Below are 57671 nucleotides of genomic sequence, written 5' to 3' on the forward strand. Positions count from 1 at the left end.
ACAGCCGTTTTTCAAGCGCAATGCGGTGCTCTCGGCCGTGCCCGCCGCGCTGGTCGTCATCATCATCGGCGTGACGCTGAATACGCTGGCCGGCCTGCTCGACCCCAGCTACATGCTGGCTGGCACCCACCTAGTGCAGCTGCCCGTGCCCAAAAGCGCCGATGAATTTGTCGGCCTGTTTACCCTGCCCGACTTCACGCAGCTGGCCAATCTGAAAATCTACACCGCCGCCTTCTCCATTGCGTTGGTAGCCAGTCTGGAAGCCTTGCTGGCCGTGGAGGCCACCGACGAGCTGGATCCGCTGAAGCGCAAAACGCCCACCAACCGCGAGCTGAAAGCCCAGGGCGTAGGCAACGTGGTGAGCGGCCTGCTGGGCGGCCTGCCCCTGACCTCGGTTATCGTGCGCAGCTCGGTGAGCATCAATGCCGGGGGGCGCACCAAGCTGGCGGCCCTGGTGCACGGCAGCCTGCTGCTGCTGAGCGTGATTCTGTTTCCGAGCCTGCTCAACATGATTCCCTGGGCTGCCCTGGCCGCCATCCTGCTCGTGACGGGCTACAAGCTGGCCCGCATCAGCATCTTCCGGCAGCATTTTCAGGCCGGCATCACCGAGTTCCTGCCCTTTATCGTCACGATTGCCGCCATTCTGGTGACCGATCTGCTCATCGGCATCGGCATCGGAGCCGCGGTGGGGTTGTTCTTTGTGCTGCGCGAAACCTACAAGAATGCTCACTTTTTCCAGAGCTACACGGTGCAGGGCGAGGAGCACCTGCGCATCAGCCTGGGCGAGCATGTCTCGTTTCTGAACAAGGCCAGCATCATGACCGTGCTCAAGGACATTCCAGTAAACACCACCGTCGAAATTGACGGCACCAACTCGGCCTATATTGACCGCGACGTGCTGGGCGCCATCGAGAACTTCCGCGAAACGGCCCGTCAGCGCAACATCCAGCTGATTTTCCTGCGCAAAGGCGACGACTACGCCCAGAATATTGCCAGCCAGCCCCACGTGAGCAGCAAGGAGGCCGACTTCGAGGCCTACTATAAGCTCTTCGAAAACAACCGCAACTGGGTGGCCGAGAAGCTGCGCCGCAACCCCCGCTTTTTCGAGGCCACGGCCCAGCAAACGCCCAAATTCCTGTTCATCGGCTGCTCCGACAACCATGTGTCGGTGAGTGAGATGACGGGCACGGCTCCCGGCGAGGTATTCGTGCACCGCAACGTGGCCAACCTGGTGGTAAGCACCGATCTGAACCTGGCCTCGGTGCTGCAATACGCCGTCGAGCAGCTGCACATCAAGCACATCATCGTGTGCGGGCACTACGGCTGCCGCGGCGTGAAAGCGGCCATGCAGAACGAGGACGAGGGCGTGGTGGGCAACTGGCTAAGCACGGTGCGCGAGGTGATGCACAAACACAACCACGAGCTGGGCGCCCTGGAAACCGAGGACGAGCAGTACCGCCGCCTCGTGGAGCTCAATGTTATTGAGCAGGTCTACAACCTGCACCAGACCGAAACGGTGCAGAATGCCACTGAGCCCCTGCACCTGCACGGCTGGGTCTACGACATCCACGGCGGCGTTATTCAGGACCTGGAAGTGGACGTACGCCGCGACTTTGCCGAGTACGACACCATTTTCCGCTACCAGGTAGCTCCCGAAGGCCTGCGCCGCCTGGCCGGCAATCTGCACCAGGCTCCGTCCATCTACTCAGTGAACACCGGCGCGGGCCGCGGCCCCATCATCGCCATTCCGCCCTTCGACGGCGACGCGGCCCTGGGCGTGCCGTAGCCCCGAGCCACCCCCGCTAGCCCCACCCCGATTCCCATCCCACCCTAAGTTCCTTTTTCAGTCTTGTTGTCGCGTCAGTCCGGTCCTTAAGCGGGCCGGCTGGCTCGCCAACGCCACTCTACCTACTTACGCGAGGATGAAACTATTACTGGTAGAAGATGACCTGATGGCTGCGGCCCTGCTCAAGCGCAGCCTCGAACAGCACGACATCGAGGTAGCCGTAGCCTTGAGCGCCGCCTCCGCCCAGCCAATGCTGGAAGCCACCCGCTACACGGCCGTGCTGCTGAAAGCCGATTTGCCCGACGTCAGCGGCTTCGAGCTGTGCCGCCACATCCGGCAGCACTACGATAAGCTCTCGGTGCTCATGTTTACCGACAACAACTCGACCGAGCAGAAGCTGCTGGGCTTCGATGCCGGCGCCGACGATTACTTGGTGCAGCCCTTTGAGTTTGGCGAGCTGCTGGCCCGCCTGCGCGCCCTGCACCGCCGCTATCCGGCCGCTGAGCCCCAGGAGAAAGTGTTGAAAGTGGCCGACCTACAGCTGTTTGGCAGCAGCAAAATTGTGAAGCGCGGCAACAAGCGCATCGACCTCACGGGCCGGGAGCTGGCCCTGCTGGAGTACTTTATGCACAACCAGGGCCGGGCCCTTACCCGCCACGAAATCGTGCACAAAGTCTGGGACTTGGCCTTCGACACCGGCACCAATGTGGTGGACGTGTATGTGAACTACCTGCGCAAGAAGATTGACCGGGAGTTTGAGCCCAAGCTGATTCATACCCTCAACGGCATCGGCTACATTCTGGAAGACCGGGCGGCCTGATGTTATTCTTACCGTAGGATAGTTAGTGAAAGTGGCCCGGGGCTTCAGCCCGCCGCTTTGCTTAGCTGCTTCGCCCGGGTCTGCAAGCCCGGCTGCCGCAGCGAAGTGAAGCCGCGGCCTGAAGCCCTTTTTGTTGCTTTGATTCGGGCCGTAGCACCGGTGCATCCGGCATCGGCGGTTGTAGGAGCCACGCACTACAAAATCAGCTTAATGACTTATTAACAAGCATTTACAAGCGCTTAATATACCTTCTGGGCGCCGTTGGAAATCGTAGTGGCGAGTAAGTCTGGCGTGCCTGCTTCGTGCAGGGGAATATCTTGCCCTTTCGGCCTGCATCCACACGCGCCGACGGACCACCTACGACACTGATTTACGATGAATCCCGATATGAGCGCGCAGGGTCTGTACCGCCCCGAGTTTGAGCACGACGCCTGTGGTACGGGCTTTATTACGTATCTGAACGGGCAGAAGTCGCACCAGATTATTGCCGATGCCCTGACCATGCTGGAAAACATGGAGCACCGCGGCGCCTGTGGCTGCGACTCCGACTCCGGCGACGGGGCCGGCATTTTGCTGCAGCTGCCCCACTGGTTTTTGCTGGAAGAATGTACCGCCCTGAACATTCGCCTGCCCGAGCCCGGCAGCTACGGCGTGGGCATGGTGTTTCTGCCTAAAAAGCACTCGACCAAAGACGCCTGCCGCCAGCTTATTCAGGATGCCGCCGCCCGGCTGGGCATGGCCGTGCTGGGCTTCCGGCCCGTGCCGGTCAACCCGGCTGGTATCGGCCCCACAGCCCTGGCTGCCGAGCCCGATATGGAGCAGGTATTCATTGGCCGCCCAGCTGGTGTTGCCACGCCCGAAGACTTCGAGCGGAAGCTTTACGTGTTGCGCCGCTACATCACCAAGCTGGTGCTGGAAGCCAACCTCAAAGCCGGCGGCGACTTTTACTTCGCGTCTTTGTCGTGCAAAACCATCGTCTACAAGGGCCAGCTCACGACGTATCAGGTGCGCGGCTACTTCCCCGACTTGTCGGATGCGCGGGTAACCTCGGCCTTTGGCATGGTGCACTCGCGCTTTTCCACCAATACGTTTCCGTCGTGGAAACTGGCCCAGCCTTTCCGCCTGCTGGCGCATAATGGCGAAATCAACACCCTGCGGGGCAATCTGAACTGGTTTTACGCCGGCATGCGCAGCTACGCCTCGCCCTATTTCTCGCCAGAGGAAATGGACATGCTGCTGCCCGTCATCGACGAAGGGCAGTCGGACTCGGCCTGCCTCGACAACATCGTGGAAATCCTGCTGCACTCAGGCCGCTCGTTGCCCCACGTGATGATGATGCTGGTGCCCGAAGCCTGGGACGGCAACACCCAGATGGACCCGTGGAAAAAGGCGTTCTACGAGTTTCACGCCACGTTTATGGCCCCCTGGGACGGGCCGGCGGCCCTTATTTTCACCGACGGCCAGAAAATTGGGGCCATGCTGGACCGCAACGGCCTGCGCCCGTTGCGCTACGTGGTAACCGACGACGGCCGCGTGATGGTGGCTTCCGAAGCCGGCGTGCTGGGCATTCCCGAATCCACAGTTATTCAGAAAGGCCGCCTGCAGCCGGGCAAGATGCTGCTGATTGACACCGTGGCCGGCCAGATTATTACCGACCAGGGCATCAAGGCCCAGGCCGCCGCCCAGCAGCCCTACGGCGAGTGGCTGAACGACTACCAGATCCGGCTGGAAGAGCTGCCCGAGCCGCGCCAGGTGTTTACTGACCTGGCCGCCGATTCGGTGTTCAAGTACCACCAGGTGTTTGGCTACACCCGCGAGGATATCGACACGATTATCACGCCTATGGCCCTGGAAGGCAAGGAGCCCATCGGCTCGATGGGCGTGGACGTGCCCCTGGCCGTGCTTTCCGACCAGCCCCAGCACCTGAGCAGCTATTTCAAGCAGTTCTTTGCCCAGGTCACCAACCCGCCGATTGACCCGATTCGAGAGCGGCTGGTGATGAGTCTGGCCACCTTTATCGGCAACAACGGCAACATCCTCGACGAGGACAAGATGCACTGCCACTGCGTGGCCCTGCGGCAGCCCATTCTGACCAACCACGAGCTGGAGAAGCTGCGCAGCATCGATACGGGCATGTTCAACGCCAAGACGCTGCTCTCCTACTTCAAGGCCGACGGCAAGCCCGGCTCCCTGCAGGATGGTATTGCCCGGCTGTGCCGCTACGCCGAAGACGCGGTAAAGGACGGCTTCGAAGTGCTGATCTTGTCGGACCGGGGCCTGGACTCCAAGCACGCCCCAATTCCGTCGCTCCTGGCCGTATCGGCGGTGCACCACCACCTGATCCGCAAGGGCTACCGGGGCTCAGTGGGCCTCGTGGTAGAAGCCGGCGACGTGTGGGAAGTGCACCATTTTGCCTGTTTGCTGTCGTTTGGGGCCACGGCCATCAACCCGTATCTGGCGCTGGCCACCATCCAGACCATGCAGCAGGAAGGCGACTTCAGCACGAGCCAGGACGCGCCCCAGCTGGTGAAGAACTACGTGAAGGCCGTGTGCGACGGGCTGCTGAAAATCTTCTCCAAAATGGGCATCAGCACACTGCAGAGCTACCACGGCGCGCAGGTATTCGAGATTCTGGGGCTAAACCAGGAGGTAGTAGACAGCTACTTCACCGGCGCCGTAACCCGTATTGGCGGGCTGGGCCTCGACGAAATTGCCCGCGAAACGCTTTACAAGCACTTTCAGGGTTTCAAAAGCACCACGCCCGAAGAGCAGCAGCTCCTGCCCGACGGCGGCATCTACCAGTGGCGGCGGCGGGGCGAGGCGCACATGTTCAACCCCGAAACCGTGCATCTGCTGCAGCTGGCCACCCGCACCGGCAACTACGAAACCTACCGCCGCTACGCCAAGTTGGTGAATGAGCAGCCCGAGCGGATGTTCACGTTGCGCGGCCTGCTGGATTTTGCCCGCCATCGGCCTGCTATTTCTATTGAGGAAGTGGAGCCGGCCGAAAATATCATGAAGCGCTTTGCCACCGGCGCCATGTCGTTTGGCTCGATTTCGCATGAGGCCCACAGCACCCTGGCCATTGCCATGAACCGCATCGGGGGCAAAAGCAATACGGGCGAAGGCGGCGAGGACCCGATGCGCTACGAGCGGCTACCCAACGGTGACTCGATGCGCTCGGCCATCAAGCAGATTGCCTCGGCCCGCTTCGGCGTCACGGCCCACTACCTGACCAACGCCGACGAGCTGCAAATCAAGATGGCCCAGGGCGCCAAGCCGGGCGAAGGCGGGCAGTTGCCGGGTCACAAGGTGGACGCCTGGATTGCCAAAACGCGCCACGCCACGCCCGGCGTGGGCCTGATTTCGCCCCCGCCCCACCACGACATCTACTCCATCGAGGATCTGGCCCAACTCATCTTCGACCTCAAAAACGCCAACCGCGCCGCTCGTATCAACGTGAAGCTGGTGAGCAAAGCCGGTGTGGGCACTATTGCGGCGGGCGTCGCCAAGGCCCACGCCGACGTGATTCTGATTGCCGGCTACGACGGCGGCACGGGCGCCTCGCCTATCAGCTCCATCAAGCACGCCGGTCTGCCCTGGGAACTGGGCCTGGCCGAAGCCCACCAGACATTATTGCGCAACCAGCTCCGCAGCCGGGTAGTGCTGCAGGCCGACGGGCAGATGAAAACCGGCCGCGACTTGGCCGTAGCGGCACTTTTGGGCGCCGAGGAATGGGGCGTAGCCACGGCGGCCCTGGTAGCGGGTGGCTGCGTAATGATGCGCAAATGCCACCTGAACACCTGCCCCGTGGGCGTGGCTACCCAGGACCCGGAGCTGCGCAAGCTCTTCAGCGGGCAGCCCGAGCACATCGTGAACCTGTTCCGCTTTCTGGCCGAGGAGCTGCGTGAAATCATGGCCGAGCTGGGCTTCCGCACCATCCACGAAATGGTGGGCCGCACGCAGTTTCTGAAAGTGCGCGAAGGAATAACCCACTGGAAAGCCCGTAAGCTCGACCTGAACGGCATTCTGTATCCCGGTGCGAATCCGTCGGGCGGTACCTTGCACCACAGCGAAGCTCAGGACCACGGCCTCGACAACATCCTGGACTGGCAGCTGCTGGCCCACGCCGAGCCCGCCCTGAAAGAGCGGATTCCCGTTTTTGCGGAATTCGCAGTGCACAACACCGACCGCACCATTGGCACGCTGCTGTCAAACGAAATAGCCAAGCGCTACCACGCCGCGGGGCTGCCCGAAAACACAGTGAACTTCCGCTTCCACGGCTCGGCGGGGCAAAGCTTCGGGGCCTTCAGCGTGAAAGGCCTGTCGTTTGCCCTCGAAGGGGAAGCCAACGACTACGTCGGCAAAGGCCTTTCGGGGGCGCAGCTCGCCATTTTCCCGGCCGTTGATGGCAAATTCGTGCCCGAGCACAACATTATCATCGGCAACGTGGCCCTCTACGGCGCTACGTCCGGCGAGCTGTTTGTGCGCGGGCAGGCTGGGGAGCGGTTTGCGGTGCGCAACTCCGGGGCCACGGCCGTGGTGGAGGGCGTGGGCGACCATGGCTGTGAGTACATGACCGGCGGCCGGGCCCTGGTGCTGGGTGCCACAGGCCGCAACTTCGCGGCCGGCATGAGCGGGGGCATTGCCTGGGTATACGACCCGCACGGCAGCTTCCCCGACAACTGCAACCAGGAAATGGTGGAGCTCGACCCGCTCGACGCCGACGACGAAGCCCAGATTCAGGCCCTGCTGCGCAAGCACCAGCAGCTTACCGGCAGCCAATTGGCGGCCTACCTGCTCGGCAACTGGCCGGAGGAAGCCGGCCGTTTCGTCAAGGTTTTTCCCTCCGAATACAAAAAAGTGCTGCAGCAGGCCCACTACGCCACCGCCAGCTAACACGCTTATCCAATTAGAAAAGTACGTCATGTTGAGCGCAGCCGGAGTGCCCCTTGGGCGAAGCTGAGCGTCGGTTGCTGCAACAACTGACCACGGGCGCTCCGCTGCTCTCACATGACTGACACGATATAACAGCATATGGGACATGTCACCGGTTTCAAGGAATTTAGCCGCGAATTGCCGCCCAAAGCGGCCCCGCAGGAGCGGATTCAGCACAATAACGAGTTTGTGGGCACCTACTCCGAGCCCCAGCTCAACGAGCAGGCGGCCCGCTGCATGGACTGCGGCATTCCATTCTGCCACGCCGGCTGTCCGCTGGGCAACATCATTCCCGAGTTCAACGACGCGGTGCACCAGCAGAACTGGCTCGAAGCCTACCAGATTCTGTCGTCGACCAACAACTTCCCCGAGTTTACCGGCCGCATCTGCCCCGCCCCCTGCGAGTCGGCCTGCGTGCTGAGCATCCACTCGGCCCCAGTGGCCATTGAGGAAATTGAGAAGCACATCATCGAAATTGCCTTCGCCAAAGGCTACGTGCAGCCCACGGCCCCGGTGCTTAAGTCGGGCAAGACGGTGGCCGTAGTCGGCTCGGGGCCGGCGGGCTTGGCGGCGGCGGCCCAGCTCACCAAAGCGGGCCACAGCGTCACGGTGTTTGAGCGCGACGACAAGCCCGGCGGCCTGCTGCGCTACGGCATTCCCGATTTCAAGCTCGACAAGTGGGTTATTGACCGGCGGATTCAGCTGCTGGAAGATGACGGCGTAATATTCCGCTGCAATACCGAAATCGGCCGGGACCTGCCCGCCGAGGAGCTGACCCGCACCTTCGACGCGGTGGTGCTGGCCGGCGGGGCCACCATCCCGCGCGACCTGACTATTCCGGGCCGGGAGCTGCCGGGCATTCACTTCGCCATGGACTACCTTACCCAGCACAACCGCCGCGTGAGCAGCCTACCCCTTGAAGCGGCCCCGCTCTGGGCCGAAGGACGGGATGTGGTGGTCATTGGCAGCGGCGATACGGGCTCCGACTGCGTGGGCACGGCCAACCGCCAGCAGGCCCGCTCGGTTACGCAGTTTGCCCTGATGCACCAGCCCGGCACCGAACGGCCCGCCCACACGCCCTGGCCCCAGGAGCCGGCCATTTTCCGGACCAGCACCTCCCACGAGGAAGGCTGCCAGCGCTACTGGGGCATCAATACCAAAGCCTTTCTGGGCGACGAGAACGGGCAGCTGCGGGCTTTGCTGGTGACGGACATCACCTGGGAAACCGACGTGCTGGGCCGCCGCCTGCAGTTCACCGAAATCGAGGGCTCGGCGCGCGAAATTCCCTGCACGATGGTCTTGCTGGCGTTGGGCTTTGCCGCCCCGCAGTACGAGGGCATGCTCCAGCAGCTGGGCGTGGCGCTGGACGACCGGGGCAACGTGCGGGCCCAGGAAGGCGCGTATTCGACTAACCTCCCCAAGGTTTTCGTAGCCGGCGACATGCGCCGGGGTCAGTCGTTGGTAGTCTGGGCTATTTCGGAAGGCCGCGAAGTAGCGCGTGAGGTAGACGCGCTGCTGACGGGCAAAACCGCGCTGCCCAGCAAGGACGCCGTGGGAATGTTTGCCTGAGACGTAGCTGGCCCTGACCCGGCTATTTGCGGAACATGGCTATGCGGCTGGCATCAATGGCGCGGGGCTTGGTGGCCGGGGCCGAAAACACGGCATTGTCGGCCGTAGAGCGGGTAACCAAGCATCCCGACCCAATGATGTTGTTGCTCCCGACAACCAGGTTTTCATTGATGACCGTGCCCATGCCAATGAACGTGCCGTAGCCAATGGTAGCGCCGCCGCCGATGGTGCAGGCCGAAATAGTGGAGTGGCTACCAATGTAGTTGTGATGCCCAACTATTACCCCCAGCAGCATAGCATTGTCGCCAATGGTCACGTATGGGTGGATAAAGCAGATGGGGTCGATGAACACATGCTCGCCCACCACGAGGTCGGGCCAGGTCTGGGCTTTGGAGGAAATGTAGCTAGCAAAGGAATAGCTCCGCGCTTTGGCCGCTTCGTACACGCGCCGCCGCCCCTTGACCTGGCCGATGGCAATGTGTAGCACGTAGTCGGCCGGGGCGTAGTGGTCCTCCAGACTCTCAAAGCTGACGACCGGCAATCCCATAAATAACCCGTTATCCGCCGGCAGATAGGCCGCATCGACGCAAAAGGCTACTACTTCGTCGGGGCTGTCGTGGGTGAAGAGGTAATGCGTCATTTGGGCCTGCTTACCAATTCCGTAAATAACAATCTGCATAGGAAGAAGCGACGAAAAGCGTAAGGCCAAGAGGCCTTTTTATGCTCCTGGGGTGAAAAAACACGTGTATGCCTATAGAATAGCTTAACAAAAACCTACCAGCAGCATTTTCCTGTCGTTTGATAACAAGTCATTAAAGGTACGGCTATTCCAGAGGTTATTGCCGATTCAAATAGGTATAGCGCTAAAATATCTTTCGATACTACCAGGTTTTCAGCGCTGTAGTATCTCACTCCAAGCTTACTGGCTGCCTTTGCTATACTACAGTTGAAGCCCTATCAGCAAGCAACTTACTTCGCTTAGCCGCACTAGATCCACCAGAAAACCGCCTACGGCCAGATTCTCCGTTGAACATGCCGGCTGGTATCGTTTCTTTACGCCATGCTTCACCCCGCTCCCGCGTCCAGCTATTTCCGCAATGCCCTGTGCACTATTTCCTACCACGGTGCTGGGTACGTACAGCTGGCCTGGACCGAGGCAGCAACTAATGAAAACGAGCTGCAGGCGCTATATGCCCACGCGCTGCAGGCCCTGAAGCACCACCGCACCGGCCGCCTGCTCACCGACCACCGCCGCCGCCAGCCCCTGCCTCTGGGCGCCCAGCAGTGGATAGCCCAGCACTGGGTTCCGCAGGCCGTGCGCGAAGCTGGCTACAGCCACTGCGCCATCGTGGAGAACCAGACACCCCTAGGCCGGCTGGCCGCCCGTGCCATCGGCGACGAAATAGCCGCGCCCCTGAAGTTCCGCTTTTTCAGTGAGATGCCGGAGGCCGTGGCCTGGCTAACCAAAGCGTAAGGAAGGCTACGCAAACGCCCGTCTTGTTTGTATCTTTGCGGCCCGTTAGGCTTTTGCACGGAGCAGAAGGCCACCACGGTCAGTGACGTTTAGCACGGGTTTCCAGGGCTAAACGGGCGTCTACGCCAACGATTTCAGAGGTTTAGCTGTTAAGCCTCTGGCCGTGGGCCGCTCATTTTATTGCTTTGTTCATGACCAATTCCATTTCTACCGATATCTGCATTATCGGAGCGGGCCCAGTGGGCTTATTCGCGGTGTTTGAGGCTGGCTTGCTGAAGTTGCGCTGCCACGTGGTCGACGCCCTGCCCCAGGTGGGCGGGCAGTTGTCCGAGATTTATCCCAAGAAGCCGATTTACGACATTCCCGGCTTTCCCGACATTCTGGCCGGCGACCTGGTCCAGAACCTGATGCGCCAGATCGAGCCTTTCCACCCCACCTTCACGCTCGGCGAGCGGGTGGAGCGCCTGGCCAAGCTCGACGACGGCTCCTTTCAGCTCTTTACCACCGACGGCACCGAAATCTTCTGCAAGGCCATTGCCATTGCCGGCGGCCTGGGTTCATTCGAGCCCCGCAAGCCTGCCATTGAGAGCCTGGAAAGCTACGAAGGCGGCCGCGGCGTATACTATATGGTGCGCGACCCCGAAACCTTCCGCGACCAGCGCATCGTCATTGCCGGCGGCGGCGACTCGGCCCTCGACTGGACCGTGTTCTTGGCCGATGTGGCTAAGGAAGTAACCCTGGTACACCGCGGCACCACCTTCCGCGGGGCTGCCGACTCGGCCGAGAAAGTAAAGAACCTGCACGAAGCCGGCCGTGCCCGCCTGGTGCTGTCGTCGAACGTGACGCACGTGCACGGCCAGGATGGCTTGGAGGCCGTGACCATAACCGGCAACGACGGCACAGCCGAAACCCTGCCCGTCGACTCGTTCATTCCCCTTTTCGGCCTCACTCCCAAGCTCGGCCCGATTGGCGACTGGGGTCTGGAGCTGGAAGACGACGCGGTGAAGGTGAACACGCTCGATTATTCGACTTCGGTGCCCGGCATTTTCGCCATCGGCGACATCAATACGTATCCGGGCAAGCTCAAGCTTATTCTCTGCGGCTTCCACGAGGCCGCGCTGATGGCACAGGGCGCGTTCAAATACATCAACCCCGATAAGAAGTACGTGTTGAAATACACGACCGTAAACGGGGTGCCCACTCTGTAGTTTTTGGTTTTTGGTTTTTGGCTTTTGGACAGACGCTCTGCGCCAGAAGCCAAAAGCTAAAAACAAGAAACCATAAACCAAGAATATGACCGACGAAGTACGCGTATATGTAGAGGAAGCGCCCAGCCAGCGGCGTGAGGTGGTAGCCCCCACCGACATGGCCCTGAGCCTGATGGAAGTGCTCAAGGCCAGCGGCTACGATATTCAGGCTACCTGCGGCGGTATGGCCCTCTGCGGCACCTGCCACGTGGAAGTACTGGCCGGCCCCGCCCTCGACGAGCCCAGCGACGACGAGCTGGCCATGCTCGAAAGCCTGCCCATCATGACCCAGGGTAGCCGCCTGTCCTGCCAGATCCGCATCACCAACCGCCTCGATGGCCTGGTCGTGCGCCTCATGCCCCAGAATACGTAGGGCAGCCGATTGACTAATAAAAAAGGAGAACCGGGCTGGTTCTCCTTTTTTATTAGTCAATCGGCTGCGGCCGGTGGCTTAGCGGCGGCGCTTTTTGGAGCTGCTCTTTTTCCTGGTGGTACTGCTTTTCTTCTTGGTGGTGTGCTTGCGGGCCGAGCTGCTGGAGCGGCGGTGCGACGAAGAGCTGTGCCGGTGCGTGGCGCGCGGGCGGGCGGCGGGCTTGGCGGCCGGCGCGGCGGCTTCTTCGGGCTTGGCTTCTTCCGGGCCAATAAAGTTGCGGGCTGAAGCCTCGTTGGTGGCCGTGGTAGCCTGGCTGGCGGCTTCTTCCTGCGCGGCAGCTTTCAGGGCGGCGGCCTGCTTGCGGCGCACGGGCATCAGAAAGTCGCGCTCGGCCCGCTCCCGGGACGAGAGCTTTTCCTCGCCGGGCAGCGGCGCCGTAACGGGCAAGGCTACCTGGCCCCTGTGGTCGGTCGAAACGGCTTTTTTTCCTCCTTGAGCGAAGGCCGACACACTGCAAACCAGTAGGCCAGCCAGAACAGATAAGGTACGCATAGGCATTATTGCAAAAGACTAGGAAATGGCAAAATTACTATTGCCGTTTCCTAATAACAAACCACTAAGGAGTTTAGACCGAGTCAAAGCCCTTTTCAGCTACCCCAGGCAGGGTTTGGTCCTGAAAAATGCAATTTCTTTCTACCTCCTTCCAAGTGGCTCGACCTGCACCCGGGCCCCGGCCGCGTGGCTGGTAAACTCGGGCGCGTACAGGCATTGAATCTGGCTGAGCCCGCCGGAGAAATTTCCGCTTTGGGCCGCGCGCAGGCGGTATTCGAAGGTGTGCGTGCCCTTGGGGAAGCTGCTCAGAAAGAAGCTCGTGGCCGCGTCGCGGGGGCTTTCGTAGTAGCCCAGCCCGCCCTGGTAGCGGTAGCCGCTGGTTTGGCCGATTAGTTCCAGCCCCGCCGCCCTTTGGTCCTTTAGGTGCACGTACTCCAGGTCGCGGTCGGAGCGCAGCACGAGGCGCACTACCAGTACGTCGCCAACCCGCAGCGGCGTGCTGGAAGTAAGCGGCTCGAGCACCGGGCCGCCCGCCGTGCGCTGCTCCCGAAACAGCTGCCGCTCCAGGCTCAGGGGCGTGGCAGCGGGCGTCACCTTATCCAGCTGCTCGAAGTACTGCCAGTACAAGGCTCCCCAGGCCACGCCGGCATCCGGCTTCTGTACCGTCACGGTGCCCTGGGCAGCCTTAACATCAGCCGCCGGCCAGGTGGTTTTGAAATAGCCGGTGCCGGCCTGCTGGGAAGTGGGCTTCACCGTTTCCGGGCCCACTTGTATCCGGAGCGGAGCGGCGGGCTGCAGCCAGTCGGAGCCGCGCAGCAGCAGGGCGTAGCAGGCATCGGCCGTGGCGCGGGTGCTTTCCCAGCTTTGCGTCTGCTTGCGCTTGAGCAGCCACAGCTTCATTTCATCCACGGCTTTCTGGTCGTTGCTGATTTCGTCGTAGGCCTCAATGAGCGTGGCCTGGGTTTCGGTGGGTGCCTCGCGCCAATAGTAGCCGCCGCGCACTTCTTTCCAGTACATGCCCAGTTCGGGCGAGTGCAGGGCATTTTCGGAAAGCCCGCGCATAATATCCTTGACCACCGCTGGCTGGCTTTTGCCGCGGTGCAGCGCCAGGGCCGTCAGGGCCTGGAGGTAGCGCGTCTGGCCGGCCCAGTGAGTGGCGACCTGCTGCTGGTAATACGCCAAGGCTGGCTGGGCCGCTTTGACTACGGTCGGCTGGGGCCAGAAGCTGCGCGCGTACAGGGCCTGAATGTGCAGATCTTGGAGGTGGTTTTGCTTCAGGTCCACGTTCTTCTGCCGGCGCAGCTCCGTGTAGTCTTGCTGCAGCTGCTCGTCGAGGTAGCGCAGAGCGTTGTCCAGCAGGGGCCGAGCCAGCGCGTCCTGCTGAGCATCGAAGGCCCCCAGCTGGCGCAGCTTGCCAAACCCGGCCACGATCAGCTGAGTGATGTAGCGGTCATCGGGCATCTTCTCAAACCACGGGAAGGCGCCGGTGGGCTGCTGCATACGGGCCAGCTTGGTCAGAGCCTGGGTTGTTTCGCGCTGCAGCCGGGCCCCGTCGAATAGCTCCGTGAGACGGCGCATCCGCTCGGTTTCGGTTTGGGCCTCACGCACCCAAGGCGTTTCCTGGAGCAGCAGCGTTTTCAGCTCCTGGTTTTGCTCCAGCTTGCTGGCAAGGGCTGCTTGGTTGCCGGCCTGGGCGGCGCGCTTCCACTCGGCCAGCACGGGCTGCAACTTCGGGTTCTGGCTCAGAATACGGGCGGCAATCAGGTTGGCATAGAGGCGGCCGAATACCTGCTCGGAGGTTTCGTAGTGCGGCTCCAGCAGGTAGGGCAAGGCCTGTACAGCGTACCAGGCCGGGTTGGCCGTCATTTCCAGCGTCAGGGAATAGTTGCGGCGGGTAGCCGACGTGGTGCTGGCCAGCTTCGGCAGCACGAATTCGCGGGTGGCCGGGCCCACGATGGGCAGCGGCAGACTTTCGGTAATGAGCACCCGGTTGGTCAGCACCGGCAGGGTATTTTCCTCGCCGTCGGAGAAGGTGGCGGGCGGCTCGTTTCTGGCTTGGCGCTTTTCGCCTTTCGTCTTTTTTCCGGCTTTCTGCTCCCCACCGGCTACCTGCCCCTGCGCTACCACGCGGTAGGTTATGGCTTCCAGCGGCACTTGTCCCTCGGCCGTCTCCGGAATCGTCAGCTCCCACTCCACCGCGCTGCTTTGGTTGGCGGCCAGGGCAAAGTTCTGCTGGGCGGCGCCTTTCAGCAGGCGGCTTTCCAGGGGCTGCTGGGTGCGGGCATCAAGCAAAAACAGCTGGGCTGTGCCGTTCAGGGGCTGGGCGGTGAGGTTACTGAGCTTGGCGGAGAAGCGCAGCTGGTCGCCTTCCCGGAAAAAGCGCGGGGCGTTGGGCGTCACCTGCAGCGGTTTCTGGGTGAGCAGCTCACGGCGCAGCAGCCCCGTGTGCAGCTGCTGGTCGTGGGCCAGGGCCAGCAGCTGCCAGCGCGTCACGGCCTCGGGCATCTGAAACTCCAGCACCATTTCACCCTGGGCATTGGTACGCAGCGCCGGCAGCCAGAGGGCCGTTTCGCGGAAGTCCTTACGCGCCTGCACGCCTGATAAGTCGGGGCGCGGCTGGCTGTCGTTCATTCCGGCTTGCTGCTCCTCTGCCACCCCGCCAAGTGCCGCGGCATTGCCTTGCACGCTCATAGCTTTGGCCATCCGGCTTGCGCGGGCTCCAGCGGGAGCCGGCGCGGCCATGGCATCACTAACTACCATGGCCTCGTACAGCATGCCGCCCCCATTTCGGTCGAAAGCACCCCAGGTATTTAGCGCTGGATACACTAAGGCGGCGGGCTCCGGACTCAGCTTGGTCAGGAACAGCACACGCGAGTTCAGCTGCGCAAATTCACCCTGCCAGGCAAAGCGGATGGGATAATAGTTGTCCTGAAACACCAGGGGGGCGAAAGAGTGCGGCTGAAATACGTCCAGCGACTGGTCGTAGAGCGTGGCCAGCAGCTCACCGTCGGCGGGCTTGCCATCTGCCTGCCGAATCGTAACGCGCCAGGTTTCCTTCTGGCCCGGCTGCAGTTTGTCGCGGAAAGTGGCAATACCCAGGCTCAGGGGCGCGGGCGGCAGCACCACGCGCACCACAGCCGTGTGGCGGTAGAGGCGGTTGTCGCGCACCTGGGTGATATGAATGTAGAGCGGCCGGCCCTGCAGGCTCGGGTCGGCGGGTACCAGCACGCGGCGCTGCTCGTTGGCGGCCAGCGTCAGCCATTCCTTGCGCAGCAGCTGGCCCCCACCCTCCACTTCGAGCAGCACGCGGGTATCAGCGTTGCGGCTGCCCAGCAGCAGCGTGGCCGTCTGGCCGGCCGCTACCGTATCCTGCAGGCTCACGACCCAATCGGGGGTGGCGTACGGAATAGTAGCGGCCTGCGAATCGTAGAGCGTAAACCGCTGCCGCGCCTGGGCCGAGTCGGCGGTAGTGGCCCGGGCCTCCAGCTCGTAGCGGCCCGTGGGCAGGGCACTCAGCACGGCATTCAGGTCCAGCACGGAGGTTTTCTCGGTCGAGAACGGCAGCTCCCGCACCAGCTTCTGGTCGAAGGGCTGGTTGTCTTCGGAAACCGGGATGAACTCCGGCAGGCCGGCGGGCCGGGCTTGGGGCGTCAGGGCGTAGAGCCGGAGCGTGCCTGCCACGGGCCGGGGCTGACCGGTAGCGCCCATACTATATAGGTGCAGCGCGGGCAGGCGTTGCCGGTCGAGCAGGGCGGGCATTTCCAGGCGCAGCTGCACCGGCTGGTTGCCAACCAACACCGTTTCTTTGCCCGTGCGGGTTTCGCCGGCGGCATCCGTCACGTCGGCCGTTACCTCAAACAGGTGGCCCGGCTGCCAGCGCAGGCCCGCGGGCACGTCGCTTGGCGCCGCTACAAAGCTCACCGTGAAGTTGCCGTCCGCATCGGTTTGAGCGGTACCTTGGGCTATTTCAGTTGTTCCTTCCCGGCCCGGCAGGCCGCGCCCGTCGTAGCTGAACAGGGGCAGCAGCACGCGCCGCACTACCCGGTAGCTTACCGTGGCGCCATCCACGGGCTGGCCGGCGTAGGCCGCAGCCTGCCCGCGCAGGGTTATTTCCTTGCCCAGCGCTGGTGTGCCGGTTATGGGTTGAAAGGTGACGGCAAAAGTGGGCCGCTTGTAGTCTTCCACCCCGAAACCAACGCTGCCGTGCTCGGTCTGCAGGCTCATCTGCCCGTTCAGCAGGCCCGTGGGCAATACCAGGGAGCCATGGAAGCTGCCAAAAACCGAGCTGGTAAAAGGCATTGTTTGAACTGTCTGCCCGTTCACATCCACCAGGCGCACCGTCACAGCCTCATTTACCAACAGCCGGGCCTTGCCGCCGGTGTTTTCCGCGACGATACCCTTGAAATACAGCGTCTGGCCCGGCCGGTAGATGCTGCGGTCGGTGTAGAGAAAGGTTTGGCGCTGGGTATGGGCCTCGCTCGGCTCGTAATAAGCTGGGTGGTAGCCGGCAAAGCCGCCGATTTCGAGCGTGTCGGCGCCGCGTACTACCTGCACGCCATCGAGGTATTCCTGGCCGGCGGCTACAGTTTGCGGCTCGGTAGCCGGAAAGCGCAGCTCACCGGTGGCATCAGGCTGCTGCGCGGGGCCGGACCGGTAGCTGGTCTGGCGGGTTTTGGAATTATAACGCGCCAGCACGGGAATCACCCGCGCCTCGGGCAGCAGGGTTCCGCTGCGACGGTGCAGCAGCAGGACGCTGGTTTCGCGCTGCTTATCATCAAAGCGCGTGAGGGCACTCAGCTCGCTCACCGACAGCACCGCGTAGCTGGTTGTGCCGCCAGGCCGGGCCTTGCTGGGTTCAGAGGCTTGGTTGCTGAGCAGAATCAGGTAGTGGCCCAGGGGCAGGGCGGCCCCGGCCCCGGTGATTTCCTGGGGGGCGTAGCGCGTGGGCGCGGCGAGTACGGGCACCGTCCAGGCTGCCGCAGGCGCAGTAGCCAGGGCGCGGGCGTAGCGTTTGGCAAACAGCACTTCCCGCCGCTGCTGGTAGCGTTGGTAGCTTTTCCATTCGTCCAGAGTAATGCGGTAGGCCCAGGCGTGCAGCTCCCGTACGTTGCGCCCCGAGGCGGCCAGGGCCCAGGGCTGGCCCGGCAGCACTACCTCGTCTGTGCTGAAGCTCAGCGTGGGCTGCTCGATTTCCTCCCGAATCCGCCGGGCCATTTTGGCGCCCCGCGAAGTCGGAAACCGCTCTTCCGCCGTACGGGCCGCGGCTACGGCCTGCTCGGGCTGACCGGCACGGTACTCCTGCGCCTGCCGGGCCAGAAACTCGGTGCTGATGGGCAACGCCCGGTACTCATCGGCCAGCCGCACCAGAGCCGCCAGATAGGCTGCCGACAACTGCGGGCTACTCAACCGCAGGAAATCAATGCGCTTGAGGTCCACGCTGGCCAGGGCGGCGCGGTTGCCGGCCTGTTGCAGCCGAAAGGCCGTCAGCTCCTGCAACACCCGCAACGCATGCAGGCGCCCATTCAGCGAATCGGCGGCGGGACCCGCCAGCGGCAGGCGGGCAAATTCCGGCGCGGGACCAAACAGGGCCGGGTCGGTGGGCTGAAACTGCTCGGCGGGCCGGGTGATATAGTATTCCTCGTTGCCCAGGGCATCGATGGCACGGTGAGCCAGCACGTCGTAGAGCGTGGGGCGCAGGCTGCGGGTTTCGGCCGTGCCGCCTTCTATGGCGTAGCCCAGGCTTTTGAGCAGTACCTGCTGCTGGCGCCCGGGCTCATCGGCTACCGACGCCCGGTAGTGGCGCACCACGGCGCTGCCGAGGCGGGCCGCATCCCAGGTTTGGATATCGGCGGTGCTGGCCGCGCCGCCCGCCGTGCGGTTATAGAGCTGGTAGCGGTGCTGCTGGTAGTAGGCGGCGTACAACTGGCCCAGCAGGCTGTGCAGAACCGGCCGGGCCGGAAACCGGGCGACTTTCAAGTCGGCTTCGAGCAGGGCAATGGCTTTCTCATCGGCCTCTTCTTCCTTTGCCTCAAGCAGGCGCAGCTTGTAGAGCAGGGCCCGCAGGTACTCGGGCGTATCCTGCTGCTGCCGGGCCTGCCGGTAGAGCTCCTCCACCAGCGTGGCGGCCGACGCGGTTTGATTCTTGGCGAGCAGCGCATCTATCTGCTTCCACTTGCGCGGGTCGGGAGCCGCGGGCAGCAAGGGGGCTGAAGAACCAATGAGCATAGCCAAACTAAACAGTACAAACAGGAGAAAAGAGCGCATACGGCAGAAACGAAGGGGTTTGCAAGTTATGATGCCCCGGCTACCTCATTTCCACAACCACTGCCTTGTAGTAACAAGCATCTGATTATAAGCATTTTGTGATATTTCTCTAATTATTTTATAATATTTCAACTAAGTAATACTGCCATATTGAAATAAAATCCTTCTCATAGTCCTATATTTGAGCGCTCAATCACACAATTTTCACCTATTCTTCATCTTCTCTCCCTAGAGCATTATGAAAAAGCAATTACAACACGGCCTGCTGGCCGCCGCCCTGATGGTAGCCGGTGCTACTTCGGCCCAAGCCCAGGTTACCTTCGGCCCCCGCGTAGGCCTGAACGTAGCTAACATTGCTACCGATTTGCCCGGCAGCATCGAAATTGACACGAAGACCATCTTTGCTCCCCAGGTTGGCTTGACGCTGAATGCTCAGTTTGGCAACTTGTCGGTTCAGCCTTCCTTGCTGTTCTCGCAGAAGGGCTACAAGCTCGAAGAGGAGGAAGATGATTATTCTTTCAAGGCAACTACTCGCCTGAGCTACGCTGAAATTCCAGTAAACTTGGTGTATACCACCGGTGGCACTGAAGGCTTCCAGGTATTTGCTGGTCCTTATGTAGGTTTTGGCATTGGTGGCAAATCGAAGTTCGAAGAGGATGATAACGGCGAAAAGTCGAGCGGCGAAGCCGACATCAAGTTTGCCAGCAAGGAAGGCGACGCCGAAAAAACCGAATACGTTCGCGCCCTTGATTTTGGCCTGAATGCTGGTGTTGGCTACAAAGCCGGCCCTATCCAGGCACAGTTGGGCTACGGCCTGGGCCTGTCGAACTTAGTTCCTAACGACGAGGACGACAAAGATCCTGAGTTCGAGTTCAAGAACCGTGTGTTCACCCTGAGCATCTCGTATTTCTTCGGCGAATAGTTTATTCGACTGTCAGAATAAAAAAAGCCTCTCCTGACCAGGAGAGGCTTTTTTTGTGGAGTAAAGATTCCCGGGCTTAGGGCCGGTTGGTGCTGTCGAGCACCCGCTCGGCCTGGGCCACGTGGCGCTGCACGTGCGCGACGATGAACTCCAGTTGATCGGTCAGGCGCAGGTAGAGCAGCGGAATAATTGGGTTGGGAATGCGCACCGCGTTGGCATTGATGGAGCGGGCCTGCTGCACGATGTTGAGCAGCTCATCGAGCTGGCGCCCGAACACCTCTACCACCGTGCGGGGCAGGCGGCTGCCGCTGGGCGCGTACTGCTGCGGCGACTTGAGCGGCTTCTCGCTGGCCGGCACCCGCATGGCGTCGATGAGCTTGCGGCCAAAAAAGCCGGATTTCACTGTTTCGGCCGGGCGGCTGCCCCGTTCCTGGGCCTGCTTCAGCTTGCGCAGAATGGTGGGCAAGTAGTGGCCGCCCACAATATTGAGGTGCTCCAGGCACTGACCCACGCTCCACTTATCGGTCGCCGGCCGGCGGTTTAGCTGGTCGTCGGAGAGCGGGCGGAAGCGGCGGGCAGTAATATTCCGCACGGCTTGAAGCTCGGTGGCGAGTTGGTCAAGGAAGTCGGTAGTACGCAGGGCAGACTTACTCATGGCGGGCAGGATGAAATACGGGTAGCGGGCAACGGGCTGTAATATTACGCGCTGGCGCCGGTTTATTGGCAATTACGCACGCTCCGGCATTTCAGATATGCGCGGAGCGGGCAACAGCCAAGCCGGAAAGCGGCGTGTTGTGTAGAAGCTCTGCGCCAAATTTCCTATTATGCAGGGCTTATTACGCTATTCTACGTGAAACATAAAATTATCAATTCGGCTGCCGCCCCGGGCTGGCAGCTTTGGGTGCGCCGCTATTTCAAGTTCTCGCGCCGCGAAACGTCCGGCATGGTGGTCTTGCTGCTGCTCATGCAGGGGCTGCTGTTTGCGCCTCAACTACTGCTGCCTGCCCTACCCCACTACGACCCGGCCCCCGACCAGGCGCAGCTCAACCTGCTGGCTGCCGAGCTGGCCGCTCAGCGTCAGCCCCGCGTGTACGCCGCGCGCTACCCCCGGCATACCTACCCGCGCCGGACCGTGGTGCCGCAGGTGCGGCTGGCTCCCTTCGACCCCAACACCCTGACGGCTACCGATTGGGAAGCCCGGGGCGTGGCACACTTTCTGGCCCAGCGCCTCGTGCATTTCCGCGACGTTATCGGAGGCTTCAGGGCCAAGGAACAAATTAAGCGGACATATGGCCTGCCCGATTCGGTGTACGCCCGCCTGGCGCCGTATATCCAGCTGCCCGACCAATTGCCGCCCCGGGAAAAGCGCACGGCGCGGCAGTATGCCAATACTGCCTACGAGCCGCACCCGGCCGGCAACTACGTGCGCAAGCCCAAAAACCTGGCGCCCTTCGACCTGAACGGCGCCGACACAACGCAGCTCATGCAGATTCGGGGTATCGGGCGTGGCCTGTCGCGCCGCGTTATCGATTACCGCACCCAGCTGGGCGGCTTTCTGCGGGAAGAGCAGCTAACCGAAATCTACAGCCTGCGCGATGCCCCCGACTTGGTAGACAGCCTGCGCAAATACACGTTTGTGACGCCCAGCTTCGCGCCGGCTATGCTGGACATCAACACAGCGCCCTTCGAAATCTTGCAGGCGCATCCCTACGTGGGCAAGCGGCTGGCCCGGGTGCTGGTGGCTTTCCGTCAGCAGCACCCACCCTTCAAGCAAGCCGACGACCTGCGGCAGATCCGGATTCTGGACGCCGAAACCCTGGATAAACTGCGGCCCTACCTGCGGTTTTAAGCCGGAAATATCAGCCGCTTAGTTGCGAATGGCCAATGCCACGCCCATCACGCCACCGGGCGCGTACGTGGGCACAAGCAGCAGCTTCTGGGCTACTTTGGTAGGCAACAGGCGCGTCAGAGCCGGATACACGCGCCACACCGCTTCCGCCGACAAGAACCCGATGCCGGCACCGGCTACCACGTCGGTTACCCAGTGGCGGTTGTGCAGCACGCGCATAGTGCCCGTGGCCGTTGCTACGGCATAGCCGCCCACGCTGATCCAGGGGTTTACCTTGCCGTACTGCTCATGCAGCAGCGTGGCCGTCATGAATGCCTCACTGGTGTGCGCCGAGGGAAAGGAGCTGTAGTCGGTCGGAATGTCGGGGCGCTGCTCGCGGCACAGGCGTTTCAGGTTGCTGGTCAGGCCCATGTTTACCTGGTGGGCCAGCAGGTAGATGAGCGTGAACGGTACTACGCCCCGCTCCCCTTTCACGCCGGCCAGCTGCAAGGCGTAGGCAGCAGCTACCGGCACGTGGCGGGTGTAGTCGTCGAGCCGCGTGTCGAAGGTGGGAAACGCCTCCTTGGTTTCTTTCTGAATTTCAATTTTGGTACGCCGCAGGATGTTGTCCTGACTGCTTAGCCAGGCCACGCCAACCAGGCTGAGCGGCACGGCTACCCGTAGTGCAGCAGGCCGGCTCAGCAGGTGCAAGGGCCGCAGACGAGCGGGCGACACTGCCGGCATAAGCACCGGGGCGGGAGAGACAAAATTGGAATCTGGCGCACTAGGAGCGGTGGCAAACTGCGCCGTAGCCCGCAGGCTGAGCAGGCTGCCCACCAGCAGCAAAACGTAGCTAAAACCCATTAAGCAAGCTGAAGCGTGAAAGGATAATTATAGCAATATACTGCTAACCTGCGGTTTAAAAAACCTTTTCCCGGCTCCTGACTTCTATTTTCGGCGGGAAGCTGGCCCTTTTCACGCCGGGCTGCGTATGGACGCTGGGTAGCCGCCTACTGGTGCAGCCCCTGGTTTTTCCGTTAACCCCTGTTTAAAATGCTGTTATTACTGCGCGACAAGCTGTTTCCGGTTTTGGTATTTATCCAGTCCGTACTCTGTGGCTGCGCCAAGGATAAAGACCGCGGCAATTTTGACAAGGTGACGCAGGCGTATGAGGTGAAGCAGGTCGGCCGCCTCAACAAAAGCGAGGTGGCCGAAAGCTCGGGCTTGGAAATAGCCAATTCGACTGGCGACCTATGGACCCACGCCGACGGTGGTAATACGGCCAAGCTCTACAAAATCACCCAGCAGGGCGACCTGCTGCAAACCCTTGAACTGGAGCCCCTACTCAACATCGACTGGGAAGACCTGACTCGCGACGACGACAACCACATGTTCATCGGCGACTTTGGCAACAACCAGAACAAGCGCCGCAACCTAGCCATCTACCGGCTCGGCGGGCCTACGCTGCAGGATATTGATACTATCCGGTTCAAGTACGCTGACCAGCGCCTGTTTCCGCCGAAAAAGCCCCAGCGCAACTTCGACTGCGAAGCCTTTTTCTACCACCAGGACAGCCTGCATCTGTTCACCAAAAACCGGGGCGAGGGCAACTGGTTAAAGCAGTACGTGCTGCCGGCCCGGCCCGGCACCCATACGGCCCGCCTGGTCGACAGCGTGCAGATCAACACCTGGATAACGGCCGCCGACATCAGCCCCAACGGCCGCACGGTGGCATTGCTGGGCTACGGCCACGTGTACCTGATAGACGTGGCGCCCGGCCGCAAGCTTTTCGACGGAGCCAAGAGTTGCCTGCCCATTCCCTCCAGCGGGCAGGCCGAGGCCCTGGTATTCGTGAACGACCATGATTTCGTGTTCAGCAACGAGAAGGGCAAGATTTTTCGCGCCACCTACCGCCTCTAAGCAGCTGGCACCATTGCTGGCCGCAGCATTTCCGTTCTCCTAATTCCTTTTCCTATGGCTACTATTCTGGTTACCGGCGCCACGGGCACTGTGGGCACCGAGCTGATTTCGGCTTTGGCCAACCGCGGCCTGACGGTACGCGCCGGCGTGCATTCCCTCATCAAAGGCGACCGGCTCCGGCAGATGCACCCCGAGCTGCAACTGGTCGAAATAGAGTACAGCAAGCCCCAGACCCTGCACGTGGCCCTCACGGGCGTCGACCGGCTCTGCTTGATTACGCCCTTCAGCGAAGACCAGGTCGAGATAGGCAAGCGCGTCATCGATGCCGCCAAGCTGGCCGGTGTGCAGCACATCGTGCGGTTGTCGGCAGCCGGCGCCGATGCCGAGCCGGGCATTCAGCTGGGCCGCTGGCACCGGGAAGTGGAGCGGCACCTGGAGCAGAGCGGCATTCCCTACACCATTCTGCGGCCGGGCAGCTTCATGCAGAACTTCGTCAACTACAACGCCGAGTCTATCTGCCACGAGGGCAAGCTCTACATGCCGCTGGGCAACGGGAAAGTCAGCTACATCGATGCCCGCGACATTGCTCTCACGGCCGCCCACATTCTCAGTGCCGAGGGCAGCACCCACCACGGCCAAGCCTACGAGCTAACGGGTCCGCAGGCCCTAGGCCTGGATGAGGTAGCGGCCGCCATCAGTCAGGCCACCGGCCAGCCCGTCACCTACGTCGACGTACCTGAAGAAACCGCCCGCCAGGCCATGGGCCAGGCGCCAGCCTGGATGAGCGAGGCCATGCTGGAGCTGTACGGCTTATCCAAAGCCGGCTACGCAGCGGGCGTTACCAACACGGTGGAGGCTATTACGGGCTGCCCACCCCACACCATTGAGCAGTTTGCCCACCACAACTGCCACCGGTTTAAAGCCAGCAGCTAGCAGCGGCAGCGCCTTTACTATAACGAAAAAGGTCTTCTGCCGGGCAGAAGACCTTTTTTTTAAGCCGGCGCTCCGGCAGCCCGGTCCCTGCTGGCTTATGGGCTTCGTGCTACTGCCAGTGGCTTTACTTCGGGAGTAAAACATGACTGAGCTTTACTTCTGCCAGTTTAGCTTGTCCGCTGAATACCAGGAAGCAGATAGCCCGAATGCAGGCCGATGGCGAAAGATAAGTTGCAGCGTTTCTTGCCGCCAGGGCCGATTTATGACGTGTTATAGCTCCGGTCTGGGGCGAGTTTATTCTGTAAACAAGCGATGCTACAATTAAAAATTCCCCTTAGTTTTACTGCATTCTTCAGTAATCAACCTTTTACCTCCACAACCAAGCCGTAGTTATGAAAACTGGCAAAGTGAAATTTTTCAACGAATCCAAAGGCTTTGGGTTCATCGTTCAGGACGACACCAACCAGGATATTTTTGTCCACCAAACCGGTCTTGTCCACGAAATCCGGGAGAATGACCGGGTTTCCTTCGATGTTATCGAAGGCAAAAAAGGCCTGAACGCCGTTAAAGTCGAGCGTATCTAGCTCTTTCCCCCTGATTCGCGCTGATTTGGACTACTACCACCCTGCCCTGTCAATCACCGGAGCGGGGTGGTATTTTTCTATCCAGCCCAGCCGGTTTCGGGGCGCGTAGCTGACTCCACCAGAAGTGGCAGCGGCTGCACGGGTCGTAGCGTTCCAGAAAAGCGCTATTTGAATCGAAAAAAATCCTCTTACATTTACCTCATTCTTTCATCTCACCATTTCCAGCAATGAGTACCGGTATCATCAAATTTTTCAATGAAGCCAAGGGCTTTGGCTTCATCACGCCGGACGGCGGTGGTGAGGACATCTTCGTACACGCCACGGGTCTGAAGCAGCCCGTACGTGATGCAGACCGCGTAGAATTCGAAGTTCAGCAGGGCAAAAAAGGCCTGAACGCCGTTAGCGTGCGTCTGGTTGACTAAATGACTTTCTGCGGATAGCCCGAGGGCTATTGCAAAAAAAGACCTCCCGGGCTGCGGCCCGGGAGGTCTTTTTTTGCAAGTAAATCAGAGTGCGCCTACTGGGCCGCTTTTACTACCCGTACGCCCACCGCCATAATACCGGGCAGCTGATCCTGGCGCATATACTGCTCCAGCACGACCTTGTAGGTGCCCGGCTGGCGAAACTGCTGCCCCCGCAACGCCAGAAACTGGTGGTCGAAGATGTCGCCGGAGCCCTGCCCCCGGGGTTCCCCGGTCTGGGGGTCCATGAGCAGCATCTGGTGCAGCAGCTGGGAGACGCGCTTGTTACTGGGGTCCAGCAGCGTGTGCTTCACGTAGAGGTTGTAGTACCCATACATGGATTCGTTACGGACGTTAAAGTAAATGTCGTAGCGCTGCGTGGTGTCCGCAATTTCGAACTCGAAGGTGGGCTTTTCCTGAACGGTCCATACCGCTTTGTCGAGCTCCTGGTTTTTATCATACACTTGGTTGTCGTCGCAGGCGGCCAAGCCGAGCAGCAAGCCCAGGCTCAGGACCCATGTGGTGGCCTTACGCATACGCTAGGAGTTTGCGGGCGCTGAGCCTGGGTTTCCATTCCCCTCGGCACCACCGGGCCGGGGCGCCCGGCCCCCACGGCGCGACGAGCGGCCGCCACGGCTACTCCGTTCACTGTTTTCGTCCCGGGGTGGCCGGGCGGCGCTGCCGTCGGCTGGGGGGGTGCTGGCCGAGCGGGGCGGACGGCCCTCGCCACGGGGCGCCCGGGGTTCAACGGCTCCTTCGGGGCGGGGGGCGTCGGGTCGGCGGCCTTCCCGGCTCTCCGGCTTGGGGGCGGCTTCGCTCCCGCCACGCGGCGTTTCACTGCGGCCCCGGTTGTTGCGCCGGTTCAGGGGGCGGGCAGCGGCACCGCGCGGACGACGCGTTTCGGCCCCGGTGGCCTCGCCAGTTGTTTCGGTAGGCACCGGAGCCGGCGCTTTGGCGGCGCCATCGGTGCGCCCGCCATTGCGCGGTGCGGCCGGCGCTGCGGCAGCTGTTGGGGCACTGATTCCTCCCTCCTTCTTCTTTTTGCGCTTGGGCCGCTTGCTGCCCTTAATCTTATCGTCGAGGCGGTCGAGGTTGCCTTCCACGTGAGTCGACACTTCGGGCTCGCGCTCGGCTTCCAACACAGGGGCCAGCAGGTTTTCGGGCTTTTCGCCGCGCTTGTTCTGATCCTGAATTTCGCGCACCCGGTCGGTGGAGAGCATCACCCAGTTGTTGTCGCCGCGGAAGGCAAACCACATGCGCCGCTTGAAAATGTCGGTTTTCTGCAAGAAAGCGTCGCCCTTTTCCGTCTGGAGTGGGCGCGACACCTGGGGAATATCCTTCAGCGCGTCGAGGTAAGTATCGAGCTCATAGTTGAGGCAGCACTTGAGGCGGCCGCACTGTCCAGACAGCTTGGCCGGGTTCAGGCTCAGGTTCTGGTAGCGGGCGGCGGTAGTGCTCACACTCTTGAAATCGGTGAGCCAGGTAGAGCAGCACAGCTCCCGCCCGCACGAGCCGATACCGCCGAGGCGGCCCGCTTCGTGGCGCAGCGAAATCTGGCGCATCTCGACCCGCACCCGAAACTCATCGGCCAGCCGCTTAATCAGGTCCCGGAAGTCGACCCGGTCATCGGCCGAGTAGAAAAAGGTCGCGCGGGTGCGGTCGGCCTGGTATTCCACGTCGGAGAGCTTCATTTTCAGCCGCAGCTCCTCCACTACCGAGCGGGCCCGGAACATGGTGCCCGTTTCCAGGTCGCGCACGGCTTCCCAACGCTCCACATCCTGGGGCGTGGCAACGCGCAGAATGCCCCGAATCTCCTTGGAGTCGAGGGGCGTTTTCTTTTTGCGCATCTGCAGCCGTACCAGCTCACCTTTCAGCGACACGTGGCCCAGGTGCCAGCCGTTGCCGGCGGCCTCGATTACGACGGCGTCGCCGGTAACTAGGGGCAGGCGGTTGGTATTGCGAAAAAACTCTTTGCGGCCGCCTTTAAAGCGGATTTCAACTATATCAAACTCTTTGAAATCGACGGGCAGGTCGACGTCCTGCAGCCAATCGAATACGTTCAGGCGCGTGCAGCCGCCAGAGCTACAGCTGCCTTTGGAGCCACAGCCCGTTGCGGACGTAGAGCAGCCGCCAGAGGAACAAGAAGTGCAAGCCACGGCTTGGAAGGTTATATCGTGAGGTGAACGAGGAGTTCACACGGATTCGGTTTTCAACAAAGATAAGCATTTCGGTTCCTCTGCCTTGGTTCTGGCAAAAGTGCCGATTCTTGGCCTGGAAGGCCATTTTTAGGAAAATTGTCACCTCTAACAGCATTTGCCTTGCCAAAGGTTTGCCCCGGAGGCAATTCTCCAACAAGATACTCGCAGCTGGCTAGGCAAGTCTATGGGCCGGCGGTGTGCCTGGTGCCGAACGGTCAAATTAAGAAACTCTGCCTCATTGGTGAGCTTCAAGATCCTGAATAAGGCGCTTTGCCGGATACAAGTCTATAGGCTTACGGCTGGCAAAGCACCAATCAGACGGCACACGAATATTAGCAAACTTATATAAAGTAACACGTGGCTTTCATTAGGAACATGCCTGCGCATACACGCATACTTTGCAATTATTTTAAAGTTTCGTTAAAATACTGTTGACATTAACAATTTTTATCTTCTATTTGGACGCATCATTCATTCATCCCTCACCAACCCTACCAAACCAAACCTTTTATGAAAATCAACAAAATACTTTCCGCAGTAGCCATTTGCGCAGGCTCGGTAGTTGCTCTGTCGTCGTGCTCGAAAGAGGCCGAAAAGGTAACCGCCAAGAACGAAATTTCTGCCGATGCTATCAGCAAGATTCAGCAGTTGGGCTTCACTACCAAAGACGCTCAGAAAGTTGAAGGCGGCTACCTCGTGGAAGGTGACATTATGCTGACGGAAGAGTCGTTGAACAGCAAGCCTGACTACAAGCTGATGCGCGTAGCCGAAGGCGAGCAGTACCGCACCAACAACCTGGTAAGCGTAGGCTCGGGCCGCACCGTAACCATCCGCGTTTCGACCAACCTGCCTTCGGCTTACGTAACGGCTACCGACGAGCTGATTCGTCGCTATAACGCTCAGGGTCTGCTGATTCGCTTCAGCCGCGTAACCTCGGGTGGCAACATCGTACTGAGCGCTGCTCCATCCGGCTCAGGCTATTTGGCCTCCGCTGGTTTCCCCTCGGGCGGCAATCCTTACGGCCAAGTATTGGTTAATGCCGGTGCTATCGGCACGGCTAACGCCAGCACGTACATTGCTACCATCCTGGCCCACGAAGTTGGTCACTGCATCGGCTTCCGCCACACCGACTATCAGAACCGCGCTTACAGCTGCGGTGGTGCTTACACCAACGAAGGTGCCAGCACGGTTGGTGCCGTACACATTCCCGGCACGCCCACCACGGCTGATCCAAACTCGTGGATGCTGGCTTGCATCGGCTCGGGTGCTAACCGTCCGTTCAACACGAACGACGTAACGGCACTGCGCTACGTGTATTAGTAGGTCCAGTACCTAGCTCAAAAGGCCTGGTTCCCACAAGGAGCCAGGCCTTTTTTTGTGACCTATTCTGCGCAAAGCCGGCTTCCAGGAGCGGCAGGCGACACCTCCTCTTTTATTTAAGACTTTACTGGTTAGCCCACACTTACCGGTTTAAGGCGAGTAGGCACGTAACCAACAGATAAGCAACCAGTACTTACGTACATGCTGGCCGCAGATGAAACTGTTGCGGGAGCCGAAAAGACCGTTATACCGCTCATCGTTCCACATTCTGCACTTGCTACCCTGACTTTATATAAGCACCGCTGGGCTGAGAACGGTCATTTTCTTTGCATAATCGAAAGCCCTTGCGCGGAAAGCACAAAGCGGTAATAATGGAAAGCTACGCAGCCAATGCTTTTACAACACTACCACGCGGGTAGTCAGCACTGCGCCGCTGGCCGTACTCACCCGCACCAGGTACATGCCCTTGGCCAGGCCGGCCGTAGGTACTTCCTTCACCACTCCCGTCCCCAGGGTTTCGCGCAGCAAACGCCCAGTCATATCGTAAAACTGCACGCGCACATCGGCGCTTTCGGCTACCAGAATCTGTAGCGGCTCGCCAGCCACAATCGGGTTGGGATATACTTGCACCTCGCTGAGCCGGATAAACTGGACTTCCTCAGTCTGGCTGTATATCACTCGCCCGTCGGCGAGTTCGAGCCGCACCCGGTATTCGTTGCGGCCGGAGGTGGGATTGGCATCCACAAAAGTGGTTTGCAGGGTAGCAACCGGCGCTATGGTTTGCACTGCCACGGCCCCAGTAGGCGTCAGGCGCTCCAGCGTCACGGATTTGAGGCGGAATATGGTACCAACCTCCAAGTCAAACAAAACCGTATCGGTAACGACAGTGCGTGGCAAAAAGCTTCTGACGTAGCAAGCCGTGCCCTGCTCCGTGAAATCAATGGTAGTGCCCCGCTCCCCTAGTATTTTCCCATAAATGGGAGCCACGGCGTAGTAACGAATCGGCATCTGCGCCTTGGTCAGCACTAGGGCTGTATCAGCGGTTGTCAGGTAGGGCTCCAGAAAGTTCTGCACCAGGCGGTACACTTGGTACTGCTGAACCCCGGGCGTGCGGGGCCATAGCAACAGAGCTTCCTCTTCGCAGGCATAGCCCACGCTGGGCGTTAATGGACTCGCAATGCTGAAGGTATCGGACAGAAAAGTGGTGTTGCCAACCAGCATCCGAACGCGGGCCAAGGTAGTGGTATCGGGCACTGCCCAGCTGTAGTTGGTGCTGGCCAGAGGCACATCAGCTTTGAGCAGACGCCATTTCTGCGTACCCAGGGGCTGATATTCCAACCGCCCCGTACCAGTCTGCCCCGACCAGTGCCAGCGCAGAATGTTGGTAGCAGCGGGCCGTAGATTGGTCGTATTACCGGGGCGCACCCAATCGAAGCCAGCACTGTATTCATATGCCAGACTGAAGGGCTGGGCCGCAGCAACTGCCGTTCCGCGCACCCGCACCGTATAGGCTCCGGCTTCCGGCACGTCAATACTGACTTGCTCTACATTGTTTAGTCGGTCGGCACGGCGCTTTGGCAGTTTCGCCAGGGAGTCGGCGTGCGGAAAAGTGCTCAGCGCCCAGGGTAGCCAGGTTTTCCCCGAGGCCATATGCACCAGCTCCAGATCCAGGTCGTGGACCAGGGCCTGCGCTGCGGCGGGTGAAGCGGCCGGATCGGCCCAGGCCAGGGTCACTTTCAGCTGCTGCTGGCCGGCGGGCACGGTAATGTTGAACGTGCGCAGGCTGCTTTGAGTGGCGGAGCCCTGGAAATAGTGCTGGTCGCGCACCGTCTGAATGGCACCGGCCACATCGAGCTGCCCAAAGCCGGTTTCGAAATCAACTCCGGGGCGGCCCGTATCATCGGCGCTGTTGAGCAATACGGCTTTTACCAGCGCAGCGGATGGTGTCGTGCCCGCATTCTGGGCCTGGTAGGCCTGTTGTACGAGTAAGCTGGCCCCCGAAACCAACGCCGCCGACTCGGAAGTACCGCCGGCGCCGTAGGCCACCAGCTCGGGCTTGATGCGCCCGTCGTAGGCGGGGCCGCGGGAGCTGAGCGGAGCTACCTGGCCCAGCTGGTCGGTGGCTCCCACGCTAAGAGTATTCTTGGAGGTCTTGAACTGGCCGGTCAGGTTGGCTACCGCCGGAATGCCTTTGTAACGGCCTTCGGTGCTGGTTTGCGTGCCCACATTGCCCGACGAGAATACGTGCACCAGCGTCGGATACTGCTGCACCTGCTGGTCATAGGCCTGCGACTCCAGCCCGTAGTAGTTCTCGATGGCCGCCACGCCGTAGGAATGGTTTTGCACGGTTATGCCCGCCGGTACCAGCGTATTTGCCTCATCCGGCAGCAAATTCTGGTAGCTGGAGGTGGCCAGCTTTGCCTGCCAGGCTACACCTTTGCCGGCCGGCGCCGAGTTGCCGGCACCGCCCACCAACGTGGCAATAGCAGTGGCGTGGGGCGAAGAGCTGGCAGTAAACAGGCTACTGGCGACAACCCGGCCCTTGAAATCAATATCGGTCGGGTCGAAGGAGTCTTCTTTGACGGATACGGTCAGGCCTTGCCCGGCCAGTTCGGGAAAGCGGGTATGCACCGTCGTAATGCGATTCACGCTCAGGTCAGACTGATTCAGCTGCCGCTCATCGTAGGCCCGGCGGTTGGGCTTATCTACGAAATCGACCAACGGCGAGGCACTCAGCTGCTGCACTTGCGCTGGGGTAAGCTTTTCCAGCAGGAGCACTGGCGTGCCCGCCTCACGCACCACCCGAATTTGGCTGGCGGGCAGATTCAGCTTGGCCCAGGCCAGAAACTCGGCCTTGCGCCCGACGCTTACCCGCACGGCTTGGCGGGTGCCTGCGGTGAGCGGACAAGTTAGGCCCGGCGCTATTTTGGAACTGGTCTGCTTATGCTCCTGGGCCGCAGCCTGACCAGATAATCCCAGCAAGACACCGGTTAGAAGAACTCCCTGAAATACCGATAACTGGTGAAATATGCTGGCAATATAGCGCATCAACGAAAGCGGAAGGGTGGGAAGTAAGCTGCCCGACCTTACGCCGCCGGGACTGTTAAAGATAGGAAAAACACCGGCAGCAAGCCGGCAAAGCCTCTATTACTTCCAATAATCGAGGCATTATTTTATGAATATTATAAATCCGCGCTTCACTTGGCTTATGGAATACGGACACCTTACAGCTTATAGACTCCAATGCCGGCCACGGTAATTATGTAAGCGTACTGCTCGCCTAACACGATCTGCTGGATTTCTGTCGGGCTGACGGGCAGTGGCAGGGTGCGCTCCGTGAGGCTGTACAAATGAAACAGATGCACCGCCTTGTCGGTGAGATAGTACAACTCGTCGCCCCGGAAGCCGATGCTGCTCAGACCCGTAATAGGCAGCTTTTTGCGGTAATTTCCCAAGTTGTCGAACACATAGATGCCACTGGTACGGTCCACCAAATAGAGGTTGTTCTGGTATTGGCGCATAAACCGAAAGTCCGGTCTGGTGCGCCCGATAAGAATATCCAGGGGCGTATTCAGAGCAATGCGCTGCCCGGTAGGGTCATACTGGCGCAGGGTCAGGCTGCTTTCGTCGAGCAGCCAGAGTCGGTCGTCGGGAGCCAGCGTGGCGGCTCGTACCATCCCATCGAGCAAATCGGGCAGCCGAACCTGGCTGAGGGGAGCCATGAACCGGTCGAGCAGCAGAATTTCCTGCCGGTCATCGTAAAACACCAACACTTTAGATGTATTCCAGGCCTCGAGCTGGGCCGTGTGGCCGGGCTGGGGCGGCGAGTACGTGTTCAGCGGCTGCCCGTCGGGACCGTACTGGCGCACGTTGTTCTGCGAATCGCTCAGGTAGAGGTTGCCACGGCGGTCCAGAGAAGCCGGGCCGGGCTTGGGCAGGGCGATGGTACGCACCAGCGTCCAGCCATTCGTCTCAACCGGGGCCGTCTGAGCCGCCGCATTGATAATCGGGGCCGGGGCCGTAGCAGCGGGCTTTGCGGCTGGCACTACTGAAGCGGCTGAAGGCACTGTCGTTTGGGCCAACGCAGTTCCCAGACTTTGCAGAGAGAGCAGTACGCAAACGGCAAAGCTCTTAGCCCAACAGCACACCTTACTTCTGCTCAAAATGCCGTAGTGCCAGTTCATGCCCATCGTATACGGCGTAGGAACAATAATTGACCCACTCCCCCAGATTCACGTAGCGACTCTGAGCTGTCACGGGCACGTCGAGCGGCAGGTGGCGGTGCCCAAACACATAGTAATCGTGGTGGTGCAGCCGCTCCAACTCCCGGCAATACACCAGCAGCCACTCATCGTCGCCAAAGTATTTCTCGTCGGCAGCGCCGTTCTGAATGCGGCTGCGCTGGCTCCATTTGTTGGCCAGCCCGATACCGAAGTTGGGATGCAGGCGCGCAAACAGCCACTGGGCCACCGGGCTGGCAAAAATTCGCTTCAGCACCTTATAGGTGTGGTCCTTCGGCCCCAGCCCGTCGCCGTGCCCAATGTGAAACTCCTGGTTACCGATGCGCTGGCTCATCGGATGACGCATAATGGGAATGTTCAGCTCCTTGGTAAAGTAGTCGAACATCCACATGTCATGGTTGCCGGTAAAGAAAGTGACGGGAATTCCGGCATCGGTCAGCTCGGCCAGCTTGCCCTGCAACCGGATAAAACCGCGCGGAATAGCATGCCGATACTCAAACCAGAAGTCGAAAATATCCCCAACCAGGTAAATAGCGGCGGCATTGGGCGCAATCTGGTCGAGCCAGCGCACGATTTTCCGTTCCCGCTCGGCGGAGCGCACCGCGTCGGGGGCTCCCAGGTGGAAGTCGGAGGCGAAGTATACGTTGCGGCCGGGCGGCAGAACAAGATCAGGCAGTTGCTTCGGGCGCGTCATCCAGTAAAAACAACACGATGCTGCGCGGGCCATGAGCTCCGAGCACCAACGTTTTTTCAATATCAGCCGTACGGCTGGGGCCCGTTGTGAGCGAAATCATGGAGGGCAATTTATCGTCGTATTCCCCCTGCACCCGTTTGAGCGCGTCGCCAATATCGGGTACAATCTGGGAGGCGCGGGCCAGTACCAGATGCTGGTCGGGGTAGATGCTGAGGCGGCGGCCACTGGCCGAGGCGCCACTCACCAGCACGCTGCCGGTGCGGGCTACCAGCGCCTCGCAGGTCGTCAGGCCGGCATCAGCCTTCTGCAGCCAGTCGGCTTCATCCCCGATAAACCCAATGCCGCCGCTATGGAGCAGCTTTTTCAGTTCCGGCTCCCACACGTACAGGTTGTCGAGCGCCTTCTCCTTTTTGTAGGTAAACAGCTGGTCATAGAAGTGCTCTTCCGACACGCAGTAGTAGAACACGCCACCGGCCCGCACGAAGCTTTCGGCAAACGTCACGGCCAGGTCATCGTGGGGCGCCGGGTGCAGCGGCAGCGTAAAATCGGGAGCGGCCGGCTGCGGGGCCGGCTGCTGCAACGACTCCCGAATGCGGCGCAGAATGATGTCGCGGGAAGTTTCGGACATAGGAACTACTTAAGGAAACGAGGAAAGAGGTAATCAAAGATAGAAAGACCCGCCAATAGCTACTCGTAGGCCGCACTTGAAATGCCCCCAGCAGAAAAAAAGCCAGCCTGAAGCAGGCTGGCTTTTTAGATGGCATTAAATACTATTTAGACATCAAACGAGACAGTACTACCCGTTGGTACATCGTTGCTCGAATTTGTGTCGCGCGGCCGGCTGTCGAGGCCGGGCAGGTCACTTTCCGGCAGATCGTTGCTCAGGGGCACCGGGTGCTCCTGCTTCCGCTCGCTGAGCGTCTCACTGCGGTCAGTGCCAGCCATATGCGCCTGGTACGAGGTCTGGTTATCGTAGGGGCGCTTGCCAACAAGGCGCTCCAGATCTTCCTGCAGCAGCACTTCTTTTTCCAGCAGTTCCTTGGCAATAACTTCCAGTTCGTGGCGCCGCTCGGTCAGCAGCTCCTTGGTACGGGTGTAGGCATTTTCCACGATAGTGCGCACCTCTTCGTCGATGAGCTGCGAAGTTGCCTCAGAGTAAGGCTTCGAGAAACCGTACTCATTCTGCCCTTTTGAGTCATAATACGAGATGTTGCCCAGCTTAGCGTTCATACCATACATGGTCACGATGCTGTAGGCCATTTTGGTAATCCGCTCCAGATCGGACAGAGCTCCGGTCGAGATTTTGCCGAACACCAGTTCCTCGGCGGCGCGGCCACCTAAGGCCATGCACATCTCGTCGGTCAGCTGCTCCGTGTTGTATAGGAACTGCTCACGGGGCAGATACTGGGCATAACCCAATGCCGCTACTCCGCGGGGCACAATGCTCACTTTCACCAACGGGTCGGCGTGCTCCAGGAACCAGCCAGCAATGGCATGACCGGCTTCGTGGTAAGCCACAATGCGCTTCTCGTTGGGCGAAATGATCTTGTTTTTCTTCTCTAAGCCACCAATCACGCGGTCAACGGCATCGGTAAAGTCCTGCATGGTCACCATCTTTTTGTCGCGGCGGGCGGCAATCAGGGCGGCTTCGTTGCAGACGTTGGCAATTTCGGCACCGGCAAAGCCAGGCGTTTGTGCGGCCAGCTTACGGGCGTTTACATCGGGGCCCAACGTCAGGGGCTTCAGGTGCACGTCGAAAATCTGAGTGCGGCCGTTAATGTCGGGCTTGTCGATGCTGATCTGCCGGTCGAAACGGCCGGGGCGTAGCAACGCGGAGTCGAGCGTATCGGGGCGGTTGGTAGCGGCTAGGATGATAACCCCGGAGTCGGTACCGAAACCGTCCATTTCTACCAGCAGCGAGTTGAGCGTGTTTTCCCGCTCATCATTGCCGCCGGGTACGTTGCCACGGCTACGGCTACGGCCAATGGCGTCAATTTCGTCGATGAAGATGATGCAAGGCGCCTTGGCTTTGGCTTGCTTAAACAAGTCGCGCACCCGGGCCGCACCTACGCCGACAAACATTTCCACGAAGTCGGAACCCGACAACGAGAAGAACGGAACGTCGGCTTCACCAGCTACCGCCTTAGCCATCAGGGTCTTACCCGTGCCGGGAGGACCCACCAACAAAGCACCTTTGGGAATCTTACCGCCGAGAACCGTGAACTTCGAAGGGTTCTTCAGAAACTCTACGATTTCCTCGACTTCCTCTTTGGCTTCTTCCAGACCGGCAACGTCCTTGAAGGTAATCTTCACCTTGTCGCCGCCTTCGAAAAGAGCCGCGCGACTTTTGCCGATATTAAAAATCTGCCCGCCGGGTCCGCCAGCTCCGCTCATGCGGCGCATCAGGAACCAGAAGCCGACAAACAGAATCAGGATCAGGCCCCAGCTGCTCAGCAGGTCGCCGTAGCCTTGCTTGGTTTCGATGTTCAGACCTACCTGCTGGGTATCCGGCAGCGCGGCCTGCATCTTGTCGAGGTCTTCCTTGAAGGTTTTGCCGTCTACGACGCGGAAACTGTACTGCGGGCCGGCATCCAGCGACAAAGGTCCACGCTGGCTGAGCTCCTTGTTATATTTAGCGTTGCGGGCAGCTTCCGGCTTTAGCGTCACCTCCACCGTCCGGTCGTTTACCAGGGTCACGTCACGCACGTCACCGGCCAGCAGCATCTGCTTAAACTTCTGCTGGTTTATATCAATGGTTGAGCTGCTACGATTGATGAAGAGCATCCCGAAGATGAACACCACCAACCCAGCCAGCACCCACATCTGCATGCTCGGCCGGGGAGCCGGCGAGGGCAGTATTGGCTTTTTCTTTTTGGGGGTTGTATCTGGCATGAAAAGGGTTTCTAAACGAAGAACAAAGGCGGAACCGCCGCCCGCGCTAATTGTTAAGACGCACTCGGGCCGGTTTTACTTTAAACGGCTTCGGCCTCTTCCGTAATATATTTTATTTCGGCATCACCCCACAGCTCCTCCAGCGCGTAGAACTGCCGACGGTCGCGCAGGAAAATATGCACTACCACGTCGACGTAGTCGAGCAGTACCCATTCCCGGTTCATGCGGCCTTCAGTTTGCCAGGGGTTCTGGCCGGTAAGCTTCTCAACTTCTTCTTCCACGGAACGCGCAATGGCGTCCAGTTGGGTATCGGAGGAAGCAGAGCAGATAATGAAATAATCCGCTACTGCATTTTTTAGGTCCTTCAGATTGAGCACAACGATATCAGCCGCTTTTTTCTCCTGCATGCCGCGTACTACGACGTCTGCCAATCTGTCTGAATCCTGCCGAACCAGGGTACTTTTCATAGGGTATTGTTAGGTTTGAACGCACAAAGTAAGAAATTCAGGTGGAGGCACTATTCCCCCAAACCCTATTCACGGGCCAACAAATTGTTTGGTTGCCCGAATGCGCCTCGACAAACAGCGAGGCACAGGCTCTTATTGTCAAAAACAGCGCCACCGATGGTTGTACGGTCATAACCGACAAACAGACCGCTGGCCGGGGCCAACGTGGCAACCGCTGGGAAGCCAGCCCGGGCGAAAACCTGACACTATCGGTTATCTGGCAGCCCACCTTCCTGGCTCCCACCGACCAGTTTCAGCTAAGCCAGGCCGTGGCGCTGGGCGTGCTGGACTGGGCACGTAGCCTGCTGGGTCCCGATGCCGCCCTGCGCCTGAAGTGGCCCAACGACATTTACTACGGTGCCCAGAAGCTGGGGGGTATCCTGATTGAAAACACCATAAGCGGCGCCAAGATTCAATATAGCATCGTCGGAATTGGGATAAATGTCAATCAGCGCGAGTTCGGCATGCCCACGGCCACCTCCCTGGCTTGGCTTACCGGCCGGGCCTACACCCTGAAAACGCTGATTACGCGCCTGCTGGAGTTTCTGGAGAGGCGCTACCTGATGCTGCGGGCCGGCCGGGTGGCAGCCCTGCGCTTCGACTACCTGCAGGCTCTGTACCGCTACCAGGAAATCCACGATTATGAGGTGGACGGGCAGCCCGTGCAGGGGCAGATTGTGGGCGTAGACGAAACCGGCCGCCTGATGGTGGAAATCGAGCGGGAGCTCAGAAGTTTCGCGCTGCAGGAAATTAAATATATACATAAGTAGTTGTTGGTCGTGCCGGGGCTTGCTGTGTCAGCGAGGAACGTGGTGCCCCGTGAATAAACCTTTGCCTATCGTCATGCTCTAACCGGCTGGCTGGCAACCCTTGGGCAGCAAACTGTGTCAGTCTGGAAAATAAGGCACGGTGCTTGTCTTTATAACTCGACTGCAAACGTCCGCTACCTTACCGCTCTGAACCTACCCAACATGAAAACTTCTACGCGTCTTTTTTTACTTCTGGCTCTGGTGCTGGCTCAGCTCTCGTCTTTGGCCGCCACCGTTGGGCTTTCCCTGCGGCACCAGATGATGACCAGCCAGACTACTCCGGCCCGGCCCGCAACAGCGGTAGCCACACCTTTGCTTAGCCTGTATCCCAACCCCAGCAAGGGCCTGGTGATGGTGTCATTAGAGCAGAAAGCCTCCGAAAACTACAAGCTGCGCTTCAGCAACATCATTGGCCGGGAAGTACGGACCATTGCCCTGCGGCCCGAAATTGGAATGGAAGGCACGCCCGTTAATCTGTCGGATCTGCCCGCCGGCGTGTACTTCTACAGCCTGCTGGTCAACGATAAGGTAGTAAGCACCAAGCGGTTAATTCTACAGAATTAAGCAATTCAGTTCCTGACCATCTTCCTGAAAGCAGCCAGCATCCTGGCTGCTTTTTTTATGCATTCCCCGGAATATAGCCGCCGGCAGGTGTCTGTATTCGGGGTGCGGCATGGCCAGATTTATTGCCTACTTTTGGCCCTTCTCTGATTAAACCAGTATGCGGAGTTACAAAAGCCTGAATAACCTAGTCGGCTGGCTCGTTTTTGCCATCGCCACCCTTACCTATCTGCTCACGCTAGAGCCCACGGCCAGCTTCTGGGACTGCGGCGAGTTTATTGCCTGCTCCTACAAGCTGCTGGTGCCGCACCCGCCCGGAGCCCCCACCTTCCTGCTGCTGGGCCGCCTGTTCTCGCTCTTCTCCTTCGGCGACGTCACCAAAGTGTCGGTGCTGGTCAACTTCCTGTCGGCCCTGAGCAGTTCGTTTACGGTGCTGTTCCTGTTCTGGACCATCACGATGCTGGCCAAGAAGCTGGTCGTGCCCCAGTCCGGTCTGCACGACAACCGCCGCCTGGAGCCCACCAGCGGCCAGACTCTGCTGATTCTGGGTGCAGGCGTTGTTGGCTCCCTGGCCTTTGCCTTCTCCGATTCGTTCTGGTTTAATGCCGTGGAAGCGGAGGTATACGCCATGTCGGCCCTCTGCACCGCGGCCGTCGTCTGGATTATGCTGAAGTGGGAAAACCGCGCCGACGAGGCCGATTCCGACAAGTGGCTGATTCTGATTGCCTACGTCATCGGCCTGAGCATCGGCGTCCATTTGCTGAACCTGCTGGCTATTCCGGCCTTGGGCTTCATCTACTACTACCGTCGCACTGCCAACCCGACCACTAAGGGCGGCATTTTCACGTTGGTTATCAGCAGCGTGATTGTGGGCCTGATTCTGGCCGGCATCATACCCGGTCTGCCCACGCTGGCCGGTGCTTTCGAGGTGTTTTTCGTGAACAGTATCGGTTTGCCCTTCAACTCGGGCCTGGTGTTCTTCCTGCTGCTGTTCGTGGCCCTGATCTGGTTTGGCTTCCGCTACTCCTTCCGCCACCACAACCGCCTGATCAACACGGCAATGCTGAGCTTCGTGTTCATTCTGATCGGCTACTCGTCGTATCTGATTGTCCCGATTCGTTCGAGCTACCACCCTACTATCAACGAAAACGCGCCCGAGGATGTGCTGTCCTTCGTGAGCTACCTCAAGCGTGAGCAGTACGGCGACCGGCCCCTGCTCTATGGTCCGCAGTTCAATGCCGAGCCCGTAGACCAGAAGGAAGGCGCGCCGCGCTACGTGCGCCGCGGCGACAAGTACGTTATTGCCGAGCGTCGCCTGGAAACCATCTACCGCGACGAGGACAAGATGCTGATTCCGCGCATCTACAGCCCCGCCCCCGAGCACATCTACAACTACAAGAAGTGGGTCGACATTCAGGAGCAGACCAAGCCCACCATGGGCCAGAACCTGAGCTTTTTGTTCCGTTACCAGATGGGCCACATGTACTGGCGCTATTTCATGTGGAACTACGTGGGCCGCGAAAGTGACATTCAGCAGGCCGGCGTGGTGTGGCCCACGAGTGCGGGCCAGAACGGCTTGCCCGAGCGGATTGCCAACAGCCCCGCCCGTAACAACTTCTTCGCCATTCCGCTCATCATGGGCCTGATTGGCTTGTTCTTCCACGTCCGGCGCGACGGCCGCAACGCCTTGGTTATTGGCTTGCTGTTCGTCTTTACGGGCCTAGCCATCGTGTTCTACCTCAACCAGCCCCCGATTGAGCCCCGGGAGCGGGACTACACCTTCACCGGTGCCACCTACGCCTTTGCCATCTGGATTGGCCTGGGTGTGCTGGGCTTGGCCGACTTGCTGAAAGCTGTTCTCAAAGCTGATGGTGCCCGTGCTGCCGTTGCCACGCTGGTGGGCTTGCTGGCCCCGGCGCTGATGGTAGCGCAGGGCTGGGACGACCATGACCGTTCGGACCGCTATAACTCCGTGGACTCAGCTAAAAACCTGCTGAATTCCTGCGCCCCGAATGCCATTCTGTTTACCAACGGCGACAACGATACCTTCCCCCTCTGGTATGCCCAGGAAGTGGAAGGCGTGCGGACCGACGTGCGCGTAGCCGTACTGAGCTACCTGAACACCGACTGGTACATCGAGCAGATGAAGCGCCGCTCGTACCTGTCGCAGCCGTTGCCCATCTCCATGAAGAGCGACAACTACGCGCAGGGCACCAACGACTATCTGCCCTTCGTGGAAAATCCGGCGGTGCAGGAAGTAAACCTGCGCGAGTTTATCGGCCTCGTGGATCAGGGCAGCCCGCTGCTGCAGGTGCAGACCCAGAGCGGCCGGCCCCTGCTCTCGTTCCCCACGCGCAAGTTCTACCTGCCCATCGATACTACCGCGGTGCTTGCCTCGGGCGTTATTCCGCAGGAGCGCCGCAAGCAGCTGGTATCCCGCATGGAGTGGGACATGGGCAAAGGCGCCATCGAGAAGAAAAATCTGGTGATTCTGGACATGCTGGCCACCAACAACTGGAAGCGGCCGATTTACTTCTCCAGCACCGTGAATTCCTCGGACTTCATGAACCTGCAGCCCTACTTCCAGCTCGAAGGCATGGCCTACCGCGTGCTGCCGGCCAAGGACCCCAACTACGACCCGCGCGGCAACGAGGGCTACGTGGTGAAGGACCTCATGTTTGAGAACATGATGAAGAAGTTTGCCTACCGCAACCTCGACCGGGCCGACATCTTCTACGACGAAAACAACCTGCGCTTCCCGGCCAACTACCGCGACAAGTTCTCGCGCCTGGCCGAGGCCTATCTGGCTGCCGGCGACAAAGCCAAGGCCAAGGAAGTGCTCGACAAGTGCTTCGCGGTGATGCCCGACAAGTCAATTCGCTACGACTACTACGTGCCGCAGTTTGTGGTGCCGCTGGTAAAAGTGGGTGAGCAGCAGCGCGCCAACGAAATCATGGATACCATGACCAACCGTGCCCAGCAGTCGTTGGCGTATTACAGCACCAACAACAATGCGCTGTTCGACATGGAAGTGCAAACCAACCTGCTGGCGCTGCAAAGCGTGTACCGGGCCGCCGAGGAAATCGGGGACCAGGCCCGGGCCAAAAAGGCGCTGGATCTGCTGAACCAGTATTATCCCCGTCAGTAGAGCCATGATTTTGCTCATAGCTACCAAAACAGCCGCCCTGCAAAACAGGGTGGCTGTTTTCGTTGAGCCTCTTCCTACCCTGCCTTCGTACTATACACCTTGGCTTATACGTTGCTGAAAGACCACGCTTTTTAGCAATGCTTCCTTTCGCCTCTTTCCCGACTCAGATGCCCGCTCTTATACGCCGTCTTACGCTCGGATTAGCCCTTTTTCTGAGCCTTGGTGCCGCTACGGTTTCCGCTGACCCGCGCCGCGACTTTGCCGGGCAGTACCAGCCGCTACGCCGCATCCTGGCCGATACCCGGCGTGAGGGCGACAGTCTGCGCGTGTACCTGCGCTTTGCCGATGGCAGCGTGCTGCAGCGCGGCAACCCGTTGCGCCTAGCGGCCTGGACCAGCTACGACGCCAAGCGGCCCCTCTGGCGCGACACCGTGCGGCAGGTAAGCCGCCGGATGCGGCGCGTGCGGACGGCCACCTGGGTGGAGTTCAGCCTGCCGGCATCGGCGCTGCAGCCGGGTCAGGTGCTGAGCGTAACCTGCGACCCGCCCGACTCGGACGATGCCAGTGAGGCCCTGTGGCTGAGCATTACCAAAGAGCGCCTGGGCCGCACCTTCGTACTCACCGATTCGCTGGGCGACCCGCTGCTGCGTCGCTACGTGCGGGTGCAGGAGCCGTTCCTGGTGGATAGCTACGGCCCGGAGAAACCGCTGGTAGTGAAGCGCTACGACGCCGGTTTCCAGGCGGCTCTGCCCCCCATGGCTAACCCCGGCGCCCAGCCCGTGGCCCGCACTCTGCCCGCTCGCGACTCTGTCTTCTTTCGGGCGGGGCAGCAGCTGGGCCTGGCGCAACCCGGGCTGTATATGCTGCGCGTTGCGGAGGCACCGATGGGCTACGGCCTGCTCGTGGTAGACCAGGACTTTCCCGAGCTGAACACGGCCGACGAGCTGATTCAGCCCCTGATTTACTTGACTACGTCGGCCGAGCGCAAAAAGCTCACGGACGCCGCCGAGCCCAAGCGCGCCGTCGATGCGTTCTGGCTGAAAGTGGCCGGCGGCAACCAGACCGTGGCCCGCCAGCTGATTCGAACCTATTACGAACGGGTGCGGGTAGCCAACCAGTTATTTACCACCCACAAGGCCGGCTGGATGACCGACCGGGGTATGCTCTACATTGCCCTGGGCGCACCCGAAGTGGTTTATCGGACGGCCACGGAGGAGCGCTGGGTGTACCGCGACACCAACAGCGGCGGCGGCACGTATACGTTCCGGCCCAAACCCAGTACCTTTGCCCCCGAACACTATGAATTGGTGCGCCGGCCGGAGTACGAAATGCTTTGGTATGCCGCCGTTGAGCAATGGAGAAAAGGACTGACCGCCCGGAGCGGCCGCTGAATGAGCGGCGCACATTTTATAACAGCGAAAACCGCCCGGTAAACCGCGACGACCGTAGCGGCGACGACCGGCGCGAGCCTCGCGGGGAAGGCCGCGACGACCGTGGTGGCGACGCGCGCGATTCGCGCGGCGGTGGCGGCGACTACAAGCCCCGTTACCCCCACAAGCCCGCCGCCGACCGCAGCATCGACATGCTGTTTGGCTTGCGCCCGATTCTGGAGGCGCTGGGCGCGGGTCGCACGCTGGAGAAGATTTACCTGCTGCGCGGCACCAAAAACAGCGTAACCCAGGAAATTACGGAGTTGGCCAAAGCCGCCAACGTGCCCATGTCGCTGGTGCCGATTGAAAAGCTCAACGACCTGACCCGTAAGAACCACCAAGGCGCCGTTGCCTTCGTGTCGCCTATTGACTACCAGCCACTCGACAGTATTCTGGCGGGCCTCTACGAGGAAGGCAAAACACCCCTGCTGCTGCTGCTCGACCGGATTACGGATGTGCGCAACTTCGGCTCTATTGCCCGCAACGCCGAGTGTATGGGCGTGCACGCCATTGTAGTGCCCAGCCGCGGGGCCGCCCAGATCAACGGGGACGCGCTGAAAACCTCGGCCGGCGCCCTGAACCTGATTCCGGTGTGCCGTGAGCCGAACCTGAAGGAAACCATCAGCTTTTTGCAGCAGTCCGGCGTCACGGTTATTGCCTGCACCGAGAAGTCGGATGCCAGCCTCGAGGCCGGTACCGTAGACATGACCGGGCCCGTGGCCGTGTTGATGGGCAGCGAGGAAGACGGTATTTCGCCCGAATACCTGAAGCTGGCCGACTACAAGCTGCGTATTCCCATGGCCGGCCAGATTGGCTCCCTGAACGTGTCGGTAGCCAGCGGTATTATGCTGTTCGAAGTACTGCGTCAGCGTCTGAAAAGCGGCCAGTAACGCGTAAGCAAAAACCGCCCTTTACCGAAAAGCCCTTTCCCATTGTCACGGGAAGGGGCTTTTTATTGCCAAAACGCGCCGTATTCTTGCCTAGCCCAGCCCTACGGCAGCCACCGGCTTCGGAATTACTACTGCCGTTTTGAGCGACGATTTGCGGATCACCAGCGAAGGGGCCAGCACAAGGCTCTGGGGAGCAGCCGTGGCCTGGTCGCCGGGCTCCTGCAGCTCGTGCAACAGAATGTCGATGACGTTTTTGGCAATGCTTTCCACGGGCTGAGCAATGACGGTAATAGCCGGGGTATAGAGCCGGAATAGGTCGTGGTCATCGTAGGAAATAATAGCCAGATCATCAGGAATACGCAACCCCAGCCGCGAAATGGCTTCCAGGCCGTAGATGCTCAGGTAGTTGGTCGAGAAGAGAATGGCATCAACTTCGGGGTTGGCCTGCAGGAACTCCTGAATGCCGGCAATAATGGGCTCCGTGTCTTTGGTCACTACGACGCGCTGCACTTTCCGGGGCAGATTCTGCTCCTCCAGCACTTGCGTGTAGCCCTGCAGGCGCGCTTCCATCTGCGTCTGCACCGAATCGGTGGTGATGAAGGCAATATTAGTGTAGCCCTGCGCCAGCAAATGGCGCGTGGCCTCGGCCGTGCCCTGGGCTCCATCTACCACGACGTAGTTGGTGGGCAGATCCGGTAAGTACCGGTCGAACAGCACGATGGGCGTTTGCTCGCGCAGAATGTCGCTTACTTCCTTGTCGATTCCCTCGGAAGGCACAACGATAAAGCCGTCCACGTGCCGCTCCTGAAACATGGCAATCAGCTCCCGGGCCTTGGCCGGCTCGTTGTTGGTGCTGCAGTAGATAATGCGGTAGCCCCGCTCGAAAGCCTGGCGCTCAATCAGGGCGGCGACGGTGGCGAAAAACGGGTTGGCAATATCTTCCACGACCAGGCCGATAACGTGGGTTTTGCCCGTGCGCAGGCTTTTGGCCAGGTGGTTGGGCTTGTAGCCCACTTCTTCCACGTACTTCAATACCCGCTCGGCCACGGCGTCGCTGATGCGGCTTTGCTTGGCTTTGCCGTTCAGCACCAACGATACGGTGGCAATGGACACTTCCAGGTGGCTGGCTATATCGTTAATCAGCGTCCGTTTCTTCACCTTCGTGCTCATACCGCAATTGTCTAGGAGTTACCCCTCAAAGGTAGAACAAAGGCTTCAACCCGCCGGCTTTCCTTCACCAGCGGCAATACCACATCTGAAGCCAACCGGAAATAGCTACTTTACGCTGCGGGCGGCACCCAGTCCGGGCGCTTCCGCTACGCTGATTTCGCGCTTTTATTCCCTGTTTGCCCTCCCCATCCACTTACTGTTTGCTCTATGGCCTTGCCCTCGCCCAGTCTGGTTAATCCGTCGCCGACTCCCGTTGCTACCGGCCCGGCGCCGCGCTACACCTCGGCCCTGAGCGCCGTGACGACGCTGTTTTTCCTGTGGGGCTTCATTACCTGTCTCAATGACATTCTGATTCCCTACCTGAAAGCCATTTTTCAGCTCTCCTTTGCCCAGGCCAACCTGATCAACCTGTGTTTTTTCGGGGCATACTTCTTTATCAGCGTTCCGGCCGGCATGCTCGTGGCGCGCGTGGGCTACAAGCGGGGCATGCTGCTTGGCTTTGCGGTGGCGGCGGCCGGCGCGTATCTGTTTTATCCGGCGGCGGAAGCCCGGGTGTACGGGCTCTTTCTGGGGGCCTTGTTCGTGCTGGCCTCCGGCATCACCATTCTGCAGGTGGCCGCCAACCCCTACGTTGCCATTCTGGGGCCGCCCGCGTCGGCCTCCTCCCGTCTCACGCTCACCCAGGCCTTCAACTCGCTGGGCACCACCCTGGCACCTTACGTCGGCAGCGCGCTTATTCTGAGCCACCTGCCTACCTTGGATAATGCCACCAGCGCCATGGCCATCGATGTGAAAGCCGTGCAGGTACCCTACCTGGTGATTGGCACGGCCCTGCTGCTGATCAGCTTGTTGCTCAGCCGCGTGCATCTGCCCCAGGTGGCGCCGGCTACCGAAACCGGCCTGGTCGAGCCCGAGTCGACGGCCAGCATTTGGAGCTACCGCCATCTGGTGCTCGGCGTGGTTGGCATCTTTGCCTACGTAGGCGCGGAGGTAGCCATTGGCTCGCACATTGTGAACTACCTGGCCCTGCCCGATGTGCTGGCCCTTGGCCCCAAAGCCGCCGGCGACCGGGTGCTGTTTTACTGGGGCGCAGCCATGATTGGCCGGTTTTCGGGGGCCTACCTGCTCAACAGATTTCCTCCCGGCAAGCTTCTGGCCTTCAACGCCGTGGGCGCTATTGTGCTGGTGCTCATTTCCATTAACACCACCGGGGAAGTTGCGACCTGGAGCCTGCTGGCGGTGGGCCTGATGAACTCCCTGATGTTTTCGACCATCTTTACGCTGGCCGTTGCGGGGCTGGGTTACCGCACCGAGCAAGCCTCGGGGCTGCTGTGCATGGCCATCGTGGGCGGGGCCCTCATTCCCATGCTTTTCGGCTCTATTGCCGACCAGAGCGGCTTACGCATGGCCCTGCTGCTGCCCGTGCTGTGCTACCTCTATGTGCTCTGGTATGGGCTGCGGGGCAGCCGCCGGGCCGGGGCAGCTTCGTCTTGAGGCCGATGGTTACGCAACTGTTGTGCAAGTTTTCTTGGGCAATTGCGGTCTGTGTTGTTCCTTGGGTTCGACTGGCAATGCTTCCTGTCTTAACCGCACTGACCTATGGCCGCTAAAAAGCAGCAAATCTCGCTTCGGGATTTAGCAAAAGCCCTCAACCTGTCGACCTCCAGCGTCTCCCGGGCCCTGGCCGACCACCGCGACATCAGCGAAACGACTAAGGAGCGGGTGCGCCAGATGGCCCAGGAGCTGAACTACCGGCCCAACCAGCTGGCCGCCGCCCTGCGCCGGGGTCACAGCAAAACTATCGGCGTAATTGTGCCCCACATCAAAGGCTATTTCTTTCCGGCTGTGATGAACGGCATCGAGAAAGTAGCCACCCTGGAAGGCTTCAACGTGCTGCTGTGCCAGTCGAACGAGGAGCTACGGCGCGAGCAAAAAAACATCGAAACCCTGCTGGCCGCGCAGGTCGAGGGCATTCTGGTGTCGGTATCGGCCACCACCTTTGCCGACATGGACCACTTCGAGCAGGTGCGCCGCCAGGGTACGCCCCTCGTGTTCTTCGACCGGGCCCCGGAGCTGCCGCGCAGCATGGCCGTGGTGCTCGACGATTTTCAGGGCGCTTACCAGGCCGTGTCGCACCTCATTGCCCAAGGTTGCAAACGTATTGTTCATCTGGCCGGCCCCCAGCACCTGAACACCAGCCGCAACCGGTTTCTGGGCTACAAAGCGGCCCTGGAAGCCCACGGCCTGCCCTTCGAAGATGACTGGGTGTATGCCCTGCCTTCCCTGACCCACGATGCCGGCCGCTTGGGCATGCAGCACCTGCTGGCCCTGGAGCCCCCCCTCGACGGTGTTTTTGCCGCCTACGCCATTCCCTCGGTCGGGGCTCTGGAAGTATTGCGCGAGAAGGGCCTGCGCGTACCCCAGGATATTGCCCTGGCCTGCTTCAGCAACGAGCCTTTCACTACCATGACCCAGCCCCAGATGACGGTGGTTGACCAGCGGGCCGAGCAGATGGGCGAAACGGCGGTGCGCCTGTTTCTGCAGCTGCTCAAGCGCGGCCCTGCCTACGAGCCGCCCCATCTGGTGCTCAAGCCCGAGCTGATTATCCGCAGCTCGTCGCTGCACCAGTCGCAGGAGCAGCGCATTCCGGCGGAGAACCGGTAAGGCTTTTACAGAAATTTTTTCGGGGTGTAAGGCCAAATCCGCAGTTCTACTTACCTTTTACTGGTCCTGACCTAACCTCTCCCCTCCTCTTCTTCTGCGCATGAGTTCCAGTGTATCCAAGCAGCAGCTATTTCAGCAAACCCAGCACCAGTTGCAGGCGCAGGGTTTCGGTATCGCCCAGCAAGACCAGTCCCGCCCCTGGGGTGGCTTTTTCGTGCTCGATGAAAACCAGGCCCAGCAGTTTGCCGATGCCTACTTCGATGGCCTGCCCGTGGATGAGCTGCGCATTTCGGGCAAGCTGAGCCCTAAAGTGCTACTCGTGGCCCCCCATCAGCGCCTTTCCTGGCAGTACCACCACCGCCGGGCCGAAATCTGGAAGGTGGTGCGCGGCACCGTGGGCGTCATTACCAGCCCCACCGACGAAGAAGGCGAGCTGCAAACCTACGCACCGGGTCAGACTATCACGCTCCGGCAGGGTGAGCGGCACCGCCTCGTGGGCCTTGACGACTGGGGCATGATAGCCGAAATCTGGCAGCACACCGACGCCCAGCAGCCTTCCGACGAAGACGACATTGTGCGGGTGCAGGACGACTTTGGCCGCTGATTTGAAAACCCGTTGCCACTAAAGCATAAAAAAGCAGGCTGCTACTCCGTCCGGAATAGCAGCCTGCTTTTTTATGCTCTGGTCAGCACTGAATGGTAGTCACACTACCTGCGCCATTACGCCTAGTTGTAGCCGTTGCCCTTTTTGGACTTCACGTCGGCCACGAACTCCTTTACCCGTTGCTCTTCCGTGCGCTTACAAATCAGCAGCACGTTGTCGTATTCGGCAATAATGTAGCCGTCGAGGCCCTGCACCACGACGAGGCGCTCGGAAGGCGTTTTGATAACACACTCGCGCGTATCGTAGAGCAGCGCATCGCCGTCTACCACGTTGTTATCGGCATCGTGGTGGCCCATGCGGTGCAGCGAGTCCCAGGTGCCCAGGTCGCTCCAGCCGAAGTCGGCGGGCAGCACGTACACGTTGTCGGCCTTTTCCATCACGCCGTAGTCGATGCTGATGTTGCGGCAGCGTGTGTAGGCCTGGGTAATAAATTCGGCTTCGTCTTCAGTGCCCAGCTCGCTGATGCCTTCGTCAAACACTTCGGCAATATCGCCCAGGTACTGGTGAAAGGCGTGGATGATGACATCGGCACGCCACACAAACAGGCCCGAATTCCACAGAAAGTCGCCGCTATCCACAAACATGCGGGCCAGCTCCAGATTGGGCTTCTCGGTGAAGGTTTTCACCTTCTTCACGTTTTTGGGCAAGCCGCTTTTGCTGTCTTCGTCGATGTACTGAATGTAGCCGTAGCCGGTGTCGGGGCGGGAGGGCTGAATGCCCAGCGTGAGCAGCACCTCGTGGTTTTCGGCCACGTCAATGGCCTGCCGAATGATGTTGCGAAACTCCTCCTCGTGCAGCACGGCGTGGTCGGCGGGCGTCACCACGATGGTGGCCTGCGGGTTGCGCTTGGCAATGCAGTAGCTGGCGTAGGCAATGCAGGGCGCGGTGTTGCGCCCGATGGGCTCGCCCAGGATCTGGGAAGCGGGCAGTTCCGGCAGGTGCTGCTGCACCAGCTCGGTGTAGTCGCGGTTGGTGACAACAAATACGTTTTCGGGCGGGCAGATTTCTTTGAACCGGTCGACGGTGAGCTGCAGCATCGAGCGGCCTACGCCCATCACGTCGTGAAACTGCTTGGGCAGGTGGGTACGGCTGAAGGGCCAGAAGCGGCTGCCGATACCACCGGCCATCACGACGAGGAACGTGTTCTGATTCATCAGTAAGAAGACAATTAAAGGGTGTTACCACGCCCAAAAAAAGCAAACATGGTATTTAAGCGTAAAGTAATGTAACTATTTGACTATACCAAGCCCTCGCGCAGCAAGTCGTGCAAGTGGATGAACCCGCTGAACCGACCTTGTTCAGTGACAATGAGTTGGGTGATATTACGATTTTGCATCCGGACTAAAGCCTCGGCCGCAAAGTCGTCCACATCAATGCTCATCGGCTGGGGCGTCATAATGTCGCGGGCCCGCACGTCGTCCAGATTCGTGAAGTTGGTGAGCATGCGGCGCAGGTCGCCATCGGTGATAATGCCCAGCAACTGCTGACCTTCCTGGTCCAGAACGGCCGTGGCCCCGAGGCGTTTGCCCGATATTTCCAGGATGATTTCCTTGAGCGGCGCGTCTTCCGGCACCTGGGGCGTCTGGTTCTGCCGGCTCAGGTCGCCTACCTTCAGGTAGAGCTTCTTGCCCAGCGTGCCCCCGGGGTGCAGGCGGGCAAAGTCGGCGGAGGTAAACTCGCGCGACTCCAGCAAACACACGGCCAGCGCGTCGCCCAGGGCCAGGGCCGCGGTGGTGCTGGTGGTGGGCGCCAGATTGTGCGGGCAAGCCTCACGCGTGACGGGAGCATGCAGCACGTAGGTGGCCTGCACGCCCAGGTAGGAGTCGGCGTTGCTGACCAAGGCAGCCAGCGGCACGCCCTTGCGCTTGAGCAGCGGCACCAGCACTTTTATTTCGGGCGTGTCGCCGCTCTTGCTGATGGCAATGACAAAATCCTCGGGCTGAATCATGCCCAGGTCGCCGTGAATGGCGTCGGCGGCGTGCATAAACAGCGCGGGGGTGCCCGTGGAGTTCAGTGTGGCCACCATTTTACCCGCAATGTGGGCACTCTTCCCGATGCCGGTGACTACGACCCGACCCCGTAAAGAGAGTATGGCGGCTACGCATTGTGCAAAATCCGGCGTTTGGGCAATGGCCTCGGCCACGCCCCGAACGGCGTCAGCTTCTTCGAGAAGCACTTTTTTTGCAATTGTGATGGTGTCGTTCTGCTGTTTCAATCTAAATTTGTCTAGATTGAGTAGCCAACACCGAAGTGTTGGTGCTCAAGTCTGCAACCCAAAAGAGCAAGTGGAAATGTCGATGCCAGCGGTAAAACAAGCAGTCAAGCGTGAGGCTGATCTGAAAGGCAAGTTAAAGGAAGTTTTTGGGTACGGTCAGTTCCGCGGTACACAGGAAGCCATTATTCAGAACGTCATTGAGGGCAACAATACCTTCGTGATTATGCCTACCGGCGCCGGTAAGTCCTTGTGCTACCAGCTGCCCGCCCTCATTCTGCCCGGCACGGCCATCGTCATTTCCCCCCTGATTGCCCTGATGAAAAATCAGGTGGACCAGCTCAACGCTTTCGGCGTGAATGCCCAGTTTCTGAACTCGACCCTGTCGAAGTCGGAAATCAACCGGGTGAAAAAGGACGTCATCAGCGGCGAGGTGAAGCTGCTCTACGTGGCGCCCGAGAGCCTGACCAAGGACGAAACCATCGACTTCCTGCAGAAGGCCACCATCAGCTTCGTGGCTATTGATGAGGCCCACTGTATTTCGGAGTGGGGCCACGACTTCCGGCCTGAGTACCGCCGCATCCGGGGCATCATCGACAATATCGGCCAGGTGCCCATTATTGCCCTCACGGCCACGGCCACGCCCAAGGTGCAGCTCGACATTCAGAAAAACCTGCAGATGGACGAGGCCTCGGTATTCAAGACCTCATTTAACCGTACCAACCTCTACTACGAAGTACGGCCCAAGCACAACACCAAGAAGCAGCTGATTCAATACGTGAAGCAGCACAAGGGCAAAGCGGGCATCGTGTATTGCCTGAGCCGCAAGAAAGTGGAGGAAATTGCCGAGCTGCTGCGCGTGAACGACGTGCGCGCCCTGCCCTACCACGCCGGCCTCGACCCCCACGTACGCATGGCCAACCAGGACGCTTTCCTCAACGAGGATGCCGACGTGATTGTGGCCACCATTGCCTTCGGCATGGGTATCGACAAGCCCGACGTGCGCTTCGTGATTCACTACGACACGCCCAAGTCCATTGAGGGCTACTATCAGGAAACCGGCCGCGGCGGCCGCGACGGTTTGGAAGGCAACTGCCTGATGTTCTACAGCTACGACGACATCGTGAAGCTGGAGAAGTTCAACAAGGACAAGCCCGTGACCGAGCGCGATAACTCGAAGCTGCTGCTCCAGGAAATGGCTAACTACGCCGACTCGGCCGTGTGCCGCCGCAAGCAGCTGCTGCACTACTTCGGTGAGCATTTCGAGAAGGACTGCGGCTTCTGCGACAACTGCCGCCACCCCAAGGAGCGGTTTGAGGCCAAGGACGAAGTGCTGATGGCCCTCAAAGCCGTGGTGCAAACCGAGGAGCGCTTCGGCATCGAGCACATCGGCACGGTGCTCATGGGCATGAACAACGCCCACGTGGAAAGCTACGGCCACAATGCGCTGCCGGTGTACGGGCTGGGTAAAGACCACGATGCGGCCTTCTGGCACTCGGTACTGCGGCAGGTGCTGCTGAATGGTTTCCTGGAAAAGGATATTGAGAATTTCGGCGTTGTGAAAATTTGTCCGAAAGGCTTAGATTTCATTGAGAATCCGCATTCAATCAAACTCACCAAGGACCACAACTACGAGGAAGAGGTGAAAGAAGAGCAAGAAAAAGAGGAAGTCCAGGAAGCCGCTGGCCACGATGCCGCGCTTTTTGAGATGCTGAAATCCTTGCGCAAGAAGATAGCCAAGGAGAAAAACCTGCCCCCCTACGTGCTGTTTCAGGACCCGAGCCTGAAGGAAATGGCCACGACCTTCCCCACCAAGATTGACGACCTGGCCCACGTGGGCGGCGTCGGGTTGGGCAAGGCCCAGAAGTTTGGGCAGCCCTTCCTGGCCCTGATTCAGAAGTACGTCGAGGAAAACGACATCGTGACGGCCGCCGACGTAGTGGTGAAATCGGCCGTCAACAAGTCGAAAATCAAGATCTACATCATTCAGCAAATCGATAAGAAAATGGACCTGGAGGAAATTGCTTCCTCCAAGGGCATCGACATGCGCGAGCTGATGGAGGAGATTGAGCACATCTGCTACTCCGGCACTAAGCTCAACCTTGACTACTACATCGACGGCGTGCTGGACCACGACCGCCAGGAGGAAATCACCGACTACTTCCTGCAGGCCAGCACCGACAATATTGCCGTGGCCCTCAAGGAGCTCGGTGCCGACGAGTACACCGAGGAAGATCTGCGGCTGATGCGCATCAAGTTCCTGAGCGAATACGCCAACTAGAGCTTCTCGCCCGTCCATGAATTATGAAAAGCCACTCCTGCGGGAGTGGCTTTTTTATTTCAAACCCAACTAGCCGCAACCTGAGAGTAAGCCGAAAGTCTTTAGCAAAAATTTATCTTCGGGTCGCACTCCTAAACCCAATTCCTTTATGCCCACGTTTTCCCCTCCCACAGTCAAGCAGCTCGGCCTCGCGGTGCTGGCCAGTATGGCCGCGCTGCTCAGCACCGCGGCCGACAAACCGGCTCCGGCACCCAACCCGCTGATGCCCGGCTTCAACCAGGTTATCGACTTTCGGCGGGCCACCAAGGCCGACGTGAAGCAGGCCACGGATGTGCTTATCAGTAGCACCAAAACCTCGTTGCAGGCCATTTATAAGGTGCCGGCCACCAAGCGCACCTTCGCCAACACCATGCTGGCGCTGGACAACCTGGGCGACAACATCGGCACCATTGCCGGGCCCATCAGCATCCTGTTCAACGCCAGCCCCGACTCGGCCATCCGCAACCAAGCTCAGAAAAGCATTGCCGTCATCAGCAAGTATGGCAACGAGCTGGAGCTGGACGAGCAGCTCTACAAGGCCGTAAAGGACTATTCGAAAACCAAAGAGGCCCAGAGCCTGACCGGACCGCGCAAAAAGTACCTGACCGAAACGGTGGAGGACTATGAGCGCAACGGCTTCGCCCTTACGCCCGAAAAGCGCAAGGAGCTGCAGGCCATCAACGACAAAATCGGGGACCTGAGCATTGCCTTCGGGGCCAACATTGCCAAAGACCAGGGCTTCCTGCTGGTGAATGTAGCCGACATGAAAGGCCTGCCCGAGGACTACATCAAGAGCCGCCCCAAGGCCGGTGACGCCTACCGCATCGGGCTGGACGGCCCCGCCTACGGCACGTTCATGAAGTATGCCGAGTCGGATGCCATGCGCAAGCAGCTCTACACGCTCTATAACAACCGCGCCGCCGACAAGAACCTGGACGTGCTAAAGCAGCTGCTGATCGAGCGTCAGAAAAAGGCCACCCTGCTGGGCTACAAGACCTACGCCGCCTACCAGACCAGCAGCCGCATGGCCAAAACGCCCGAAACCGTCTGGGCTTTCGAAACCAAGCTGGTAGACCGCGTGAAGCAGAAAAGCCAGCAGGACCTAGAGGAGCTGCTCGTCGTGAAGCGCGCCTACACCAAGGACGCCGGCGCCAAAACCATTAACCCCTGGGAAAGCACCTTCTACAACAACCTGCTGATGAAGGACAAGTACCAGCTCGACGCGGAGAAAATCAAGGAGTACTTCGAGGTGAGCAAGGTAGTCGACGGCCTCTTTCAGACCACGCAGAGCCTGTTCGCCCTCAAGTTCAACGAGGTGAAAGACCCCTCGGTGTGGCACAAGGATGCCCGCATGTTTGAGGTGCAGCGCGACGGTAAGCTCATCGGCCGCTTCTACCTCGACCTGTTTCCGCGCGACAACAAGTACACCCACGCCGCCTGCTTCGGCGTGAGCAGCGGCAAGGCCACGCCCAAGGGCTACCAGATTCCGACGGCCGTGCTGCTGTGCAACTTCAACGCGCCCACGCCCGGCAAGCCGGCCCTGATGAGCCACCCGCAGGTGGTGACTTTCTTCCACGAGTTTGGCCACGTGATGCACAACCTGCTGACCACGGCCGAGCTGTCGTCGCAGTCGGGCACCAGCGTAAAGCGCGACTTCGTGGAGGCACCCTCCCAGATTCTGGAAAACTGGGCCTGGAACTACGACGCCCTGAAGACCTTCGCCAAGCACTACCAGACCGGCGAGGTGCTGCCCAAGCCGCTCTACGACAAGATGTGGGCCGCCCGCAACGTGGGCTCGGGTTTGGCCGCGTCCCAGCAGATTCTGTACGGCACGCTCGACATGACCCTGCACGACAAGTTTGACCCCACTGGCACCGAAACCACTACCGACGTGGTGAAGCGCCTGCAAAACCAGATTACGCCCTTCGCCTACGTGGATGGCACCAACATGCAGGCCGCTTTCGGCCACCTCACCGGCTACGGCGCCGGCTACTACGGCTACATGTGGTCGAAAGTATACGCCGAGGATATGTTCTCCGTGTTCGAGAAGAACGGCATCATGGACCAGAAAACCGGCCTGCGCTACCGCGACATGATCTTGGCCCGCGGCGGCACCGATGAGGAATACAACCTGGTGAAGGAATTCCTGGGCCGGGAGCCCAACCAAGAGGCTTTCTTCAAGTCGCTGGGCCTATAGCGGGTTCCAGCAACACATAAAAAGGCCCGGTAGCAGCTGCTACCGGGCCTTTTTATGTGTTGCTGGAACGGCTTAAAACCTAGCAGTACTCGTCGAAAGCGCCCTGCAGGTTGTCGACGATGCGCATCAGGTCATTGCCTTCGATGTGGTGCCGCTCGATTACGTGCACCAGCTCGCCGTCCTTGAAGAGGGCAATGCTGGGCGACGAGGGCGGATAGGGCAGCATATGCTCACGGGCTTTGGCTACGGCTTCGGTTTCCATGCCAGCAAACACCGTTACGAGCTTGGCGGGCTTCTTCTCCGAGCTCGACACGGCCATTTTCAGGGCCGGGCGGGCTTTGGCGGCCGCGCAGCCGCATACCGAGTTAACGGCCAACAGCACCGTGCCGCTTTGCGAGTTCAGAACCGAATCAACTTCTTCGGGGGTCATCAGTTGCTCGAAACCAGCCGACGTGAGGTCTTGCCGGATGGGAGCTACCATGTATTCAGGATACGTTGCCATTGCTAAAAAATGGGCTGAAAGTGAGAATGAGAGAAATCAGAAAATAAGGCCCTAAGGCCGGACAAAAATACGCAAACTCCGGCGGCCATGCTTGCATAACCCACCGACCATGCCAATGGTTAGGCCCCTAACACCAGCAGCTGTATTTCCTGTTCAATATATTTGTGGGTATGACCTACGAATCCTTCGTTGCCTGCCTTGCCGAGGCCGAGCCGCCTACCGGTATTTCCTTGGTCCTGCAGGGTCTCTGGTACGCGGGCCGGCAGCAGTGGGAACAGGCTCACACCCTGGCCCAGGTCACCGACCGGGACCAGCGGCACAACTGGCTGCATGCCTACCTGCACCGGCAGGAAGGCGACCTGGGCAACGCGGCCTACTGGTACCGGCGGGCCGGCCGCAGCGTTTTTACCGGCTCTTTGACCGAGGAGTGGGAGCAGCTGGTACGGGCCCAGCCGGAAATTGCGCGCTAGTCGTTGCGGCAGAATAGTAACGACAAAATGCTATTCAAGAGAAAGAAAAGAGGCAGTTGGGCCGTTAGGGCAAATAAAAGTACATTTAAGGTGTCAGACTACACCACTCCCATCAACATGCAGAAAGTCTTACTCCTTGCCCTTGGGCTGGGCTTATCGGCCACGACGGCGCAGGCGCAGGTAGATACCGTGCGGGCTTCTACCCTGCCGCCCGCCCAGCAGGCCGAAAAGCTCTATAACAGCGGCGTAGCCAAGTATAACAGCAAAAGCTACCGGGCCGCCATTCAGGATTTCGACAAAGCCCTGACCCTGCGGCCCGATTTTGCCAAGGCCTTCTACAACCGCGCCACCACCCGCTACGAGCTGAAGGAGTACCAGATGGCCGTGCAGGACTACGACCAGGCCATTAAGTTGGAAGCCACGGGCTTCAGCAACTACTTCGGGCGGGCCCAGGCCCAGGAAGCCCTGGGCAAGCCCGCCGAGGCCGAGCTGGACTACGGCAAAGCCACCGAAATCAAGCCCGACTACGCACCGGCCTGGTACTACCGCGGGGCCCTGCTGTTCGAGAAAGGCGACTTCAAAGCGGCCAAAGCCGATTTCGACCAGGCTATTAAAGTCGACCCGAACTATGCCTATGCCTACCACGACCGGGCCAGCGCCCAGCGTAAGCTCAGCAATTTCGACGCGGCTATTCAGGACTACACCAAGGCCCTGAGCTTGCAGCCCGATTTCCTGCCGGCTTTGCTCAACCGCGCTGCCGCCAAGCGCCGCGCCAACGACCTGAAAGGCGCCCTGGCCGACTATAACGCTTACCTGAGCAAAAAGCAGGACAACGCCACGGCCTTCACCAACCGCGGCAGCACCCGCTACGACGCCGGCGACTACAAAGGCGCCGTGGAAGATTTCACCAAGGCCATTGAGCTGGATGGCAGCTACGCCTTTGCCTGGAACAACCGCGCCGCGGCCCGCCTCAAGCTGGACGACTACAAGAATGCCGCCGCCGACGCCTCCAAGGCCATTGCCCTCAACGCCCAGTACGCCGAGGCTTACATGAACCGCGGCCACGCCCGCGAGATGCTGCGCGAGGCCGACGGGGCCTGCCAGGACTGGAA

At 60.0% G+C, this 57671-nt stretch carries 43 protein-coding genes (2 of these 43 cut by a window edge); 26 read left to right on the forward strand and 17 right to left on the reverse strand.

Going from position 1 to position 57671, the window contains the following annotated elements; genetic code table 11:
- The 4 genes from LGH70_RS00235 to LGH70_RS00250 all read left to right on the forward strand — a co-directional run.
- Window positions 1-1786 carry the 3' portion of a SulP family inorganic anion transporter gene (locus LGH70_RS00235; protein ID WP_226181573.1) on the forward strand. It extends 581 nt beyond the left edge of the window, so the window shows 1786 of its 2367 coding nt (coding positions 582-2367); its start codon lies off the left edge, out of view; it ends in the stop codon at window positions 1784-1786.
- A gap of 136 nt (window positions 1787-1922) precedes the next feature.
- On the forward strand, window positions 1923-2606 hold the full coding sequence (locus LGH70_RS00240) for a response regulator transcription factor (RefSeq protein ID WP_226181575.1): 684 nt from the start codon (window positions 1923-1925) through the stop codon (window positions 2604-2606).
- Window positions 2607-2981: 375 nt separating this feature from the next.
- A complete protein-coding gene (gene gltB, locus LGH70_RS00245) occupies window positions 2982-7505 on the forward strand; it encodes a glutamate synthase large subunit (RefSeq protein WP_226181577.1) in 4524 nt (1507 codons plus the stop codon).
- A 138-nt stretch (window positions 7506-7643) separates the two neighbouring features.
- Window positions 7644-9113, forward strand: a complete 1470-nt coding sequence (locus tag LGH70_RS00250) for a glutamate synthase subunit beta (protein WP_226181579.1) — start codon at window positions 7644-7646, stop codon at window positions 9111-9113.
- A 22-nt stretch (window positions 9114-9135) separates the two neighbouring features.
- Here the strand turns inward: LGH70_RS00250 and LGH70_RS00255 are convergent, their stop codons facing one another.
- Complete coding sequence (locus LGH70_RS00255; RefSeq protein WP_226181581.1) at window positions 9136-9792, reverse strand: acetyltransferase; 657 nt, start codon at window positions 9790-9792, stop codon at window positions 9136-9138.
- Window positions 9793-10173: 381 nt separating this feature from the next.
- Between LGH70_RS00255 and LGH70_RS00260 the strand changes: the two genes are divergently transcribed.
- The 3 genes from LGH70_RS00260 (at window position 10174) to LGH70_RS00270 (ending at window position 12207) form a co-directional block, all read left to right on the forward strand.
- Entirely contained in the window at window positions 10174-10587 is a 414-nt protein-coding gene (locus LGH70_RS00260) for an STAS/SEC14 domain-containing protein (protein WP_226181583.1), read from the forward strand.
- Between the two features lie 191 nt (window positions 10588-10778).
- Window positions 10779-11795: an NAD(P)/FAD-dependent oxidoreductase gene (locus LGH70_RS00265; RefSeq protein WP_226181585.1), complete on the forward strand. Its 1017-nt coding sequence runs from the start codon at window positions 10779-10781 to the stop codon at window positions 11793-11795.
- 85 nt (window positions 11796-11880) lie between these two features.
- A complete protein-coding gene (locus tag LGH70_RS00270; protein ID WP_135394894.1) occupies window positions 11881-12207 on the forward strand; it encodes a 2Fe-2S iron-sulfur cluster-binding protein in 327 nt (108 codons plus the stop codon).
- A 78-nt stretch (window positions 12208-12285) separates the two neighbouring features.
- Here LGH70_RS00270 and LGH70_RS00275 read toward each other — a convergent pair whose 3' ends face one another.
- Both LGH70_RS00275 and LGH70_RS00280 read right to left on the reverse strand, forming a co-directional pair.
- A complete protein-coding gene (locus LGH70_RS00275) occupies window positions 12286-12759 on the reverse strand; it encodes a hypothetical protein (RefSeq protein ID WP_226181587.1) in 474 nt (157 codons plus the stop codon).
- 141 nt (window positions 12760-12900) lie between these two features.
- Entirely contained in the window at window positions 12901-19023 is a 6123-nt protein-coding gene (locus tag LGH70_RS00280) for an alpha-2-macroglobulin family protein (RefSeq protein ID WP_226181589.1), read from the reverse strand.
- A gap of 238 nt (window positions 19024-19261) precedes the next feature.
- Here LGH70_RS00280 and LGH70_RS00285 point away from each other — a divergent pair, with 238 nt between their 5' ends.
- On the forward strand, window positions 19262-19945 hold the full coding sequence (locus LGH70_RS00285; RefSeq protein ID WP_226181591.1) for a porin family protein: 684 nt from the start codon (window positions 19262-19264) through the stop codon (window positions 19943-19945).
- Between the two features lie 76 nt (window positions 19946-20021).
- On the opposite strand, the gene LGH70_RS00290 is transcribed toward LGH70_RS00285, so the two are convergent.
- Window positions 20022-20600: a DinB family protein gene (locus LGH70_RS00290; RefSeq protein ID WP_226181593.1), complete on the reverse strand. Its 579-nt coding sequence runs from the start codon at window positions 20598-20600 to the stop codon at window positions 20022-20024.
- Between the two features lie 195 nt (window positions 20601-20795).
- Between LGH70_RS00290 and LGH70_RS00295 the strand changes: the two genes are divergently transcribed.
- Window positions 20796-21794 carry a ComEA family DNA-binding protein gene (locus tag LGH70_RS00295; protein ID WP_226181595.1) on the forward strand — a complete coding sequence of 333 codons (999 nt, stop codon included), beginning with the start codon at window positions 20796-20798 and terminating at the stop codon, window positions 21792-21794.
- An 18-nt stretch (window positions 21795-21812) separates the two neighbouring features.
- Here the strand turns inward: LGH70_RS00295 and LGH70_RS00300 are convergent, their stop codons facing one another.
- Entirely contained in the window at window positions 21813-22637 is an 825-nt protein-coding gene (locus LGH70_RS00300; RefSeq protein WP_226181597.1) for a phosphatase PAP2 family protein, read from the reverse strand.
- Between the two features lie 189 nt (window positions 22638-22826).
- Here LGH70_RS00300 and LGH70_RS00305 point away from each other — a divergent pair, with 189 nt between their 5' ends.
- The 4 genes from LGH70_RS00305 (at window position 22827) to LGH70_RS00320 (ending at window position 25632) form a co-directional block, all read left to right on the forward strand.
- On the forward strand, window positions 22827-23693 hold the full coding sequence (locus LGH70_RS00305; protein WP_226181599.1) for a hypothetical protein: 867 nt from the start codon (window positions 22827-22829) through the stop codon (window positions 23691-23693).
- 54 nt (window positions 23694-23747) lie between these two features.
- Entirely contained in the window at window positions 23748-24626 is an 879-nt protein-coding gene (locus LGH70_RS00310; protein WP_226181601.1) for an SDR family oxidoreductase, read from the forward strand.
- A 392-nt stretch (window positions 24627-25018) separates the two neighbouring features.
- Complete coding sequence (locus tag LGH70_RS00315; RefSeq protein ID WP_135464609.1) at window positions 25019-25210, forward strand: cold-shock protein; 192 nt, start codon at window positions 25019-25021, stop codon at window positions 25208-25210.
- Between the two features lie 227 nt (window positions 25211-25437).
- The gene (locus LGH70_RS00320) at window positions 25438-25632 is read left to right on the forward strand and encodes a cold-shock protein (RefSeq protein WP_100337462.1); all 195 of its coding nucleotides are present in this window, start codon (window positions 25438-25440) and stop codon (window positions 25630-25632) included.
- Window positions 25633-25727: 95 nt separating this feature from the next.
- Here LGH70_RS00320 and LGH70_RS00325 read toward each other — a convergent pair whose 3' ends face one another.
- Both LGH70_RS00325 and LGH70_RS00330 read right to left on the reverse strand, forming a co-directional pair.
- On the reverse strand, window positions 25728-26207 hold the full coding sequence (locus tag LGH70_RS00325; RefSeq protein ID WP_226181603.1) for a gliding motility lipoprotein GldH: 480 nt from the start codon (window positions 26205-26207) through the stop codon (window positions 25728-25730).
- A gap of 3 nt (window positions 26208-26210) precedes the next feature.
- Window positions 26211-27827 carry a PSP1 domain-containing protein gene (locus LGH70_RS00330; protein ID WP_226181605.1) on the reverse strand — a complete coding sequence of 539 codons (1617 nt, stop codon included), beginning with the start codon at window positions 27825-27827 and terminating at the stop codon, window positions 26211-26213.
- Between the two features lie 552 nt (window positions 27828-28379).
- Between LGH70_RS00330 and LGH70_RS00335 the strand changes: the two genes are divergently transcribed.
- A complete protein-coding gene (locus LGH70_RS00335) occupies window positions 28380-29189 on the forward strand; it encodes a M57 family metalloprotease (protein ID WP_226181607.1) in 810 nt (269 codons plus the stop codon).
- Between the two features lie 396 nt (window positions 29190-29585).
- On the opposite strand, the gene LGH70_RS00340 is transcribed toward LGH70_RS00335, so the two are convergent.
- From LGH70_RS00340 to rsfS, 6 genes are all read right to left on the reverse strand, one after another.
- Window positions 29586-32171: a S8 family serine peptidase gene (locus tag LGH70_RS00340; RefSeq protein WP_226181609.1), complete on the reverse strand. Its 2586-nt coding sequence runs from the start codon at window positions 32169-32171 to the stop codon at window positions 29586-29588.
- A 242-nt stretch (window positions 32172-32413) separates the two neighbouring features.
- A complete protein-coding gene (locus LGH70_RS00345; protein ID WP_226181611.1) occupies window positions 32414-33235 on the reverse strand; it encodes an NHL repeat-containing protein in 822 nt (273 codons plus the stop codon).
- A gap of 103 nt (window positions 33236-33338) precedes the next feature.
- A complete protein-coding gene (locus LGH70_RS00350) occupies window positions 33339-34124 on the reverse strand; it encodes a UDP-2,3-diacylglucosamine diphosphatase (protein ID WP_226181613.1) in 786 nt (261 codons plus the stop codon).
- A complete protein-coding gene (locus tag LGH70_RS00355; protein ID WP_226181615.1) occupies window positions 34099-34752 on the reverse strand; it encodes a LutC/YkgG family protein in 654 nt (217 codons plus the stop codon). Before LGH70_RS00355 ends, LGH70_RS00350 begins: the two co-directional genes overlap by 26 nt.
- A 146-nt stretch (window positions 34753-34898) precedes the next feature.
- The gene (ftsH, locus tag LGH70_RS00360; RefSeq protein WP_226181616.1) at window positions 34899-37016 is read right to left on the reverse strand and encodes an ATP-dependent zinc metalloprotease FtsH; all 2118 of its coding nucleotides are present in this window, start codon (window positions 37014-37016) and stop codon (window positions 34899-34901) included.
- An 80-nt stretch (window positions 37017-37096) separates the two neighbouring features.
- Window positions 37097-37483: a ribosome silencing factor gene (gene rsfS, locus LGH70_RS00365; RefSeq protein ID WP_100337452.1), complete on the reverse strand. Its 387-nt coding sequence runs from the start codon at window positions 37481-37483 to the stop codon at window positions 37097-37099.
- Window positions 37484-37575: 92 nt separating this feature from the next.
- Between rsfS and LGH70_RS00370 the strand changes: the two genes are divergently transcribed.
- The 5 genes from LGH70_RS00370 (at window position 37576) to rlmB (ending at window position 44360) form a co-directional block, all read left to right on the forward strand.
- Complete coding sequence (locus LGH70_RS00370; RefSeq protein WP_262905195.1) at window positions 37576-38292, forward strand: biotin--[acetyl-CoA-carboxylase] ligase; 717 nt, start codon at window positions 37576-37578, stop codon at window positions 38290-38292.
- Between the two features lie 201 nt (window positions 38293-38493).
- A complete protein-coding gene (locus tag LGH70_RS00375; protein ID WP_226181620.1) occupies window positions 38494-38895 on the forward strand; it encodes a T9SS type A sorting domain-containing protein in 402 nt (133 codons plus the stop codon).
- Between the two features lie 157 nt (window positions 38896-39052).
- Window positions 39053-42040 carry a glycosyltransferase family 117 protein gene (locus LGH70_RS00380; protein WP_226181622.1) on the forward strand — a complete coding sequence of 996 codons (2988 nt, stop codon included), beginning with the start codon at window positions 39053-39055 and terminating at the stop codon, window positions 42038-42040.
- Window positions 42041-42207: 167 nt separating this feature from the next.
- Window positions 42208-43431, forward strand: a complete 1224-nt coding sequence (locus LGH70_RS00385) for a GWxTD domain-containing protein (RefSeq protein WP_226181624.1) — start codon at window positions 42208-42210, stop codon at window positions 43429-43431.
- Window positions 43395-44360: a 23S rRNA (guanosine(2251)-2'-O)-methyltransferase RlmB gene (rlmB, locus tag LGH70_RS00390; RefSeq protein ID WP_226181625.1), complete on the forward strand. Its 966-nt coding sequence runs from the start codon at window positions 43395-43397 to the stop codon at window positions 44358-44360. Before LGH70_RS00385 ends, rlmB begins: the two co-directional genes overlap by 37 nt.
- Window positions 44361-44450: 90 nt before the next feature.
- Here rlmB and LGH70_RS00395 read toward each other — a convergent pair whose 3' ends face one another.
- Window positions 44451-45530, reverse strand: coding sequence for a LacI family DNA-binding transcriptional regulator (locus tag LGH70_RS00395; protein WP_226181626.1), 1080 nt, complete (start codon window positions 45528-45530; stop codon window positions 44451-44453).
- A gap of 207 nt (window positions 45531-45737) precedes the next feature.
- On the opposite strand from LGH70_RS00395, the gene LGH70_RS00400 reads away from it, so the two are divergent.
- The 3 genes from LGH70_RS00400 (at window position 45738) to LGH70_RS00410 (ending at window position 48798) form a co-directional block, all read left to right on the forward strand.
- Entirely contained in the window at window positions 45738-47024 is a 1287-nt protein-coding gene (locus LGH70_RS00400; RefSeq protein WP_226181627.1) for a sugar MFS transporter, read from the forward strand.
- Between the two features lie 105 nt (window positions 47025-47129).
- Window positions 47130-48194, forward strand: coding sequence for a LacI family DNA-binding transcriptional regulator (locus tag LGH70_RS00405; protein WP_226181628.1), 1065 nt, complete (start codon window positions 47130-47132; stop codon window positions 48192-48194).
- A 100-nt stretch (window positions 48195-48294) separates the two neighbouring features.
- A complete protein-coding gene (locus tag LGH70_RS00410) occupies window positions 48295-48798 on the forward strand; it encodes a cupin domain-containing protein (RefSeq protein WP_226181629.1) in 504 nt (167 codons plus the stop codon).
- A 122-nt stretch (window positions 48799-48920) separates the two neighbouring features.
- Here the strand turns inward: LGH70_RS00410 and LGH70_RS00415 are convergent, their stop codons facing one another.
- Both LGH70_RS00415 and LGH70_RS00420 read right to left on the reverse strand, forming a co-directional pair.
- Window positions 48921-50012, reverse strand: coding sequence for a mannose-1-phosphate guanylyltransferase (locus tag LGH70_RS00415; protein WP_226181630.1), 1092 nt, complete (start codon window positions 50010-50012; stop codon window positions 48921-48923).
- 83 nt (window positions 50013-50095) lie between these two features.
- A complete protein-coding gene (locus tag LGH70_RS00420; RefSeq protein ID WP_262905196.1) occupies window positions 50096-51073 on the reverse strand; it encodes a KpsF/GutQ family sugar-phosphate isomerase in 978 nt (325 codons plus the stop codon).
- 82 nt (window positions 51074-51155) lie between these two features.
- On the opposite strand from LGH70_RS00420, the gene recQ reads away from it, so the two are divergent.
- Both recQ and LGH70_RS00430 read left to right on the forward strand, forming a co-directional pair.
- A complete protein-coding gene (gene recQ / locus LGH70_RS00425; RefSeq protein WP_431357414.1) occupies window positions 51156-53351 on the forward strand; it encodes a DNA helicase RecQ in 2196 nt (731 codons plus the stop codon).
- A gap of 148 nt (window positions 53352-53499) precedes the next feature.
- On the forward strand, window positions 53500-55587 hold the full coding sequence (locus tag LGH70_RS00430) for a M3 family metallopeptidase (RefSeq protein ID WP_226181632.1): 2088 nt from the start codon (window positions 53500-53502) through the stop codon (window positions 55585-55587).
- A 79-nt stretch (window positions 55588-55666) separates the two neighbouring features.
- Here the strand turns inward: LGH70_RS00430 and LGH70_RS00435 are convergent, their stop codons facing one another.
- Window positions 55667-56089: a BrxA/BrxB family bacilliredoxin gene (locus tag LGH70_RS00435; RefSeq protein WP_226181633.1), complete on the reverse strand. Its 423-nt coding sequence runs from the start codon at window positions 56087-56089 to the stop codon at window positions 55667-55669.
- A 170-nt stretch (window positions 56090-56259) separates the two neighbouring features.
- On the opposite strand from LGH70_RS00435, the gene LGH70_RS00440 reads away from it, so the two are divergent.
- The gene (locus LGH70_RS00440; protein WP_226181636.1) at window positions 56260-56559 is read left to right on the forward strand and encodes a hypothetical protein; all 300 of its coding nucleotides are present in this window, start codon (window positions 56260-56262) and stop codon (window positions 56557-56559) included.
- A gap of 117 nt (window positions 56560-56676) precedes the next feature.
- On the forward strand, window positions 56677-57671 hold the 5' portion of the coding sequence (locus tag LGH70_RS00445) for a tetratricopeptide repeat protein (protein WP_226181638.1). Its footprint extends 70 nt past the window's final position; only the first 995 of its 1065 coding nucleotides appear in the window; its start codon is at window positions 56677-56679; its stop codon lies beyond the right edge, outside the window.

Origin of the sequence: Hymenobacter nitidus, from assembly GCF_020447315.1 — a bacterium.
GTDB lineage: Bacteria > Bacteroidota > Bacteroidia > Cytophagales > Hymenobacteraceae > Hymenobacter > Hymenobacter nitidus.

Excerpts from the sequence above, each read along its gene's own strand:
- LGH70_RS00240 (WP_226181575.1), top strand. The coding sequence starts at position 1,923 with ATGAAACTATTACTGGTAGAAGATGACCTGATGGCTGCGGCCCTGCTC.
- gltB (WP_226181577.1), top strand. The coding sequence starts at position 2,982 with ATGAATCCCGATATGAGCGCGCAGGGTCTGTACCGCCCCGAGTTTGAG.
- LGH70_RS00250 (WP_226181579.1), top strand. The coding sequence starts at position 7,644 with ATGGGACATGTCACCGGTTTCAAGGAATTTAGCCGCGAATTGCCGCCC.
- LGH70_RS00255 (WP_226181581.1), bottom strand. The coding sequence starts at position 9,792 with ATGCAGATTGTTATTTACGGAATTGGTAAGCAGGCCCAAATGACGCAT.
- LGH70_RS00260 (WP_226181583.1), top strand. The coding sequence starts at position 10,174 with ATGCTTCACCCCGCTCCCGCGTCCAGCTATTTCCGCAATGCCCTGTGC.
- LGH70_RS00265 (WP_226181585.1), top strand. The coding sequence starts at position 10,779 with ATGACCAATTCCATTTCTACCGATATCTGCATTATCGGAGCGGGCCCA.
- LGH70_RS00270 (WP_135394894.1), top strand. The coding sequence starts at position 11,881 with ATGACCGACGAAGTACGCGTATATGTAGAGGAAGCGCCCAGCCAGCGG.
- LGH70_RS00275 (WP_226181587.1), bottom strand. The coding sequence starts at position 12,759 with ATGCGTACCTTATCTGTTCTGGCTGGCCTACTGGTTTGCAGTGTGTCG.
- LGH70_RS00280 (WP_226181589.1), bottom strand. The coding sequence starts at position 19,023 with ATGCGCTCTTTTCTCCTGTTTGTACTGTTTAGTTTGGCTATGCTCATT.
- LGH70_RS00285 (WP_226181591.1), top strand. The coding sequence starts at position 19,262 with ATGAAAAAGCAATTACAACACGGCCTGCTGGCCGCCGCCCTGATGGTA.
- LGH70_RS00290 (WP_226181593.1), bottom strand. The coding sequence starts at position 20,600 with ATGAGTAAGTCTGCCCTGCGTACTACCGACTTCCTTGACCAACTCGCC.
- LGH70_RS00300 (WP_226181597.1), bottom strand. The coding sequence starts at position 22,637 with ATGGGTTTTAGCTACGTTTTGCTGCTGGTGGGCAGCCTGCTCAGCCTG.
- LGH70_RS00305 (WP_226181599.1), top strand. The coding sequence starts at position 22,827 with ATGCTGTTATTACTGCGCGACAAGCTGTTTCCGGTTTTGGTATTTATC.
- LGH70_RS00310 (WP_226181601.1), top strand. The coding sequence starts at position 23,748 with ATGGCTACTATTCTGGTTACCGGCGCCACGGGCACTGTGGGCACCGAG.
- LGH70_RS00315 (WP_135464609.1), top strand. The coding sequence starts at position 25,019 with ATGAAAACTGGCAAAGTGAAATTTTTCAACGAATCCAAAGGCTTTGGG.
- LGH70_RS00320 (WP_100337462.1), top strand. The coding sequence starts at position 25,438 with ATGAGTACCGGTATCATCAAATTTTTCAATGAAGCCAAGGGCTTTGGC.
- LGH70_RS00325 (WP_226181603.1), bottom strand. The coding sequence starts at position 26,207 with ATGCGTAAGGCCACCACATGGGTCCTGAGCCTGGGCTTGCTGCTCGGC.
- LGH70_RS00335 (WP_226181607.1), top strand. The coding sequence starts at position 28,380 with ATGAAAATCAACAAAATACTTTCCGCAGTAGCCATTTGCGCAGGCTCG.
- LGH70_RS00350 (WP_226181613.1), bottom strand. The coding sequence starts at position 34,124 with ATGACGCGCCCGAAGCAACTGCCTGATCTTGTTCTGCCGCCCGGCCGC.
- LGH70_RS00355 (WP_226181615.1), bottom strand. The coding sequence starts at position 34,752 with ATGTCCGAAACTTCCCGCGACATCATTCTGCGCCGCATTCGGGAGTCG.
- ftsH (WP_226181616.1), bottom strand. The coding sequence starts at position 37,016 with ATGCCAGATACAACCCCCAAAAAGAAAAAGCCAATACTGCCCTCGCCG.
- rsfS (WP_100337452.1), bottom strand. The coding sequence starts at position 37,483 with ATGAAAAGTACCCTGGTTCGGCAGGATTCAGACAGATTGGCAGACGTC.
- LGH70_RS00375 (WP_226181620.1), top strand. The coding sequence starts at position 38,494 with ATGAAAACTTCTACGCGTCTTTTTTTACTTCTGGCTCTGGTGCTGGCT.
- LGH70_RS00380 (WP_226181622.1), top strand. The coding sequence starts at position 39,053 with ATGCGGAGTTACAAAAGCCTGAATAACCTAGTCGGCTGGCTCGTTTTT.
- LGH70_RS00385 (WP_226181624.1), top strand. The coding sequence starts at position 42,208 with ATGCCCGCTCTTATACGCCGTCTTACGCTCGGATTAGCCCTTTTTCTG.
- rlmB (WP_226181625.1), top strand. The coding sequence starts at position 43,395 with ATGGAGAAAAGGACTGACCGCCCGGAGCGGCCGCTGAATGAGCGGCGC.
- LGH70_RS00395 (WP_226181626.1), bottom strand. The coding sequence starts at position 45,530 with ATGAGCACGAAGGTGAAGAAACGGACGCTGATTAACGATATAGCCAGC.
- LGH70_RS00400 (WP_226181627.1), top strand. The coding sequence starts at position 45,738 with ATGGCCTTGCCCTCGCCCAGTCTGGTTAATCCGTCGCCGACTCCCGTT.
- LGH70_RS00405 (WP_226181628.1), top strand. The coding sequence starts at position 47,130 with ATGGCCGCTAAAAAGCAGCAAATCTCGCTTCGGGATTTAGCAAAAGCC.
- LGH70_RS00410 (WP_226181629.1), top strand. The coding sequence starts at position 48,295 with ATGAGTTCCAGTGTATCCAAGCAGCAGCTATTTCAGCAAACCCAGCAC.
- LGH70_RS00415 (WP_226181630.1), bottom strand. The coding sequence starts at position 50,012 with ATGAATCAGAACACGTTCCTCGTCGTGATGGCCGGTGGTATCGGCAGC.
- recQ (WP_431357414.1), top strand. The coding sequence starts at position 51,156 with ATGCCAGCGGTAAAACAAGCAGTCAAGCGTGAGGCTGATCTGAAAGGC.
- LGH70_RS00430 (WP_226181632.1), top strand. The coding sequence starts at position 53,500 with ATGCCCACGTTTTCCCCTCCCACAGTCAAGCAGCTCGGCCTCGCGGTG.
- LGH70_RS00435 (WP_226181633.1), bottom strand. The coding sequence starts at position 56,089 with ATGGCAACGTATCCTGAATACATGGTAGCTCCCATCCGGCAAGACCTC.
- LGH70_RS00440 (WP_226181636.1), top strand. The coding sequence starts at position 56,260 with ATGACCTACGAATCCTTCGTTGCCTGCCTTGCCGAGGCCGAGCCGCCT.